This window comes from Enterobacter bugandensis, from assembly GCF_900324475.1.
GTDB classification, from domain to species: domain Bacteria; phylum Pseudomonadota; class Gammaproteobacteria; order Enterobacterales; family Enterobacteriaceae; genus Enterobacter; species Enterobacter bugandensis.
In genome coordinates, this window is the sequence record NZ_LT992502.1 from 4,413,012 (window position 1) to 4,470,682 (window position 57,671).

40 protein-coding genes, 2 tRNA genes, 3 rRNA genes and 1 pseudogene (2 of these 46 cut by a window edge) are annotated in these 57,671 nt (G+C 56.2%); 17 read left to right on the forward strand and 29 right to left on the reverse strand.

Going from position 1 to position 57,671, the window contains the following annotated elements:
• A protein-coding gene (locus DG357_RS21450) for an integrin alpha (protein ID WP_063944074.1) crosses the window boundary here: on the forward strand, positions 1-231 show its 3' portion. 1,593 nt of this gene lie to the left of the window's left edge; the window shows 231 of its 1,824 coding nt (coding positions 1,594-1,824); the start codon falls outside the window, past its left edge; it ends in the stop codon at positions 229-231.
• Between the two features lie 53 nt (positions 232-284).
• On the opposite strand, the gene DG357_RS21455 is transcribed toward DG357_RS21450, so the two are convergent.
• Positions 285-1,481 carry a BaiN/RdsA family NAD(P)/FAD-dependent oxidoreductase gene (locus DG357_RS21455; RefSeq protein ID WP_088205131.1) on the reverse strand — a complete coding sequence of 399 codons (1,197 nt, stop codon included), beginning with the start codon at positions 1,479-1,481 and terminating at the stop codon, positions 285-287.
• A 228-nt stretch (positions 1,482-1,709) separates the two neighbouring features.
• On the opposite strand from DG357_RS21455, the gene pitA reads away from it, so the two are divergent.
• Both pitA and DG357_RS21465 read left to right on the forward strand, forming a co-directional pair.
• On the forward strand, positions 1,710-3,209 hold the full coding sequence (gene pitA, locus DG357_RS21460) for an inorganic phosphate transporter PitA (protein WP_088205120.1): 1,500 nt from the start codon (positions 1,710-1,712) through the stop codon (positions 3,207-3,209).
• A gap of 178 nt (positions 3,210-3,387) precedes the next feature.
• Positions 3,388-3,795: a hypothetical protein gene (locus DG357_RS21465; protein ID WP_088205121.1), complete on the forward strand. Its 408-nt coding sequence runs from the start codon at positions 3,388-3,390 to the stop codon at positions 3,793-3,795.
• 43 nt (positions 3,796-3,838) lie between these two features.
• On the opposite strand, the gene uspB is transcribed toward DG357_RS21465, so the two are convergent.
• Positions 3,839-4,174, reverse strand: a complete 336-nt coding sequence (uspB, locus tag DG357_RS21470; RefSeq protein ID WP_003861224.1) for a universal stress protein UspB — start codon at positions 4,172-4,174, stop codon at positions 3,839-3,841.
• A gap of 283 nt (positions 4,175-4,457) precedes the next feature.
• Here uspB and uspA point away from each other — a divergent pair, with 283 nt between their 5' ends.
• Complete coding sequence (uspA, locus tag DG357_RS21475) at positions 4,458-4,895, forward strand: universal stress protein UspA (protein ID WP_003861223.1); 438 nt, start codon at positions 4,458-4,460, stop codon at positions 4,893-4,895.
• Between the two features lie 60 nt (positions 4,896-4,955).
• Here uspA and rsmJ read toward each other — a convergent pair whose 3' ends face one another.
• Both rsmJ and prlC read right to left on the reverse strand, forming a co-directional pair.
• A complete protein-coding gene (gene rsmJ / locus DG357_RS21480; RefSeq protein ID WP_088205122.1) occupies positions 4,956-5,708 on the reverse strand; it encodes a 16S rRNA (guanine(1516)-N(2))-methyltransferase RsmJ in 753 nt (250 codons plus the stop codon).
• Positions 5,709-5,715: 7 nt separating this feature from the next.
• Positions 5,716-7,758 (reverse strand): oligopeptidase A, encoded by a 2,043-nt coding sequence (gene prlC, locus DG357_RS21485; RefSeq protein WP_063155481.1) that lies wholly within the window; start codon positions 7,756-7,758, stop codon positions 5,716-5,718.
• Positions 7,759-7,937: 179 nt separating this feature from the next.
• Between prlC and DG357_RS21490 the strand changes: the two genes are divergently transcribed.
• The 3 genes from DG357_RS21490 to DG357_RS21500 all read left to right on the forward strand — a co-directional run bounded on the left by DG357_RS21490 (position 7,938) and on the right by DG357_RS21500 (position 12,037).
• Positions 7,938-8,780 (forward strand): 23S rRNA (adenine(2030)-N(6))-methyltransferase RlmJ, encoded by an 843-nt coding sequence (locus DG357_RS21490; protein ID WP_028014739.1) that lies wholly within the window; start codon positions 7,938-7,940, stop codon positions 8,778-8,780.
• Positions 8,781-8,851: 71 nt separating this feature from the next.
• Positions 8,852-10,204: a glutathione-disulfide reductase gene (gene gorA / locus DG357_RS21495; RefSeq protein WP_088205123.1), complete on the forward strand. Its 1,353-nt coding sequence runs from the start codon at positions 8,852-8,854 to the stop codon at positions 10,202-10,204.
• Between the two features lie 183 nt (positions 10,205-10,387).
• Positions 10,388-12,037, forward strand: coding sequence for an alpha,alpha-trehalase (locus DG357_RS21500; RefSeq protein ID WP_028014741.1), 1,650 nt, complete (start codon positions 10,388-10,390; stop codon positions 12,035-12,037).
• Positions 12,038-12,085: 48 nt separating this feature from the next.
• Here the strand turns inward: DG357_RS21500 and DG357_RS21505 are convergent, their stop codons facing one another.
• Positions 12,086-13,678: an STY4199 family HEPN domain-containing protein gene (locus DG357_RS21505; protein ID WP_041911859.1), complete on the reverse strand. Its 1,593-nt coding sequence runs from the start codon at positions 13,676-13,678 to the stop codon at positions 12,086-12,088.
• Positions 13,679-13,825: 147 nt separating this feature from the next.
• Here DG357_RS21505 and DG357_RS21510 point away from each other — a divergent pair, with 147 nt between their 5' ends.
• Both DG357_RS21510 and DG357_RS21515 read left to right on the forward strand, forming a co-directional pair.
• The gene (locus DG357_RS21510) at positions 13,826-14,365 is read left to right on the forward strand and encodes a GNAT family N-acetyltransferase (protein WP_028014743.1); all 540 of its coding nucleotides are present in this window, start codon (positions 13,826-13,828) and stop codon (positions 14,363-14,365) included.
• 71 nt (positions 14,366-14,436) lie between these two features.
• Positions 14,437-14,775 (forward strand): lysozyme, encoded by a 339-nt coding sequence (locus DG357_RS21515; protein WP_028014744.1) that lies wholly within the window; start codon positions 14,437-14,439, stop codon positions 14,773-14,775.
• Here DG357_RS21515 and DG357_RS21520 read toward each other — a convergent pair.
• Together DG357_RS21520 and DG357_RS21525 are read right to left on the reverse strand one after the other, a co-directional pair.
• On the reverse strand, positions 14,754-15,356 hold the full coding sequence (locus DG357_RS21520; protein WP_045259401.1) for a response regulator transcription factor: 603 nt from the start codon (positions 15,354-15,356) through the stop codon (positions 14,754-14,756). The two genes, DG357_RS21515 and DG357_RS21520, sit on opposite strands and share 22 nt — an antisense overlap.
• A 173-nt stretch (positions 15,357-15,529) precedes the next feature.
• Positions 15,530-16,288: an SDR family NAD(P)-dependent oxidoreductase gene (locus DG357_RS21525; protein ID WP_088205124.1), complete on the reverse strand. Its 759-nt coding sequence runs from the start codon at positions 16,286-16,288 to the stop codon at positions 15,530-15,532.
• Between the two features lie 119 nt (positions 16,289-16,407).
• On the opposite strand from DG357_RS21525, the gene DG357_RS21530 reads away from it, so the two are divergent.
• The 3 genes from DG357_RS21530 (at position 16,408) to DG357_RS21540 (ending at position 19,968) form a co-directional block, all read left to right on the forward strand.
• On the forward strand, positions 16,408-17,307 hold the full coding sequence (locus DG357_RS21530; protein WP_028014747.1) for a LysR family transcriptional regulator: 900 nt from the start codon (positions 16,408-16,410) through the stop codon (positions 17,305-17,307).
• A gap of 51 nt (positions 17,308-17,358) precedes the next feature.
• Positions 17,359-18,384, forward strand: a complete 1,026-nt coding sequence (yhjD, locus tag DG357_RS21535; protein ID WP_041911856.1) for an inner membrane protein YhjD — start codon at positions 17,359-17,361, stop codon at positions 18,382-18,384.
• Between the two features lie 261 nt (positions 18,385-18,645).
• A complete protein-coding gene (locus tag DG357_RS21540) occupies positions 18,646-19,968 on the forward strand; it encodes an MFS transporter (protein ID WP_028014749.1) in 1,323 nt (440 codons plus the stop codon).
• A gap of 59 nt (positions 19,969-20,027) precedes the next feature.
• Here the strand turns inward: DG357_RS21540 and DG357_RS21545 are convergent, their stop codons facing one another.
• Positions 20,028-22,070: an AsmA family protein gene (locus DG357_RS21545; RefSeq protein WP_088205125.1), complete on the reverse strand. Its 2,043-nt coding sequence runs from the start codon at positions 22,068-22,070 to the stop codon at positions 20,028-20,030.
• Positions 22,071-22,135: 65 nt separating this feature from the next.
• Entirely contained in the window at positions 22,136-22,909 is a 774-nt protein-coding gene (gene pdeH / locus DG357_RS21550) for a cyclic-guanylate-specific phosphodiesterase (protein WP_041911854.1), read from the reverse strand.
• Positions 22,910-23,138: 229 nt separating this feature from the next.
• On the opposite strand from pdeH, the gene kdgK reads away from it, so the two are divergent.
• The gene (gene kdgK, locus DG357_RS21555) at positions 23,139-24,068 is read left to right on the forward strand and encodes a 2-dehydro-3-deoxygluconokinase (RefSeq protein ID WP_048960030.1); all 930 of its coding nucleotides are present in this window, start codon (positions 23,139-23,141) and stop codon (positions 24,066-24,068) included.
• A 46-nt stretch (positions 24,069-24,114) separates the two neighbouring features.
• On the opposite strand, the gene DG357_RS21560 is transcribed toward kdgK, so the two are convergent.
• The 9 genes and pseudogenes from DG357_RS21560 to bcsR all read right to left on the reverse strand — a co-directional run bounded on the left by DG357_RS21560 (position 24,115) and on the right by bcsR (position 39,980).
• Positions 24,115-25,608: a M16 family metallopeptidase gene (locus tag DG357_RS21560; protein ID WP_041911852.1), complete on the reverse strand. Its 1,494-nt coding sequence runs from the start codon at positions 25,606-25,608 to the stop codon at positions 24,115-24,117.
• 226 nt (positions 25,609-25,834) lie between these two features.
• Positions 25,835-27,121 (reverse strand): dicarboxylate/amino acid:cation symporter, encoded by a 1,287-nt coding sequence (locus DG357_RS21565; protein ID WP_028014754.1) that lies wholly within the window; start codon positions 27,119-27,121, stop codon positions 25,835-25,837.
• 159 nt (positions 27,122-27,280) lie between these two features.
• On the reverse strand, positions 27,281-29,287 hold the full coding sequence (gene hmsP / locus DG357_RS21570; protein WP_063438461.1) for a biofilm formation regulator HmsP: 2,007 nt from the start codon (positions 29,285-29,287) through the stop codon (positions 27,281-27,283).
• 119 nt (positions 29,288-29,406) lie between these two features.
• Positions 29,407-32,890 (reverse strand): annotated as a pseudogene (gene bcsC / locus DG357_RS21575) (cellulose synthase complex outer membrane protein BcsC).
• Entirely contained in the window at positions 32,872-33,978 is a 1,107-nt protein-coding gene (gene bcsZ / locus DG357_RS21580; protein WP_047363559.1) for a cellulose synthase complex periplasmic endoglucanase BcsZ, read from the reverse strand. The pseudogene bcsC and the gene bcsZ overlap by 19 nt, the downstream one beginning before the upstream one ends.
• Positions 33,979-33,984: 6 nt before the next feature.
• Positions 33,985-36,405 carry a cellulose biosynthesis cyclic di-GMP-binding regulatory protein BcsB gene (bcsB, locus tag DG357_RS21585; protein ID WP_108780351.1) on the reverse strand — a complete coding sequence of 807 codons (2,421 nt, stop codon included), beginning with the start codon at positions 36,403-36,405 and terminating at the stop codon, positions 33,985-33,987.
• A 10-nt stretch (positions 36,406-36,415) separates the two neighbouring features.
• Positions 36,416-39,031, reverse strand: a complete 2,616-nt coding sequence (gene bcsA / locus DG357_RS21590) for a UDP-forming cellulose synthase catalytic subunit (RefSeq protein WP_028014759.1) — start codon at positions 39,029-39,031, stop codon at positions 36,416-36,418.
• The gene (gene bcsQ / locus DG357_RS21595) at positions 39,028-39,780 is read right to left on the reverse strand and encodes a cellulose biosynthesis protein BcsQ (RefSeq protein ID WP_028014760.1); all 753 of its coding nucleotides are present in this window, start codon (positions 39,778-39,780) and stop codon (positions 39,028-39,030) included. The genes bcsA and bcsQ overlap by 4 nt, the downstream gene beginning before the upstream one ends.
• 11 nt (positions 39,781-39,791) lie before the next feature.
• Positions 39,792-39,980: a cellulose biosynthesis protein BcsR gene (bcsR, locus tag DG357_RS21600; RefSeq protein ID WP_028014761.1), complete on the reverse strand. Its 189-nt coding sequence runs from the start codon at positions 39,978-39,980 to the stop codon at positions 39,792-39,794.
• 174 nt (positions 39,981-40,154) lie between these two features.
• Between bcsR and bcsE the strand changes: the two genes are divergently transcribed.
• Genes bcsE through bcsG form a run of 3 tightly spaced genes read left to right on the forward strand, consistent with a single transcriptional unit; the run spans position 40,155 to position 43,580 of the window.
• Positions 40,155-41,717, forward strand: coding sequence for a cellulose biosynthesis c-di-GMP-binding protein BcsE (gene bcsE / locus DG357_RS21605; protein WP_088205127.1), 1,563 nt, complete (start codon positions 40,155-40,157; stop codon positions 41,715-41,717).
• Positions 41,714-41,908: a cellulose biosynthesis protein BcsF gene (bcsF, locus tag DG357_RS21610; RefSeq protein ID WP_072201618.1), complete on the forward strand. Its 195-nt coding sequence runs from the start codon at positions 41,714-41,716 to the stop codon at positions 41,906-41,908. The genes bcsE and bcsF overlap by 4 nt, the downstream gene beginning before the upstream one ends.
• Positions 41,901-43,580, forward strand: coding sequence for a cellulose biosynthesis protein BcsG (gene bcsG / locus DG357_RS21615; RefSeq protein WP_028014764.1), 1,680 nt, complete (start codon positions 41,901-41,903; stop codon positions 43,578-43,580). Before bcsF ends, bcsG begins: the two co-directional genes overlap by 8 nt.
• Positions 43,581-43,774: 194 nt before the next feature.
• On the opposite strand, the gene birA is transcribed toward bcsG, so the two are convergent.
• From birA to pepQ, 11 genes are all read right to left on the reverse strand, one after another.
• Complete coding sequence (gene birA / locus DG357_RS21625; protein WP_088205128.1) at positions 43,775-44,737, reverse strand: bifunctional biotin--[acetyl-CoA-carboxylase] ligase/biotin operon repressor BirA; 963 nt, start codon at positions 44,735-44,737, stop codon at positions 43,775-43,777.
• Entirely contained in the window at positions 44,734-45,762 is a 1,029-nt protein-coding gene (murB, locus tag DG357_RS21630; RefSeq protein WP_088205129.1) for a UDP-N-acetylmuramate dehydrogenase, read from the reverse strand. Before murB ends, birA begins: the two co-directional genes overlap by 4 nt.
• Positions 45,763-45,886: 124 nt before the next feature.
• Positions 45,887-46,002: ribosomal RNA gene (gene rrf / locus DG357_RS21635) — 5S ribosomal RNA — on the reverse strand.
• A gap of 74 nt (positions 46,003-46,076) precedes the next feature.
• Positions 46,077-48,981, reverse strand: a 23S ribosomal RNA gene (locus DG357_RS21640).
• 170 nt (positions 48,982-49,151) lie between these two features.
• Positions 49,152-49,227 (reverse strand) — tRNA-Ala (locus DG357_RS21645).
• A 38-nt stretch (positions 49,228-49,265) separates the two neighbouring features.
• Positions 49,266-49,342: transfer RNA gene (locus DG357_RS21650), tRNA-Ile, on the reverse strand.
• Positions 49,343-49,412: 70 nt separating this feature from the next.
• A 16S ribosomal RNA gene (locus DG357_RS21655) occupies positions 49,413-50,952 on the reverse strand.
• Together the 16S, 23S and 5S rRNA genes with 2 tRNA genes alongside form the textbook arrangement of a ribosomal RNA operon.
• Positions 50,953-51,304: 352 nt before the next feature.
• A complete protein-coding gene (gene hemG, locus DG357_RS21660) occupies positions 51,305-51,850 on the reverse strand; it encodes a menaquinone-dependent protoporphyrinogen IX dehydrogenase (RefSeq protein ID WP_028014767.1) in 546 nt (181 codons plus the stop codon).
• Between the two features lie 10 nt (positions 51,851-51,860).
• On the reverse strand, positions 51,861-53,312 hold the full coding sequence (gene trkH / locus DG357_RS21665) for a Trk system potassium transporter TrkH (RefSeq protein WP_013099227.1): 1,452 nt from the start codon (positions 53,310-53,312) through the stop codon (positions 51,861-51,863).
• A gap of 40 nt (positions 53,313-53,352) precedes the next feature.
• A complete protein-coding gene (locus DG357_RS21670; protein ID WP_088204712.1) occupies positions 53,353-53,967 on the reverse strand; it encodes an IMPACT family protein in 615 nt (204 codons plus the stop codon).
• Entirely contained in the window at positions 53,967-55,298 is a 1,332-nt protein-coding gene (gene pepQ, locus DG357_RS21675; RefSeq protein WP_088204711.1) for a Xaa-Pro dipeptidase, read from the reverse strand. The genes DG357_RS21670 and pepQ overlap by 1 nt, the downstream gene beginning before the upstream one ends.
• Before the next feature lie 190 nt (positions 55,299-55,488).
• On the opposite strand from pepQ, the gene fadB reads away from it, so the two are divergent.
• Positions 55,489-57,671, forward strand: partial view of a fatty acid oxidation complex subunit alpha FadB gene (gene fadB / locus DG357_RS21685; protein ID WP_088204710.1) — the 5' portion only. 7 nt of this gene lie beyond the right edge of the window; only the first 2,183 of its 2,190 coding nucleotides appear in the window; it begins with the start codon at positions 55,489-55,491; the stop codon falls past the right edge of the window.

Below are 57,671 nucleotides of genomic sequence, written 5' to 3' on the forward strand. Positions count from 1 at the left end.
GATGACTACGCTGACGATGAAGAAGGCATGATCAATATTAATACGCTGGTGAGAGAAGGCGTTGCGAAAGTCTACTGGGGTAAAAATCAGTATGAAAAATTCGGCGCGTCCATTGCGGCCGGGAGCTTCAATGGCTTCACTCAGGACAGTCTCGCCATTGGTTCTTACCGTGATAACACCTGGACGGGTAAGGTCACCTTCCGCATTGCGGATTACGCTATACCGGATTAATGCTTACATCATCTGAATGGGCAACACCGCCGGGGAGGAGACTCCCCGGCAATTTATTGCGCATTTTGCAGCGCCTGCGCGCACGCCCAGGCGCTCGACCACGCCCACTGGAAATTATATCCGCCGAGCCAGCCGGTCACGTCCATTACTTCGCCAATAAAGTAGAGCCCCGGTACGTTACGCGCTTCCATCGTGCGTGAAGAAAGCTCATTCGTATCAACGCCGCCCAGCGTCACTTCCGCCGTGCGATACCCCTCGGTACCGTTTGGCTGTACGCGCCAGTTCGTCAGCGTATCCACCAGCGTATCCTGCTCGCGGCTGTTAAGCTGCTTGAGCGACACATCCGGGATCTGCCCCAGCCCCTGCAAACACTCCACCAGACGCTTCGGCAGCTGCATCGCCAGGGTATTTTTCAGGCTCTGATTCGGGTGTGCGGTACGCTGTTCGTTGAGGAACGCGTTCAGATCGCTGTCCGGTACCAGATTCACCGAGACAAATTCCCCCGGCTGCCAGTAGCTGGAAATTTGCAGGACCGCCGGGCCGGAGAGACCGCGGTGGGTAAAGAGCAGGTTTTCGCGGAATACCGTCCCGTCTTCGGCGGTAATGACGGAGGGAACAGAGACGCCGGACAGCGTCTGAAGCTGTTCCAGCAGCGGCTTATGCAGCGTGAACGGCACCAGCCCGGCGCGGGTTGGCAGCACCTTCAGGCCAAACTGCTCGGCAATCTTGTAGCCGAACGGTGACGCGCCCAGCCCGGGCATCGAGAGGCCGCCGCTGGCGATCACCAGGTTATCGGCGCTGACGGTGTCACCGTTCAGCTGCAGCGTGTACCCCTGCTCGTCGCGGGCCACCTCCAACACCTCGGTGCGCAGGCGCATGACCACGCCGCCCTTCTCGCACTCGGCCACCAGCATATCAACAATCTGCTGCGCGGAGTCGTCGCAGAACAGCTGCCCCAGAGTTTTTTCATGCCACGCGATGCCATGCTTACCCACCAGGTCGATAAAGTCCCACTGGGTGTAACGCGCCAGCGCAGATTTACAAAAATGACGGTTCTGGCTCAAATAGGCCGCGGGTTCGACATAAAGATTGGTGAAGTTGCAGCGCCCGCCGCCTGACATCAGGATCTTGCGGCCTGGCTTTTTCCCGTTGTCCAGTAACAGCACGCGACGACCCGCCTGTCCGGCCATCGCCGCACAAAACATACCCGCCGCACCGGCGCCAATAACCACGGCATCAAACCTTTCCACGTCAAAACCCTCTTCGTTAACTGCCGCGGATTGTAAAGTTTCCTCTGTGGTCACACCAGCGTAAAAAGATATTACAAAGCCATTCCATTGAAATTTAACGATTATCCTTTCAGGCACTTTTCCCAAATCAGGTGGTATGTCAAAAAAAGTCTATATTTCACTTTGCCCGTTGCGCATTTGTCCTGGATAATGCGCCGCGTTCATGTCCTCAAAATGGCGTAACGTCCTATGCTACATTTGTTTGCCGGCCTGGATTTACATACCGGGCTTTTACTATTGCTTGCTCTGGTTTTTGTACTGTTTTACGAAGCGATCAACGGCTTCCACGACACTGCAAACGCAGTAGCAACGGTTATCTACACTCGCGCAATGCGATCGCAGCTTGCGGTTGTTATGGCGGCGGTATTTAACTTTTTTGGTGTCCTCCTGGGCGGACTGAGCGTTGCGTATGCGATCGTGCATATGCTGCCAACGGATCTGCTGCTTAACGTGAGTTCCGGTCATGGCCTCGCCATGGTGTTCTCAATGCTGCTTGCTGCCATTATCTGGAACCTCGGTACCTGGTATTTTGGCCTGCCTGCATCCAGCTCTCACACCCTCATCGGCGCGATTATCGGTATCGGGTTAACCAACGCCCTGATGACCGGGACATCGGTTGTTGATGCGCTGAATCTGCCTAAAGTACTGGGCATTTTCGCTTCTCTCATCGTCTCCCCTATCGTGGGTCTGGTGGTTGCGGGTGGATTGATTTTCATCCTGCGTCGCTACTGGAGCAACACGAAGAAACGTGCGCGTATCCACCTGACGCCAGCAGAGCGTGAGAAGAAAGACGGCAAGAAAAAGCCGCCATTCTGGACGCGTATCGCCCTGATCATTTCTGCTATCGGCGTGGCCTTCTCTCATGGCGCCAACGACGGGCAGAAAGGCATTGGTCTGGTGATGCTGGTTCTGATCGGTGTCGCACCGGCGGGCTTCGTGGTGAATATGAACGCCTCGGGTTACGAAATCACCCGTACCCGTGATGCGGTCAACAACGTTGAAACCTATTTCCAGCAGCACCCTGAGCTGCTGAAAAAAGCGACCGGCGTTGACCAGCTGATCCCTTCTCCGGAAGCCGGTGCCACCACCGCGCCTGGCGAATTCCACTGCCATCCGGCTAACGCGATTAACGCGCTGGAACGTGCCAAAAGTATGCTGGGCAACATCGAAAGCTACGATAAACTGGCCGTTGAACAGCGTGGTCAGCTGCGTCGTATCATGCTCTGTATCTCCGACGTGACCGATAAAGTCGCGAAGCTGCCAGAGGTGAATGGTGACGACAAACGTCTGCTGAAGAAACTGAAAAGCGATATGCTCAATACCATTGAGTACGCGCCAATCTGGATCATCATGGCCGTCGCGCTGGCGCTGGGTATCGGTACGATGATTGGCTGGCGTCGTGTGGCGACCACCATCGGCGAGAAGATCGGTAAGAAAGGCATGACCTATGCGCAGGGTATGTCCGCGCAGATGACGGCGGCAGTGTCTATCGGTCTGGCGAGCTACACCGGTATGCCGGTATCCACCACCCACGTACTCTCCTCGTCCGTGGCAGGTACCATGATTGTTGACGGCGGCGGTCTGCAGCGCAAAACCGTGACCAACATTCTGATGGCCTGGGTGTTTACCCTTCCGGCTTCTATCCTGCTGTCAGGCGGGTTGTACTGGATTTCGCTGAAGCTGATTTGATTGGCTGAAGGCGACAAAAAGCGGGTCAGGAAACTGACCCGCTTTTTTTATGGCCGTTGTGTTACTTAATCCATTGCTGTGAATAGGAAAATCTGAACATTATCTGTTCAGATTTTTTCTGCACAAATAACTATTATCCCCGCGAATGTTCTCAGTTCCCCCCATGACGGAAAAGACTATGCCATTCAAAACGGCTACTAAATGGATTCATCGCCTTGTTACTGTTTCGCTTCTGGCTCTGGTCATTGGATTTGTGTGGCTCAACCACCAGCCCAACCAGCAAGAGGGCGATAAACTTCAACGCGTTTATAAATTATCTGACAGCGTCTGGCTCTATATAACCGTGAACAATCAGGGTGGCGTCACCGTACCCACAATCTACCGTTACTATCTCTCGGAAAAGATAACAGGAAAAGACACCGACATTATCCATCAGTTGGCAATGAAGCATCCTGTCATTGAAGGTACGGGTACAATCACTGCGGCCAGCATTGATACAAACGGACACGTTAATATCGCCTATAGCGGGAAGGTTATTTCGATTGAGACCAATATCTCCAATCTGCGGTTCTCAGTGAAGCCCTGAACCAGAGGAAAGCAGGCGGGGTTATCCCCGCCTGCTGTGGTACTCAGTGCCAAATCATCAACGCAATCATACTGACCACGACCAGCCCACACAGGGCGCTAGTTAAAATGAACTGACGACGCAGACGCTCGCAGCGACGGATAAACTCTTCATCGTGATGATCGCGGTAGCGCTGGTAGTAGATATACCCCACCAGACGCATCTGCTTGCTGGGCTGTCCATGCGAGGTGAAGAACCCTCCACCGTCCACATACTGATACAGCAACGGATCGCAACCACGAAGTACCACTAACAGCGCACGTAACGATGAGAAGTAGCGCGCCATATTCACTATGCAAACTACGCATAACGCCCAAAACAATGCGACGGTGCTAATCATACATCCTCCCCGGCGTCCGCCCACGAAGCAAGGCTCCTGAGCTACCGCACCCCAATGCCCTGACAGACAGTTCAGTGAAAGAATGACTAAAAGTCGATCCGGTTCGCGTTTTAATATCCGAACGGCTCATTAAATAGTGTAGGAGATCCGTTAATTTTTTTGCCACAAGGTTAATCGTTATCAACACCAAAGCTTGAAAAATATGTTTAACTGGGCCGTAATGAAAGCATCAGACGACGGCTTTCCCATTTAGTCATCGATAACTTAAGGAAGGAGTAACACTATGGCTTACAAACACATTCTTATCGCGGTAGATCTCTCCCCGGAGAGCAAAGTGCTGGTTGATAAAGCGGTATCTATGGCACGTCCCTACAACGCGAAAGTCTCCCTGATTCACGTTGATGTGAATTACTCCGACCTCTACACCGGTCTGATCGACGTCAATCTGGGCGATATGCAGAAACGCATCTCTGAAGAAACGCATCACGCGCTGAGCGAGCTCTCCACCAACGCGGGCTATCCGATCACCGAAACCCTGAGCGGCAGCGGCGACCTGGGTCAGGTGCTGGTTGATGCGATTAAGAAATACGATATGGACCTGGTGGTATGCGGTCACCATCAGGACTTCTGGAGCAAGCTGATGTCTTCAGCACGCCAGCTGATTAACACCGTTCACGTGGACATGCTGATTGTTCCGCTGCGCGACGAAGAAGACGAGTAAGTGCAAAAAAAGCGGCACTGAAAGTAGGCCGGGTAAGGCGAAGCCGCCACCCGGCTTTTTTTATTCCGGCGTCCCCGAATAAATATCAAACCGATGCCCTTTCGTGGTCACCGCGTTGGTCGTAGCAACGTCCGCCAGCGGCGGCGCGTAATCCGGGCGCTTCACCACCACCCGCTTCGTCGCGAGCTGACGAGCCGGCTCCAGCAGGCCGTCTGCGTCTAAATCCGGCCCCACCAGCGACTGAAATACCCGCATCTCTTTCTTAACCAGCGCGCTTTTCTGCTTATGCGGGAACATCGGGTCGAGGTAGACCACCTGCGGACGCGGGGTGATGTCCGTCAGCGCCGTCAGGCTTGACGCGTGGATAAGCTGCAAACGCTCCTGCAGCCACGGGCCGATTTCCGGGTCCGCATAGCCTCGCGTCAGCCCGTCGTCGAGCAGCGCGGCGACAACCGGATTACGCTCCAGCATCCGCACCCGGCAGCCCACCGACGCCAGCACAAACGCATCGCGTCCCAGCCCCGCCGTGGCGTCCACCACGTCCGGGAGATAGCTCCCCTTAATGCCGACCGCTTTGGCCACCGCTTCGCCGCGACCGCCGCCGAACTTACGCCGGTGCGCCATCGCGCCGCCAACGAAGTCGACAAAAATCCCGCCGAGCTTCGGTTCATCGCGCTTGCGTAATTCGAGATGTGCTGTCGTCATTACCAGCGCCATCAGGTTCTCTTCATCGTGCTCCAGCCCCCAGCGGGCCGCCAGAACAGATAAGGCGCCGTCTCCGGCGCCCGTTTCATCCACTAAGCAGATCTTCACGTAACAATCAGCCTTTGATCCCGTAATGCTCAAGCATCGCATCCAGCTGCGGCTCGCGGCCACGGAAGCGTTTGAACAGCACCATTGGCTCTTCAGAACCGCCGCGGGTCAGGATGTTGTCAAGGAACGACTGGCCGGTTTCGCGGTTGAAGATCCCCTCTTCCTCGAAGCGAGAGAAGGCATCCGCCGCCAGCACGTCGGCCCACAGGTAGCTGTAATAGCCCGCCGCGTAGCCGCCCGCGAAAATGTGGCTGAACGCGTGCGGGAAGCGGCCCCAGGTTGGCCCTGGAATAACGGCAACCTGTTTTTTAATCTCGGCCAGCGTTTCGAGGATTTTCGCCCCCTGCTCCGGGCTGAACTCGGCGTGCAGGCGGAAATCGAACAGGCCGAACTCCAGTTGACGCAGAATGAACATCGCCGCCTGGTAGTTTTTCGCCGCCAGCATTTTATCCAGCAACTCTTTGGGCAGCGGTTCGCCGGTCTCATAGTGGCCGGAGATAAACGCCAGCGCGTCCGGCTCCCAGCACCAGTTTTCCATAAACTGGCTTGGCAGCTCGACCGCATCCCATGGCACCCCGCTGATACCGGCGACGCCGGCGGTTTCGATGCGGGTCAGCATGTGGTGCAGGCCGTGACCGAACTCGTGGAACAGGGTGATCACTTCATCGTGGGTAAACAGCGCCGGTTTGCCGCTTACCGGACGGTTGAAGTTACAGGTCAGATAGGCGACCGGTTTTTGCAGGGAACCGTCCGCTTTACGCATCTGGCCCACGCAGTCGTCCATCCACGCCCCGCCGCGTTTGTTTTCACGCGCGTAGAGATCGAGGTAGAAGCTGCCGCGCAGTTCGTTTTTCTCGTCATACAGCTCGAAGAAGCGTACGTCCGGATGCCAGACGTCAATATCAGTACGCTCTTTAGCGGTAATGCCGTAAATGCGTTTCACCACTTCAAACAGGCCGTTGACGGCTTTGTTTTCCGGGAAGTACGGGCGCAGCTGCTCGTCGCTGATGCTGTAGAGGTGCTGCTTCTGTTTTTCGCTGTAGTAAGCAATATCCCACGGCTGCAGCTCGTCCACGCCAAACTCCGCTTTCGCGAAGGCGCGCAGCTGGGCCAGCTCTTTCTCACCCTGAGGACGAGCACGTTTGGCCAGATCGGTCAGGAAATCGAGCACCTGCTGCGGGTTCTCGGCCATTTTGGTGGCGAGGGATTTATCCGCGTAGCTGTCGAAGCCCAGCAGCTGAGCCAGCTCGTGACGCAGGGCGAGGATTTCCGCCATGACCGGGCTGTTGTCCCACTTACCGGCATTCGGCCCCTGATCGGAGGCGCGGGTGCTGTAGGCGCGGTACATCTCTTCACGCAGGGCCTGGTTGTCGCAGTAGGTCATCACCGGCAGATAGCTCGGGATATCCAGCGTTAACAGGAAGCCTTCCTGCTCTTTCGCTTCGGCCTGGGCTTTCGCCGCCGCCAGTGCGCTTTCCGGCATACCCGCCAGCTCTGCTTCGTTGGTAATCAGCTTCGTCCAGCCCATGGTGGCGTCAAGGACGTTATTGCTGTACTGGTTACCCAGTTCGGACAGGCGCGCAGCGATTTCACCGTAGCGAACCTGCTTCTCTTTTGGCAGACCGATACCGGACAGTTCGAAATCACGCAGGGCGTTATCAACCGATTTTTTCTGCGCCGTGTTCAGTGCGGCATAATGGTCACCGTCGCGCAGGTCGCGGTAGGCTTTGTAGAGCCCTTCGTGCTGGCCGACCCAGGTGCTGTACTCAGAGAGCAGCGGCAGGGTTTGTTCGTAGGCTTCACGCAGTTCCGGGCTGTTTTTCACCGAGTTCAGATGGCTCACCGGGGAGAAGATACGCCCCAGCACGTCGTCCACTTCGGCCAGCGGCTGACACAGATTCTCCCAGGTGTACGGCGCGCCCTGCGCAACCACACTTTCTACCGCCGCGCGGCAGTTGTCCAGCGACTGGGTAACGGCTGGAACCACATGCTCAGGGAGGATTTTAGAAAACGGTGGCAACGAAAAAGGCGTCAGTAATGGATTGGTCATAAACGCTGTCCTGTTGAAATAGGTGAATGAAGCGCGCATCCGGCGCTGTGCATATTGTTTTCAGTAATGGGGTTAAGTGTAGAGGATTTCAATAGCTGCGCTTACCGGGCCTGCGGGTAATCTGTGCCGTTCTGCTGTAAACTGTGGCAAATCGTCAATTCAGCGGAATACCATTACCCATGCTCAGTTATCGCCACAGCTTCCACGCTGGCAACCATGCCGACGTCCTCAAACACACCGTTCAGAGCCTGATCATTGAATCGCTTAAAGAGAAAGAGAAGCCGTTTCTCTATCTGGACACCCATGCGGGCGCGGGCCGTTATCAGCTGAGCGGCGAGCATGCCGAGCGTACCGGCGAATACCTTGAGGGCATCGCCCGCATCTGGCAGCAGGACGACCTGCCCGCCGAGCTGGAGCCTTACATTGGCGTGGTGAATCACTTCAACCGCAACGGCCAGCTGCGCTACTACCCTGGCTCACCGCTGATTGCCCGCCAGCTGCTGCGCGAGCAGGACAGCCTCCAGCTGACCGAACTGCACCCGAGCGACTTCCCGCTGCTGCGTTCGGAATTTCAGAAAGACAGCCGCGCCCGCGTCGACAAAGCCGACGGCTACCAGCAACTGAAAGCCAAGCTGCCGCCGGTTTCCCGTCGCGGCCTGGTGCTGATCGACCCACCGTACGAAATCAAAACCGACTATCAGGCGGTGGTGACCGGCATTCACGAAGGCTACAAACGTTTTGCGACCGGAACCTATGCCCTGTGGTACCCGGTGGTGCTGCGCGCGCAGATCAAGCGCATGATCAAAGACCTTGAGGCGACCGGCATTCGTAAAATCCTGCAGATTGAGCTGGCGGTACGCCCGGACAGCGACCAACGCGGCATGACCGCTTCCGGCATGATCGTCATTAACCCGCCGTGGAAGCTGGAAGCGCAGATGAACAACGTGCTGCCGTGGCTACACAAAACGCTGGTGCCAGCCGGAACGGGCCACGCCACCGTCAGTTGGATCGTGCCGGAGTAATTGCAGCCATCGGTGGAAACTATTGATTTCAGGTATACAATCGCGGCAATTCACGATTAAGGACAAAAGCTATGACTAAGCATTATGACTACATCGCAATCGGCGGCGGCAGCGGCGGCATCGCCTCCATCAACCGCGCGGCCATGTACGGCCAGAAATGTGCGCTGATTGAAGCCAAAGCGCTGGGCGGCACCTGCGTGAACGTGGGTTGTGTACCGAAAAAGGTGATGTGGCACGCGGCGCAAATCCGTGAAGCGATCCATATGTACGGTCCGGACTACGGCTTTGACACCACCATCAACAATTTCGACTGGGACAAGCTGATCGCCAGCCGTACCGCCTACATCGACCGCATTCATACCTCGTACGACAACGTGCTGGGCAAAAATAACGTCGACGTGATTCACGGCTTCGCCCGCTTTGTGGACGCGAAAACGATCGAAGTGAATGGCGAGACGATCACCGCCGATCATATCCTGATCGCCACCGGCGGCCGTCCGAGCCACCCGAATATTCCGGGCGCGGAATACGGTATCGACTCCGACGGCTTCTTCGAGCTGCCTGCCTTGCCTGAGCGCGTTGCCGTGGTGGGCGCGGGCTATATCGCGGTAGAGCTGGCTGGCGTGATTAACGGCCTGGGTGCAGAAGCGCACCTGTTCGTGCGTAAACACGCACCGCTGCGCAGCTTTGACCCGCTGATCGTCGATACGCTGGTTGAAGTGATGAACACCGAAGGCCCAACCCTGCACACCAACGCCGTGCCTAAAGCGGTCGTTAAAAACGCGGACGGCAGCCTGACCCTTGAGCTGGAAGATGGCCGCAGCCAGACCGTTGATTGCCTGATCTGGGCGATTGGCCGTGAACCGGCGAACGACAGCTTTAACCTGGCGGTGACCGGCGTGAAAACCGACGAAAAAGGCTACATCGTCGTCGATAAGTTCCAGAACACCAGCATACCGGGCATTTACGCCGTCGGTGATAACACCGGTGCGGTTGAACTGACGCCGGTGGCCGTTGCGGCGGGCCGTCGTCTCTCCGAGCGCCTGTTCAATAACAAGCCGGACGAGCATCTGGACTACAGCAACATCCCGACCGTGGTCTTTAGCCACCCGCCAATCGGCACCGTCGGCTTAACCGAGCCGCAGGCGCGCGAGCAGTACGGCGACGACCAGGTGAAAGTGTATAAATCCGCGTTCACCGCGATGTATACCGCCGTCACCTCTCACCGTCAGCCGTGCCGCATGAAGCTGGTCTGCGTGGGCCCGGAAGAGAAGATTGTCGGTATCCACGGCATCGGCTTCGGCATGGATGAGATCCTGCAGGGCTTTGCGGTGGCGCTGAAGATGGGTGCGACCAAGAAAGACTTCGACAACACCGTGGCTATCCACCCGACGGCGGCGGAAGAGTTTGTCACCATGCGATAATGCAGAAGCCCCTCTCCTGAGGGGCTTTTTTTATTCACATACATAAATCGTTGCAAAACGAATGCTCCGAAAAGAGTGATCTACCGCACATATCCCTCCACATCTACCGAAGCGAATGTCTACGCTTATAGGACGCCCGGAGAAACCTGTCTTCAGAACACACAACCGGAGGTCCCTATCACCATGTTCAACCAGAAACTACAGGCTACCGAGAACATCGAATTCGAGATTGCAGAAGAGCTGCGCTACGAGACCGATCCCTGCGAGTTAAAACTGGATGAGATGATTGAGGCGGAGCCGGAACCCGAAATGATCGAGGGGCTACCCGCCTCCGATGCCCTGACGCCCGCCGATCGCTACCTTGAACTGTTCGAGCACGTACAGTCGACGCGGCTGTTTGCGGACAGCAAAACCTTCCCCGACTGCGCGCCGAAGATGGATCCGCTGGATATTCTGATCCGCTACCGTAAGGTCAGACGGCACCGGGATTTCGACCTGCGCCAGTTCGTTGAGAACCACTTCTGGCTGCCTGAAACCTACAGCACGGAATATGTCTCCGACCCCGGACTGTCGCTGAAAGAGCACATTGATAGCCTGTGGCCCGTCCTGACGCGCGAACCGCAGGACCATATTCCCTGGTCGTCCCTGCTGGCGCTGCCGCAGGCCTATATCGTGCCCGGCGGGCGATTCAGCGAGACCTACTACTGGGATTCGTACTTCTCCATGCTGGGGCTGGCGGAAAGTGGCCGTAACGATCTGCTGAAGTGCATGGCGGATAACTTCGCGTGGCTGATCGAACGCTACGGCCATATCCCTAACGGCAACCGCACCTATTATCTCAGCCGCTCGCAGCCGCCGGTCTTTGCCCTGATGGTGGAGCTGTTTGAAGAGGACGGCGTGCGCGGCGCGAAGCGCTACCTCGACCACCTCAAAATGGAGCATGCCTTCTGGATGGACGGTGCGGAGTCGCTGCTGCTTAATCAGGCCTACCGCAGCGCGGTGCGCATGCCGGACGGTTCATTGCTGAACCGCTACTGGGACGACCGTGACACCCCGCGCGACGAATCGTGGATTGAGGACGTGGAAACCGCCCGCCACTCGGGCCGTCCGCCGAATGAGGTCTATCGCGATCTGCGTGCGGGTGCAGCGTCTGGCTGGGATTACTCCTCCCGCTGGCTGCGCGATCCGGCACGGCTCGCCAGCATTCGCACGACGCAATTTATCCCCATCGATTTGAACGCCTTCCTGTTTAAGCTGGAGAGCGCGATTGCCAATATCTCGGCGTCGAAAGGGGATAAAGAGACGGCCGAGCTGTTCCGCCAGAAGGCCACCGATCGCCGCGCGGCGGTGAACCGCTATCTGTGGGACGAGGAGAGTGGCTGTTACCGCGATTACGACTGGCGACGCGAGCAGATGGCGCTGTTTTCTGCCGCCAGCATTGTGCCGCTGTATGTTGGAATGGCGACGCACGAGCAGGCAGAACGTTTATCTGACGCGGTAAAAGCGCGTCTGCTGACGCCGGGTGGGATTCTGGCAACCGAGTACGAAACCGGCGAGCAGTGGGATAAACCCAACGGCTGGGCGCCGCTGCAGTGGATGGCGATCCAGGGGTTCAAGCAGTACGGCAACGACTCGCTGGGGGATGAAATCGCCTGGAGCTGGCTGCATACGGTGAACCACTTCTACAAGACGCACCACAAGCTGATTGAGAAGTACCACATCGCCAGCAGTACGCCGCGCGAAGGGGGCGGCGGGGAGTATCCGCTACAGGATGGCTTCGGCTGGACGAACGGCGTGGTGCGACGGTTGATTGGGTTGTATGGGGAGCCTTGAGAGGGGTGCGATCTGGCCCCTCTCCCCTCCGGGGAGAGGGGGAAAACGTTAGCGAATCACCTCATAAATGGCGGTCTGAATAGACTGCCATTTTTTCGTGGTGGCATCCGGCTGTGACTGCGCGCGTCGCGTTGCCATCTCAAGATCGTGCTTCTGGCGCTTCACCACGGCCGGCACGGTACAGAAGGCTTTCAGATACTCTTTACGTATTGACGTCAGGGACTCGCCGTTTGACATGGCGTGGCTAAGCGTATTGATGAAACGACGACACGGCTTCTCTTCTGCCATGTTCTGCCGATAGCGCAGCATAAGCTCCAGAACGTCGTCATAGCCTGCCGACATCGCCTCTTCGGTCCATGACAGCTTCCAGTCCATCCCACCCTGCAAAAAGAGCAGCGCCACGCGGGTATCGTTGCGGTTAATCGCCGAACGGAAATTACTCTCGTCCCAGGTCACTCCCATGCGCGTCAGCGTCTCGCGCGAGGAAGGGGTTTCGCGCATCTCCTGCGGCGGAGCCGCCGCTTGCGCCGTATTTTCGGCCGCAGGCTGCGGTTTGCTGCTGGTCACCAGCCAGAAGCCGCCTACCACGATGGCAATCACCATCACGCCGACCGCTCCCCATAGCGCACCGGAGATAAGCTGCTCACGCTGTTCGGGCGTGCGCGGGGCGCGCTGGGTCGGCTTTTCAATCGTGTCGCGGACTTCAAATAGATCCCCACCGGTAACCCGATCCATTTTTTGCGCCTTTTCCCAGAACGCGTGCAGCTCGCTGGCATCCACCGCCATGAATCCGGCCGGGTTGACGCGCGTTCTCCCCTCTTCAAACGCGCGTTGAACCGGACGGGAGATCTGCATGTAGTAGTTATCCAGCAGCTGAATTTGCGCCGAACTTAACGTTTTCTGCACCGTAATGCTGTTGCGGATTTGCCGGATGTCATCGAGGAAGGTTTGCAGCGTTTTGCGCGGCTCCACCAGGAGCGTCAGCATGGACGGGTCGTTAAACAGCGAGGCGTAATAGCGGCTGAACTCTTTTTTATCCACCAGCATTTGCGCCAGTTCACTGAACATCATGCCGCTCAGGACATCGTTGATTTCGCCATGCTTCAGCCAGCGCCGTACGCGGTCAGCGTTAAATAAGGTTTTAAGATGATTATTGAGCCGCACCTGATCGGGCCAGGCCTGCTGAATGAGGCCTTTAATCATTAACTCAATTGCGCGTACCTGCTTGTGCGCCTGCTGTTGCTGGAGTTCGCTTCCCGGGGCCAGCTCGGTGCTGTAGGTCAGAAGCGGCTGCTGCAGACGAAGATGTTCCAGCGTAGTCACAAACCGCATCGCCGCAATAAGCTGGTTTTCACTGACATCCTGCCCGCTCTCGTACTGCGGGACGCGCTGCTGCAGCAGGCGCAGCTGCAGCGTAAATTCCGACATCTCGGCATCATTCAGGTTAAGCTTCTTCGCAACCGTAGCCCATCCCCCGAGGCCTAAACGCGCGCTGTCCAGCTGTTCCAGAAACCAGCGTGGATCTTTCCCCTCAGAAACATGTACATTCAGAAGAAGCAAGATTTCCACCGACGCCTGGCGAATGACCGCCAGACAGTGTTCAAACTGTTCGCGGATATGATGTGATGTGCTGAGAGTCATTGTTTTCCTTAAGCGACAGCGAAGACATCCGGAATGGGCACTAACGGCCGTTTTTCTTTTTATTTATACGCGCTTAACCATACCTGACTTTCTGTTGAAATAAAGTGACAACCCTAAAATCATTTAAAATGCTTCAGGAGAATCTTAATGCCAGTTTTAATGACCTCACGCCTGAACTGCTCGCCCCTGCAGGAGCAAGACTGGCCCTTTTTTCTGGCGTTGCAGCAACACCCCGAAGTCATGCGCTTTGTGGCGGAGAACCGCCCCGTCGCAGCGATCCGGGAGGCGTTTGATTCGCGCCTGACGCCCTGGACGCCTGGCAGCGCGCACTGGCTGTGCCTCGTCGTACGTGATGCCCTCTCACAGGCCCCGCTGGGCGTTACCGGGTATATTCATCGGGAAGAAGATTGCGCCGAAGTGGGCTTTCTTTTTGCCCCCGAGGCGCAGGGCAAAGGTTACGGCTTCGAATCCCTGCAGGCGCTTTGCGATTACGCCTTTCATCAGGGCGGTATTCGTCGGCTCACCGCCACCGTCACCGCGGGAAATGTCGCCTCCAGGCGCCTGCTGGAAAAAGCTCGCTTCCAGCTGGAAGGCGAGCTACGTGAAAGCTATTACCTTTCCGGTCGCTGGCAAAATGACTGGTTATTTGGGTTATTACGGCAGGAATACCTGAACAATAATTCCTGATCAACAGCCATTTGGCGGATATTGCTCGTACCGCGATTCCTCTACAGTATCGCCATTAAGAGGAAACGAATATGAACGGTCATGCGCTAAATATATCTTCTGCCGCCATAGAATTAATAAAGAAACATCAAGGGCTTTCACTGGAGAAATATCGTGATGAAAAGGGTGTATGGGTTATCGGCTATGGGCATGTGATCCGCGAACGGGAAAATTTTCACGGCCTTATCACGCCTCTTCAGGCGGAATATTTACTCCATGAAGATATTCAGCTGTGTGAAACGCTGCTGCGGGAAAAGTGTATACATCCATTAACCCAGCAGCAGCATGACGCGCTGGTACTGATGATACTGAGTTTCGGCGTGACGTCTTCACTCCCGAAAGCGCTGCTTCAGGCCGTCGCCCGGGTGTAGTACATGGCTGCCTGGGTTCGGTTTTTTACCTCCAGCCGGCGAAAAAGCGCTTCCAGATGCGCTTTTACCGTGGCCGCACTGATGTTGAGATTGCGACCAATTTCTTTGTTTGATTCGCCCGCCGCCAGCAGCTTCAGCACCTCACGCTGACGCTCGCTTAAGGAAAGTAACGCCTGCGCTGACGATTGCTGGCTGACCCACTCAGCGGGAAAGCAGACCATCCCTCTGGATACGGAATCCAGCACGGCGGCAAACCGCTCAGGGTTAGCGTTACGGGGGATAATAGCCATCACGTTTCGCTGCATGAGTTGTTCAACCCATCGGGTCTCTTTTTTTGCCAGAACCATCATCACCCGTACCGACGGGAAGCGATGCATGATTTCATCCAGGAAAGAACTCCCCTCATCCTGAATTAAATTGCCGTCAATCATGACGATAGCAGACGGTGACGCGGATATTTGCGTCCATAAATCGTCTGCCTGACAAGCCCCCGTTATATTTATTTCAGGAATTAATTTCTGCAAACCGTGTATCGCTCCATGAATAAATATCGACTGCCTGTCAAACATGATTACTCGCATCGTATTTCTCCCTCTGAGAATAGCGAAGGGGGATTCTACATAGGCGCTATTTAAGAAAAAACTCAATGAATGGAGAGGTTACAAATCCGCCTGTGGTTTTTATATTTACCCGCATTTTGACACATCCATATTAAGGATTTCCTTAAGGGGTTCCCTCCCCTTAACATCAGACATCACAGGAACATACCGCCTGACACTTCAATACGTTGCGCGTTCATCCAGCCAAGCTTATCGCTAAGCAGCGCCGCAATGGCATCCCCGATATCGTCCGGCAAACCTACCCGCCCCAGCGCCGTCTGCGACGCCAGCATCTGGTTAAGCTGCGCGTTGTCGCGCACGCGCCCACCGCCAAAGTCGGTTTCGATCGCGCCTGGTGCGATAATATTGACGGAGATACCGCGCGCTCCAAGCTCCTTCGCCTGATAGCGGGTGAGCACTTCCATCGCCCCTTTCATGGCCGCGTAGGTTCCTGAGCCTGGCTGGGTGAAGCGGGCCAGTCCGCTGGAGACATTGAGGATCCGCCCCCCGTCGTTAAGCAGAGGCAGCAGGCGCTGCGTCAGGAAGAAAGGCCCTTTGAAGTGAATGTTCAGCGCCTCATCAAACTGGGCTTCCGTCGTTTCGGTATAGGGTGCGTATAAACCCGTCCCGGCATTGTTCAATAAATAATCAAATGTTTCGCGCTGCCAGACGCTCTTCAGGATCTCCTGAAGCTGTTGAGCAAAATTTTCGAAACCGGCGATATCCCCGACGTTGAGCTTTAATGCCGCCGCCTTGACGCCTTTTTCCTGAATTTCGCGCACAACTTCCAGCGCTTCCTGCTGGCTACGATTGTAGGTCAGGATAATTCCCGTGCCGTCTGCAGCCAGCTTTAACGCAGCGTTTTTACCTAAGCCGCGGCTACCACCCGTCACTAATGCGATACGTTCAGTCATCATAAACCTCGTTTTGGCTGTTATGGAGATTGAGAAAGAGCTTATTAGGTGATAGAAGATCAATAAAGATGGGTAATAACGCTTCACTGTTTCAGTACAAACAACAATGAGCTTCATCTATGGATAAAATTCACGCAATGCAGCTGTTTGTTCGCGTCGCGGAACTGGAGAGTTTTTCCCGCGCAGCAGAGACATTAACGCTGCCGAAAGGCAGCGTTTCCCGGCAAATTCAGGCACTGGAAAACCGGCTTGGCACCCAGCTACTGCACCGTACCACGCGCCGCGTCAGCCTGACGCAGGACGGCATGGTCTATTACGAACGGGCAAAAGATCTGCTGGCGAACCTGGATGAGCTGGACGGCATGTTTCAGCACGATCCCTCCAGCATCAGCGGAAGGCTGCGCGTGGATATGCCCGTTGGCGTTGCTCGAAATGTCGTCATCCCCAAACTGCCTGCGTTTTTACAGCAGTATCCGGGTATCGAACTGGAGCTCAGCAGCAGCGATCGTCTGGTGGATGTGGTCCGCGAAGGGTTTGATTGCGTCGTCCGCGTGGGTTCCCTGAAGGACTCAGGGCTGATAGCCCGTCCGCTGGGCAAGCTGTCGGTGATCAACTGCGCCAGCCCGGATTATCTGGCGCGTTTTGGCTACCCTGACACGCTGGACGATTTAGGCTCGCACGCCGTGATTCATTATGCCGCGATGCTGGGAAGCCGCCCTCAGGGCTTTGAATTTTATAACGGCAGCACGACGCAGTGGATAAAAACGGGCGGGGTGCTAACCGTCAACAGCACGGAAACTTACCAGGCCGCCTGCCTTGCCGGGCTGGGGATCATTCAGGCCCCGCGCGTTGGGGTGCGCGACCTGCTGCGCGCAAAGAAACTGATTGAGATCCTCCCGCAGTATCGCGCGGAACCGATGCCTGTCTCCCTGATTTACCCCCACCGGCGCAACCTCTCTCGCCGGGTTCACCTGTTTATGGAGTGGCTAACCGAACTCACAAAAGCTTACGTGGACTAGTCGCAAGCTATAATTCAATAACATCCAGCCAAACGAAAAAGGAAAAGACGCGTGACGCCGGAAAATAACCCGCAACGACCCACCCAACATTTAGATTATGAACCCATCAAGAAGATGGAAACCGAGCCGGAAGAGGCTAAAGCCCCTGGTACCGCCAGCAAGGCGCTGGGCACCGTCACCAGCCTGGCGGAGAGAATTCAGCAGTTTCCCATGGTTGCGCATCTTATACGTGCGACCGAGCGCTTTAATGACCGCATGGGGAACCAGTTCGGTGCCGCGATCACCTATTTTTCGTTCCTGTCGATGATCCCCATCCTGATGGTGTCGTTTGCTGCGGCCGGTTTTGTACTCGCGTCGCATCCAACGCTGCTGCAGGATATTTTCAATAAGATCCTGAATAACGTCAGTGACCCAACCCTCGCCACCACGCTAAAAAGCACGATTAACACCGCCGTTCAGCAGCGCACCACCGTCGGGATCGTCGGTTTGCTCATCGCCCTTTACTCCGGCGTTAACTGGATGGGCAACCTCCGCGAAGCTATTCGCGCCCAGTCGCGCGAGGTGTGGGAGCGTAAACCGCAGGATCAGGAGAAAATTTGGGTTAAATATTTCCGCGACTTTATTTCGCTGATTGGCCTGCTTATCGCGCTCGTCGTCACACTCTCCATTACCTCCGTGGCGGGCTCCGCGCAGCAGATGATTATTTCTGCGCTCTATCTTGATTACATCGAATGGCTGAAGCCCGCCTGGCGCGGCATCGGGCTGGCGATTTCCATCTTCGCCAACTACCTGCTGTTCTTCTGGATTTTCTGGCGCTTGCCTCGGCATCGTCCGCGTAAGAAGGCGCTACTCCGCGGCACATTGATTGCGGCGATCGGCTTTGAAGTGATTAAGATCGTGATGACCTACACCCTGCCGTCGCTGGTGAAATCCCCGTCCGGCGCGGCATTTGGCTCGGTGCTGGGGCTGATGGCGTTCTTCTACTTCTTCGCGCGTTTAACCCTGTTCTGCGCGGCGTGGATTGCCACCGCCGAGTACAAAGGCGACACGCGAATGCCCGGAAAAACACACCGTTAATTCCGCTCTCGGGCTGATATTTCAGCCCGACTCATCATTTCAGCATATAAATCCAGTCCGTAACTTTTATTTAACCGAAAACCAGTTTTATCCACCAATATTTAAAAAACGTGAAGCATTTCATGGAAGCATTTTGGCTGGCCTGAACATTATCCGCTTTTTGTTGATTTTATAATCAGGAAGCGACTTTGTTACAGATTGAAATGTCGCTTTTGCTGTGCGTAATATGGCCTTTCGTTCGACAAAAAATAAGAAAATATTATGCAATCAACAGCCACAACACTCGACTCTGGTGCGGAAAACGTCCCGGTAAACTCGCGCAATAAAGTTGTCGTCGCATCGCTGATTGGCACCGCCATTGAGTTCTTCGACTTTTACATTTACGCCACCGCAGCGGTCATCGTTTTCCCGCATATTTTCTTCCCGCAGGGAGACCCGACGGCGGCGACGCTACAGTCTCTGGCGACCTTTGCTATCGCGTTTGTGGCGCGTCCGATTGGCTCCGCGCTGTTTGGACACTTCGGCGATCGTATTGGGCGTAAAGTCACCCTGGTGGCCTCGCTGCTGACAATGGGCATCTCCACCGTGGCGATCGGCCTGCTGCCGACCTACGAAACCATCGGCATTCTGGCGCCGGTCCTGCTGGCGCTGGCGCGTTTTGGTCAGGGTCTGGGGCTGGGCGGTGAATGGGGTGGCGCGGCGCTGCTGGCGACCGAGAACGCCCCGCCGCGTAAACGTGCGCTGTACGGTTCATTCCCGCAGCTTGGCGCGCCGATTGGCTTCTTCTTTGCCAACGGGACCTTCCTGCTGCTCTCCTGGCTGCTGACGGACGAACAGTTCATGAGCTGGGGCTGGCGTATTCCGTTTGTCTTCTCGGCCGTGCTGGTGCTGATTGGCCTGTATGTGCGTGTTTCCCTGCATGAGACACCGGTGTTCGCAAAAGTAGCCGCGGCGAAAAAACAGGTAAAAGTGCCGCTGGGCACCCTGCTGACCAAACACGTGCGCGTGACCGTGCTGGGCACGTTTATCATGCTGGCGACCTACACGCTGTTCTACATCATGACGGTGTACTCCATGACCTACAGTACCGCCGCCGCACCGGTTGGGCTGGGCCTGCCGCGTAACGAAGTGCTGTGGATGCTGATGATGGCGGTGATTGGGTTTGGCGTGATGGTACCGATTGCCGGCCTGCTGGCGGATAAGTTTGGTCGTCGTGCGAGCATGATTACGATCACCACGCTGATCATTCTGTTTGCTCTGTTCGTCTTCCCGCCGCTGCTGAGTTCAGGTAGCCCGGCGCTGGTGATGGCGTACCTGCTGATTGGCCTGAGCCTGATGGGGCTGACCTTCGGCCCGATGGGCGCGCTGCTGCCGGAGCTGTTCCCGACGGAGGTGCGTTATACCGGCGCGTCGTTCTCCTATAACGTCTCGTCTATTCTGGGTGCGTCCGTGGCACCGTATATCGCCACCTGGCTGCAGGCAAATTATGGTCTGTTCTACGTGGGCGTTTATCTGGCGGCCATGGCGGCGCTGACGTTGATTGCGCTGCTGCTGACGCATGAGACTAAGCATCAGGCGCTGTAATTCATTGCGGCCTGATGCCCTCACCCCGGCCCTCTCCCACAGGGAGAGGGAGAAAGGCGTTACTTCTTCATCTGCGACAAAATCGTCCGGCATTGATTCGCCTCGCCTTCTGACGGCGAAATCAACGCCAGCAGCGCGGCGGCCGGGGTGACCAACGTCGCGAGGGCTGCGGCCACCGCACCACGCGCAATCAGCGGCCCGGGCTTGACGCCCGCCTGCGGATTTTTGAAGGTCCCACGGACGTAAAGCGGCGAGCGCAGGGTAATAATACGAATCCCCTTACTTTCCGGATCGATGGTCAAATCCAGCTGCTCGGAGGCCATGCTGGCGGTACCGGTCACGTTAATCACCGCGTTTTCCGTGTCGAAGGCAAAAATCTGCGGACGCGCCACGCCGTTAACCAGATCCACATTCGCCGCCGCGCAGTTCACCCTCACCTCGTCATCGCCAAAGATTTGCCCGATGATAAAGTTACCGACGTTCAGCCCCAGGATCTCCATCAGGTTGCGGCTGACCAGACCGTCGTTCATTAGCAGTTTCAGGTTACCGTTGCCGCTGCCCAGCAGTGCCGCCACGGAATTCCCCACCCCGCGAATGTCCGCATCGCCGTTCATTTCACCGAGGGTTTTCTGCATCAGCTCCACGTTCGGCATCAGCTCTTTCAGCTTCAATCGACGCGCCTGGATCTCCGCCCGCCCCTGCATCGGCTTTTTATCGCCTTCCAGGTGAATGTTAGAGGAAATCGTCCCGCCCGCCATGCCAAACTTCAGCGGCTGCAGGCGCAGGTCGGCATTTTTCAGGATGATATGCGTCGAGAGATCGCTCAGCGGCAGCGTGCTGCCATGCTCAATCTTGCGCCCTTTGAAGCGCACATCCGCATCCATCACGTCCCACTTATCGGTTTCAAAGCGATCGTAAGGCAGCACTTTTCCCGCAGGCTGAACGTCCTTTTTGACCTCTTTTGACTTTGTCCCTTTGCCCGAATCCACGCCTATCAGCGGGCCAAGATCGGCCAGACGCAGCTGGCGGGATTCGACATCCCCTTCCAGTTTTGGCCGTGGTTTTCCGGTGGTGTAGATCAGCGTGCCGTGAATATCGCTGTCGCCGATGCGGCCGTTGAAATCCCGGTAGTCAAAAACGGACGATTTTTCGGTATCAATTTTGGCAACCAAATGCCCGTCCGTTTCGAACGGCGGGGTATCCGGCAGCAGTACGCCAGTCAGTTCATACAGTTCGCCAAGCGAGTCACCGGCGAACTTGAGCTGCAGGTCAACGCCCCCCATGTTCATCGGGTCGTTGACCGTCCCCACAAACGCCACGCGCGTATTCCCCGAGCGGAAATCCGCCTGCACCGGGAATGGCGTGCCTTCGCTCCGGAGCGCCAGCATGCCGCCGATTTTCCCTTTCCCGTTAAGCGGCTGACCGTTGTAGCGCCCTTTTGCCGTCAGGCCGAAGACATAATCACCCGCTTTGGCACTATCGCCTTTCGCTTTATTGCCCGTGACTTCGCTAAACGGTAGCGGTTTACCCAGCGGATCGACCAGGATCTCCACGTCTGCCTTGCTGACCTTATCGTCGATGGCGATCCGCCCGCGATCGAAAAGAATATTGTCCAGACGGAATGACCACGAAGAAGGCTGGGCATTCGGATCTTTTTCGCCGTCGCTGGCAAGGTTAAACGTCCAGTTATTGTTTTTTTCAGAGAGGCGGATCAGGCGCGCATCGGGCTGCTGGAGCTTGATCCACGGCAGATAGACGGTTTTGGTCAGGAGCGCTAGCGGCGCCAGCGTGGCTTCCACGCGCGGCAGATGCACCATAGTCACTTCGGGGATATCTGGCGGGTTGCCGAGAATAATTTCGTCGGCGTGGACGTGCGGCCAGGGGATCCAGCTTCGCCAGCCGGTCTCCTCTTTCTGACGCTCCCATACCACACCCAGATCGCCACGAATGGCGAAGGGACGGTTCAGCTCAGTTGAGACTTTCTGGTTGATGGTCGGCTTAAGGCGGTTCCAGTCAAACGTCGCGATAATGATGACGACGATCGCGATCAACAACAAGAAAATCCCTGTAATCCAGGAAATGACCCTGGTTGTTTTTGTCATTGTTATCCCCTTTCCTGATGACCTTTCCTGTAAAACTATAGTCCAGACAAAGGGAAACGGGGTTATCAGAGGGTCGTTCTGGCGCTTTCGAGGAGATCCATCGGCACGGGGCGAGAGAGGAAATAGCCTTGCGCCGCCGCTGCGGGAGAGTTTTGCACATCACGCCACTCTTCCAGCGTTTCCACGCCTTCAACGATCACCCCCTGGCAATAGCGATTCATCAACTGCAATAACAGCGTAAACAGATTCCGCCCTTCCGGGGTCTGGCGCAGCATGATGAACAGATCGCGGGCCACCTTGATGTAGTCGTAGCGCACTTCGCTGAGGGCCGAGAAGTTCGCCATACCGGTGCCAAAGTCATCCAGCCACAGCGGGCCAAATTCACACATTGACGCAAACGAGGAATCCTGCGGCAGGCGCACGTGCTCCACCAGCTCAAAGCGCAGCCACGGCAGGGTGGCGATCAGCTCCTGCAGCTTCGCGTTCTGACGCAGCGCCAGCAGAGTTGGGCCATCCACGTTCACCGAGGCGAGGATCGTATGCTGCTCGAAAAAGGCCTGTTTCGTCGCCAGCATACGGAGCTGCTCTTCCAGCACGTCCAGACGCTGGCGAACGGCAACTTCGGCAAAATAGCGATCCGGCGCGATACGCTGAGTAGGGTTTGAGGGATGCGTAACGACGGTCAAAATCTCAATTGCCATCAGCCGACCGTCCGTTCGATAGATCGGCTGCCAGGTGTACGCGCGCTCACATTGCAGCCAGTAGCGATGCTCCTGCAAGTTCTCAATACTTGCCTCAGGCGTAGTGCTCAGCCGCTGGATAACCTGCTCTGACTTCATTTCAGATGTCCTGTTGTTGGGATAGCCTTTCTGGACTCGTCACAGGATTATCGGCGCGATAATTGAGAACTTTATGTTCAATTCACCGTGAAAATGAAATTAAGATGACAGAAATTTGCCGGAACACGCGCTGGCTCAAATAAAATAATGGAACACCGTTTTAATATAGTTGACCATCTAATTCACTCGGCGCACACTGCTGAAAATTCTTCTGTTCAGGTTCACGACTATGTCCAAAAAAATTGCCGTGATTGGCGAATGCATGATTGAGCTGTCACAAAAAGGCGCGGAAGTCAGCCGCGGATTTGGTGGCGATACGTTAAACACCTCGGTTTACATTGCCCGTCAGGTTGCGCCTGAGGCACTCACCGTGAACTACGTCACCGCCCTTGGTACGGACAGCTTCAGCCAGCAGATGCTGGAAGCCTGGCAAAGTGAACATGTTGACACCTCGCTTATACAGCGTATGGAAAACCGCCTGCCTGGACTGTACTACATCGAAACTGACAGCACCGGCGAACGCACGTTTTATTACTGGCGTAACGAAGCCGCGGCCAAATTCTGGCTGGAGAGCGACGCCGCTGGGGCCATCTGCGAAGAGCTGGCGACGTTTGACTATCTCTATCTGAGCGGCATTAGCCTGGCGATTTTAAGCCCGGTCAGCCGCGAAAAGCTGCTCTCGCTGCTACGCGAATGCCGCGCCAACGGCGGGAAGGTGATTTTTGATAACAACTACCGCCCGCGCCTGTGGGCCAGCCGCGAAGAGACGCAGCAGGTTTATCAGCAGATGCTGCAGTGCACGGACATCGCCTTCCTGACGCTCGATGATGAAGACGCCCTGTGGGGTGAAAAGCCGGTTGAGGACGTGATTGCCCGCACGCAGGCGGCCGGCGTGAGCGAAGTGGTGATTAAGCGCGGCGCGGAGTCGTGCCTGGTCGCGATTGCGGGTGAAGCGGTGGTTGAGGTCCCTGCGGTGAAGCTGGCCAAAGAGAAAGTGATTGATACCACCGCGGCGGGGGATTCCTTCAGCGCGGGCTACCTGGCGGTACGCCTGACGGGGGGAACGCCGGAAGCGGCGGCACAGCGTGGGCACCTGACGGCCAGCACCGTGATTCAGTATCGCGGGGCGATTATTCCGCGCGAGGCGATGCCTGTTTAGTTTCCCCTAACCCTCTCCCTTTGGGGAGAGGGCCGGGGTGAGAGGATTACTGCCCCTGCGGAATATCCGACGCGTCCTGGTGTAGATCATCAGCCGTTGCAGCCTGCGCTGGCTGCGACGCGGTGGCCATAATGGAATCCCAGGTCTTCTGAAGTTCCTTCATGTCATATTCCGGCTCGCCTTTCGGCTGCAGAAGGATCAACGCCATATCCTGCGACAGCTGCTGACGTAAATCCTGATTCAGCATATTCACAGTCAGGCCGTTCAGGAAGTCCTGACGCAGCTTCTGGTACTGCTCAGGCGCAATGTCGACAACCTGATTCTGCAGGGAGCGAATCCGCTGGCTGATCAGAATGTCGGTATCGGCGCGAGCGTAGGTGGCAAAGAGCTTCTGCAGCTCCAGTTTTTTCTGGGCCAGCAGCGCGTTGAACTCCTCTTCAGAGAGCCCCTCTTTACGCACTTTTGCCAGCTCTTTCGCCACCACACCCAGGTTCGCATTCAGTTTATCGCCCGGTGATTCAACGTTAATGGCACATTGCGCACGCTGGAACAGCACGCGGCAGTCAAAGCCAAGGCCAATGTTCTTCACGTTGTTTTTGCTGAGCGTCTGCTGAACGTGCCAGAACAACGCTTCACGCGCCAGATCGGCACGCCAGTAGCGCAGCAGCGCCGCAGACTCGCGAATAGGCTGCCAGGCGTTATCCCACATCACGGAGAGCCTGTCCTGGCGCACGGTGTCCGTCATAATGCTGACAGGCTCGGCGCGCAGCGGAGAGAGCGTCGGGACAGGGGCTGGCGTTTCACGTTTGCCCTTCAGATCGCCAAACGCTTTGTTGATCTGCTCAACCACCGCGCGGCTATCCACATTGCCGACGACGATCAGCGTCATCGCGTCCGGGGTGTACCATTTCTGGTAGAACGATTTTACCTGTTCGACGTCCACCGGCTGCTTCAGCGGCTCTGCCGGATCGTGCCCCAGCAACGTTGAGCCTTTCAGACGGTAGCGCCACCAGCCCTCTTTGGTGTCCGCAGGCCAGGTCGCCACCATGTCGCCGTTGCTCAACGCATAGTTCACGGTGTCCGGCGTAATCGCCAGGTTGCCAGAGGCATCGGAGAGATAGGTAAGGGCTTCTTTAAGCAGGTCGTTACGGTTATTTGGCAGGCTCAGGTTAAACATGGTGTAGTCATAGGAGACCACAGCCGGAGGAAGGGGACGTTTCGGATCGATGGCCTGTTGCCACAGCGAACGCACCTGTACTGCCTGCAAGCTGCCGCTCTGCGTGAGCGCCAGACGGGGAATAAAATGGCTAAAACCGGTTTGCTGAGTGCTTTCCGTAAGGGAGCCGGTATTTACGGACAGACGGATTTCAATACGATCGCTGGGACGCTGTGGAGTAGATAACACCTGCCACTGAAAACCGTTCGCTAACGTGCCTTGTTGCCAGGCCGGGTCTGGCTGGAGCGCATCTGCCTGCACATAACTGGCTGCTGCCATCATCAGCAAACCGCCGGTTAAGAGTCGAATTTTTGTGCCCTGCATGTGAACCCCTGATCAACATTCCTGGTTAAAAAGAGTGTCTCGCGACGCGCTGCACTCTAAAAGATGACGATGAAAACACGTCGATTAGACCGCGCGTTCGGCAAAACGTCACGGTCCGAAGTGAAATATACCCAAAAAAAATCTTGTCGAATTATGACAGGTATGAACAGTTATTATGCGCAGGAGCCCGCATCCCGACAAGGGAATGCGGGCAATTGTGACAAGATTAGGAGGTTAAACCAGGATTTTTGCTATCAGACGCGCGATTATTCAGCGTATCGTTGAGCTTCTTGTGATCCAGCTCTTTCACCCATTTCGCGACCACCACCGTGGCCACGCCATTACCCACCAGGTTGGTAAGAGCACGCGCCTCAGACATAAAGCGGTCAATACCAAGAATCAGTGCCAGACCCGCCACCGGCAGATGCCCCACCGCAGAAATGGTGGCCGCCAGCACGATAAAGCCGCTGCCCGTCACGCCCGCAGCCCCTTTAGACGACAGCAAGAGCACCACCAGCAGGGTGATTTGATGGAAAATATCCATATGGCTGTTGGTCGCCTGGGCGATAAACACGGCCGCCATCGTCAGGTATATCGAGGTACCGTCAAGGTTGAAGGAGTACCCCGTCGGGATCACCAGGCCGACCACCGATTTACGGCACCCCAGCTTTTCCATCTTGTCGAGCATACGCGGCAGCGCCGATTCTGAAGAGGAGGTCCCCAGAACAATCAGAAGCTCTTCACGGATGTAGCGGATGAATTTGAAAATGCTGAAGCCTGTCGCACGGGCGATGGAGCCCAGCACCACCACCACGAAAAGAATACAGGTGATGTAGAAGCAGATGATCAGCTGACCCAGCTGCACCAGCGTGCCAACGCCATACTTGCCGATGGTGAAGGCCATCGCACCGAAGGCACCGATCGGCGCCAGGCGCATGATCATATTGATGATGCCAAAGATGACCTGCGAGAAGCTTTCAATCACGTTGAAGATAAGCTGGCCTTTGCTGCCCAGACGGTGCAGGGCGAAGCCAAACATCACGGCAAACAGCAGCACCTGCAGAATGTTTCCGCTGGCGAAGGCGCCGATGACGCTGCCAGGGATGACGTCCAGCAGGAAGGCGACCACGCCCTGATCCTTCGCCTGTTCGGCATAGACCGCAACCGCTTTGGCATCCAGCGTAGAGGGATCAACGTTCATACCCGCGCCAGGCTGTACCACGTTGACGATGACCAGACCAATAATCAGCGCAAGGGTACTGACCACTTCAAAGTAGAGAAGCGCCACTGCACCGGTACGGCCCACCGCCTTCATGCTTTCCATGCCAGCGATGCCCGTTACCACCGTACAGAAGATCACCGGGGCGATGACCATTTTAATGAGCTTAACGAACGCGTCGCCAAGCGGTTTCATTTGCGCGCCCAGCTCCGGGTAATAGTGACCCAGCAGAATACCGATGGCGATGGCTGTCAGGACCTGGAAATAAAGACTTTTGAAGAGTGAGGTTTTCATAGGGTGTCCTTGGGAAGAAAAACCACAGGCTTTGTAAGGTTATGGTTAACCTGCGGCTCTAAAATAACACCCGTATAACAGGACAGAAATAAACCCGGTTCAAATTTGAAACACAAATGTTAAGAACTTTGAACTGGCTCGCACAAGCCAGCAACAAAATTACACTTTTGCGTTATGGTCAGCGCCAGAAAGGTATCGCTGCTCGAAGACATCCGGCGGCACCGCCGGGGCAAAAAGGTAGCCCTGGCCGCTCTCGACGCCCGCCTCTGCCAGCCAGACGCGTTGCGCTTCGGTTTCAATCCCCTCGGCAATAAGATGCACCTTGAGGCTGCGCGCCATCTGGACGATGGCCTGCACCATGCTGCTGTCCTCCGGCAGACCGTCGACAAACGATTTATCGATTTTGAGCACGTCCACCGGCAGGGCTTTCATGTGCTGAAGCTGGCGCAGCCCGGCGTAGCCCATACCAAAATCGTCCAGCGCGATGCGAATGCCGGCATTGCGCAGCGGCTTCAGGATGGCCACCGCGTCGTTAGGATCGTCAATGCGCCGGCTCTCCGTCACTTCCAGCGTCAGCGTATCAGGCTTGATCCGGTAGCGGTGGATCAGCTCCAGCATCTCGGAGACCATCGTCGGATGCATAAGCTGCAGGGCAGACAAGTTGACCGACAGCGGCAGCATTACGCCGCGCTCCTGCCAGGCGGCAAGCTGGCGGCAGGACTCCTCCAGTACCCAATAACCAACGGTGACCATCAGGCCGCAGGATTCGATGCGCTCAATCAGCCCCTCCGGCAGCTCCCATGAGCCATCCGGCTGCTGCAGGCGGAGCAGCGCCTCGGCGCTTTTCACTTCCCCCGTCTGTAAATTTACCTGCGGCTGTAGCCAGAGGGCGAACTGACGGTTATCCAGCGCGGTCAGGATATCGCTCTCTTCCGTCAGGCGCTGCTGCGCCTTTTCCATCTGCTCCGGGTCGAAGAACTGGATCTGATTTTTCCCTTTGCGCCGGGCGGTAAATGCCGCCGAGAACGCGCGGCGGTACAGCTGCTCCGCCGTTAAATCACCGTAGTACATGGCGATACCGATACTGGCGCTCGGACGAAGCTGGATGCCCTGCACGGGCAGCCGCTCATTTATGACAGTGAGTACTTGCTGACCTAAAGTGATAGCGTGCCACGGCTCTTTCACGCCGTTGGCAATCACCACCAGGTCGTAACCGCTGACCTGGGTCAGCACCATGCGCGGAGCAAGGACAGACCTCACCTTTTCCACCAGCGTCAGCAGCAGCATTTCACGCTGGCTCTCCTTGAGCACGCCCGCCGTGTCCTGCAGGGTTTCACAGGCAATCACCATCAGTGCCGTGGTTTGCTGCCGCGCAACGGTCTGCTCCAGCATTGCCATCAGAAACGCTTTATTAGGTAGCTCCGACACAGGGAAGCGCGTGGCGCTGTTGTTTAGCTCATCCTGATGACGCTGGATGCGCTGCTGGTTGAGGTTGTAGCTGCGCACCAGCATACCGATCTCATCGTCTTGATGCAGACGCGGCAGCTCAAGCTGGTGCCCCAGTTGATCCTGCGGCGAAAGCCCATTCAGCTCGCGGGCGATACGGCGCAGCGGGTGAACAATGAGGCGGTTTATACACCACGTCAGCGCTACGCTGATGATCAGGGTCATAAGTAAGCAAGTGGTCACTAACGTAACCACCCAACTCATGACGAATTTATACATCCGGTACGAGTCCGCCTGCAGAACCAGGTAGGCCAGTGGCTGCGGATTGGCAGGACGTTCCAGCGAATAGAGAGGCAGAGAAATTTGCACCGGCAGCTCAAACAGGCGCATCACCATCATCGGGACGGGACGCTCCGGGATAAAACTCATCCGCAACGCCTGGAACTGGTTGGGTAAGACGACATCGGCGCGGCTAACGACCCCGGCAGGCTGAATGCGCTTTAAGATGGTTTCCGCTTCGGGAATGTCCCCTTTCAGGATCGAGGCGGAGAGCGGGCCGCGCACCGAGCGGGCGATACTTTCTAACTGCGAAGCCGTGTTATAGCGATTCTGCTGTACGGAATGAAACAGCAAAATTACGCAGAAGAGCAGTACAAACAGCATAGTGACGGCAGAGACCATCGCCATTTGTTTGATCGTTAAGGAACGGCTGACACGCAAAATGACTCTCCACAAAACTCGAAGCGCAGGGCGCGCCAGGGTGTAAACCTGGCGCGCCTGAGTATACCCGATTGCCGCGCTATTAAGAGAGACTTACAAATGGATTAAGGAAAATCCGATTACCAGTCCGCATAAGGAATAAGCGGCTGCGGCGGTAAGTCCATATCGCCCTGCCAGCCTGCAGCAGAGTAGCGCACATAAATTAGCGCATGGCTTGGGGTGTAATCTTTCGCTTCCTGAATATCCACGCCCATGCCCACAAACCAGTTGGAGGTGACCCGGCGTTCGATAATTGCCCGCGCGGTATAACCCGTCCCGGAGGAGGAGCTGCCGGTTTCCATCGCGCCACGGTCGGTATAGCGGCCTGGCTCATCGGTCGGGATCAGGCTCTGGATCGGGTAACGCAGCTCGTCTTTGGTTTTGGAGTGGGACCAGGACACCGAGCCACCCAGCTCCCAGGACCAGTTTTCCGTACGCTTACGCCAGGTCACCGGCAGCGCGAAGGAGACATACTCCTGCGGGCTGTAGTAGCCGCCCTGACCGAGGGAATAGCCGCTCAGATCCTTATCGTAGTGCCAGAGCATATTGGAGACACCGACCGTCAGGCGCTCGTTGTTTTTATTAATGAGCTTGTAGTAATAACCCGTCATCCAGCGGACGCGCCAGTTATCTTCCACATTTTTACCGGTCAGCGTTTCCGCGTTCAGGCTTGACCAGACGCCGTTCGCCTCGCCTTTGTCATAGCTGATGCTTACCCCGCCGCCCGTCGCGCGCACGCCGCCCCAGGTGGTGCCGGTATTGGTATCTTTTTGCCCGGCGAACGCCAGCAGAGAGCTGGAGATAGGCCGACGATGGGCGTTGACGGTGTAGCCGATGGGGCCTAAATCGCTGCTGTAGCTGATACCGCCCACCACGTCGACGACGTCAAAGCCCATTGGCGTGGTACCAATATCCATCGCCCAGGTTTTATTCTGCCAGCCAACGGCGACGCTGGCGCCGCTGTCGCTCTGGCTGGTGTTGCCGCTACACGGCGTGTCGTAGCAGGTCCCCCATTTAGGGTCGTAGGTTCCGTTATTGTTATCAAAGGTGCCGGCGTCCATGTTGACCAGATCGCTTCTGAAGAACATGCGCCCGTCAGAGAGTGGGGCGTCCACCTGGAGCATGGTGGTATGCGCTTTCAGGTCGGAATAGCCGCCCGTGCCGCTGGAGCCCCAGTAGTCGTGCTGCAGCGTGACGTTAACATCCTGCTGCCGGTACAAATCACCGGCGTCACTGCGCACGCCGCGCTTCAGCCAGTCATCTTTTTCATCGTTACGCGTCAGACGGGTGAAACTGTCATTGTCCACCGGACGCGTCGTGGTGATGCCGGACGACACCATCGCATCTTTATACGTCTCCAGCGCCTGCTGCGGCTGGCCGTTTTGCGTCTGGAAGCGGGCAGCATCACGCAGCACCAGCGCGCTTTCCATGGAGGCGGGCTGCGATTTAGCCTGCGGAATGATTTTGCTGAAGGTCTGTTCTGCGGCAGAGGAATCGCCCAGACCTGCCTGCGCCATCGCGATCCGGCGCTGCATATTGAGCGACGGCGGCTGGCCGTTTTGCGCTGCGGGCAGTTTCGCGAGCTCCGCACGGGCGGCATCTTTGTTACCTTCCGCGCTGTAAATTTCGGTCAGACCGAGGATCGCGTCTTCGTTCTGCGGCTCACGCTGCAGGACGGCGCTGTACGTCGTTTTCGCCGCGTTCAGATCGCCACGCTGCTGCGCCCAGTCCGCCAGCGTCAGGTCGATGCGGGTTGAGGCAGGCTGTTGACGCAGAAGATTTTCTGCCTCCTGCTCTTTGCCGCTGTCGCGCAGGCGGTTGGCGGTTTCCAGCACCTGATTGCTTTGCAGACGGTCGGCAAGCTCCTGAATATTGCCGTTCCACTGGCTGCGCGGCAGGGTATTCAGATGCGCCAGCGCGGCCCGGTCCTGATCGTTTCCGGACAGGTAGAGCCCGTTGGCATACACCTGCTCCGGGTCAGACGGTTTCTGGCTGGCAAGCTGGCGCATCAGGGTATCCGCCTGGCTGCGCTGGCCCGCGCTGTAGAGATCGCGCGAGAGACGATACGTTATCCAGACGTCACCGGGCGAGAGTGCCAGACGGCGACGCTGAATTTCTGCCGCCTGAGCGTATTTCCCCTGACTCTCCAGCTGTTCTGCCTGGGCGGAAAGCTGCTCGTTAGTCAGGCTACGCTCAATATCATCAATACTCCGGCGCTGGCTGGCAGAGAGCGACTGGATAAACTGCGAGGCTTTCTCCGGGGACTGCGCGCGGTAAACATTGGCAAGGCCGCGAACCGCATTGCTGTTGCTGCTGTCCATACGTAACGCCTGGCGGTAATAACGCTCCGCCGCGTCGTTATCTTTACGCGCCGCAGCGGCATCTCCCAGCCCCAGCAACGCATAGCTGTCGGTATTGTCGACGTTGCGCGCCTGCTGATAGTAACGCTCCGCCTGCGCCGGGTTATTTGCCTTCAGCGCCGCATCCCCCCTGCTGGATCAGCAGCCAGTAGCGGTTAACCTTCAGCAAGCTGTCCCATTTCCCGCGGTTATCGCTCTGCGGATCGAGGGCAATCGCCTTTTCAAACTGTGCCACCGCGCGGGCGCGGTCGCCTTTCTGGGAATAGGCCTGCCCAAGGGCACCCACCGCTTCACTGTCGGCATGGTTGGCGCTGACGGCTTTTTGCAGCTCCGCCACCGCCTTACTCCCCTGCCCGGCATCCACTGCCGCCAGCCCTTCCGCTTTCGCGCGGAACGCCGGGTCAGCGAGCTGCTTTTGCTGCGCCTCAAGCTGGGCGCGCGCCGCCGCGACGCTATCGCCGTCGCTGAAAACGGTCAGGTATTTTTGCAGCGCGGTGACGCTGGCGCTGCTGGCTGGCTGGTCTTTGATCTGCTCATACCACATGTCAGAGGCCTGGCCGCGGCCGCCTGTGGATTTAGCCATCTCCTGCAGCACCGCAAAGCCTTCATCACGGCGTCCACTCTGGAACAGAAGCTGGGCCAGCGTCGTCTGTAGCTGGGTATTCCCGGGGCTGCTGCTGTTTATTTTTTTCAGTTGGTTGATGGCCGAAGCGCGACGGGCAGGATCTTTCGCCACCACATTCCAGTATTCCGTCGCCACGTCGCCGCCCGGCGGGTTGCCGTCAAAGAGCTTGTCATAGGCGGCAATCGCCTCCTGCGTGTGCCCTGTCGTAGCGAGTAAGCGCGCCTGCTGAAGCTGCTGGCGGCCATCCGGGGTGGAAAGCAGCATGGTATTGCGTGAGGACTGGTACGCGCCGGAGTCAGGGGCGATCCCCTTCAGGCGGTCCAGCTCTTTTTGCGCTCCGGCGTTATCGCCCTGGCGCAGCAGGTAGCGAAAGCGGGCGGCAATGACGTCAGGGTTGTTCGGATCGATCAGCTCAAGACGGTAGAGCGACTGACGAACCAAATCCTCGCGATGGGTCGATTCGCCCAGCCGAACCTGCTCCAGCAGCTGTTTCTGCTGCGGAGAGTTAACGGCCTGCGCCAGCGGCATCAGTGCCAGCCCAAGCGATAGAGTGAGTAGATTTACTGTGAACTTGCGCATTCCTGGCCCCAATCCGGTATTAATTCACCCTTAGCGGTGAAGCGAAAACGATGCTGATCCCATCCCTGACCAAAAAGAGTCAATACATAGCTGTAGTAGGCATTGTTATCGGGAAAATGATCTGCCACGCGCTGGCGCTGAACCGCCTGGGCATCGCGCTGCTGTAAAAACGGCAGCATCGCGGCAGAGAACCCGACCGGGCCATTGCCGGTGTGTTTCCCCGTCGCCACATCCACTTTCTCCGGCGGCACGCCCTGTTTAATTGTCTTTGCCGCCATCGGCTGGAAGCGCGTCAGCAGCCGGGCTTTTTGAGGATCTTTATCGCTCATCATGCCCACCCAAAGATAGACACGGATGGCGTCATAGCCCCCTTCCAGCGTTTTATCCTGCTGTAGCTGCCAGCCTTTGTTTTTCTGATACTGCACCCAGTTCGGCGAGAATCCCTTCGGCGCACTTTCCAGCAGCAGCCGCAGATTGGTTTCACGCAGCGTGGTCCACGGGGCACCGTAGCGGGTGAAATAGCTCGCTAACTGTGGAGGAAGGTAGCTGGGGTTAAAGCGCCAGGCGTTTTCTTCGGCAAAACCGACTTTACCGGGAAGCAGCATTGAGCCGAGCCCCGGCACTTTCACTACTTCCTCGCTGGCAATGCGTTTTAGCAGTGCCTTGCCCGTTTGGGTATAGTCCGGGTCTTTCCATAACCGGCCCGCTTCGAGCAGCGACCAGGCAATCCAGACATCGGCATCTGAGGCGGAGTTGGTATCAATCACCCCCCAGTTTTCTTTGTCTTTCTGTCCCCAGAGCCAGGCGGGCAGACGATCGTTGAGATTGCCGCTGGCGAGGTTATCGCGCGTCCACGTCAGCAGCTGGTCAAACGCCTTGCGATCGTTAGCGGCCAGGGCAAAGAACAACGCATAGCTTTGCCCTTCCGACGTTGTAATTTTGCGCGTGTCGCTCGGATCGATGACGCGCCCGCCCTCGCTGATGTAATCCTTTTTAAACTGCTCCCAGGCAGGCCAGGTACAGGCGGCGCGAAGAGGGATCGCCGCCAGCATCAACGCTGCGACTACACACCAGCGAAAGGCTTTCATCACGTCTTACTCATCCGGGTTAAGGCGACGACGGCTGATGATGCGCAGCAGACGCCACAGCACCCATGCCAGCAAGACCACGCTGACCGCAGCCAGGATGGCGAGCAGAACCGGATGGTTCGACAGCGCATACCACAGGCGCTCGAACCACGGCAGATGGCCGACGTAATACACATCACCCACGCGCAGGCTGTTGACACCGGACTCGCGGATCACCGACACAGAACCAAACATCGCGGCACGTTTGCCGCTGTCGTTCATCGCGGTATTCAGCAGCTCATAGCCGCGCGGGCTGTCCGCCAGCAGGGCTATCACGCTACGCTGATCGTTGTAAGGAGACTGGAAGCCCACCACCGCAGCCATCGCCCCCTGAGAGGTTACGGCCGTCTGCGCGCTGGCCTTACGGTCGTTCACGTCCGGCATAATGCTTGGGAACTCGGTCTGGCGAAGCGGCGTGTTAACCCACGACTCGGTGGCTTTCACCAGCAGGTCGATACGTTTTTCATCCTTCAGCATGTCCGGGATGGTGCCGATCACCATGATATCCGCATCTTTGTTCTGGATCTGACTGCCATCGTCCGTCAACGTGACGTTAACTGCCGGTAATCCGGTTTGCGCGCCTACGGTTGCCATGGTGTCGAGCAGGGTCGTCACCTGGCCTTCGTTTGGCGCTTTTGGCATCACCACAATGGATTCAGAGAGATCGGCCATGCGGCTGAACGGGAAGCCCGCGTTAGCAAAGGCACGCAGATCCGGCATCGCCAGGAAATGGTAGTACTTCGAGAAGTCGATGGTGGACTCATCGCCGATCACAACGTGGTTTTGTACCGGCTGGAAGGTGATGCAGTTATCCACCGAACCGCCAGGCATCGGGTTCATGTACTGGAAATCAAAACGCAGCTGGTTGATCGCGCCAAGCTTCAGCGCCGGAATAGAGACGTCCGTTTTTCCGTCCAGCAGCCCCTGCAGCACCGGCAGGCGGAGCATCAGACGGTTGGTGTCCTGGGTACTTTGCAGACTGAACGATTGCAGGAACTGGTTGTTCAGGCTGATATCCATGCGCGAGCTGTCTTTCGTCGCCGGCGCGGTATAGCGGTAGTTGAGATTGATATCAATGCCGTTGGTGCGCAGCAGGTACAGATCCGGCGGCAGGTTCAGCGACAGGCTAATCGGCGATGGCTCCAGCCCGGACGCCTGCAGCTGCTCTTCATAGGTTTTTAGTTCACCAAACGTCACGGCGCGGTCGGTACGCACCCAGTTTGGCGCGTCATAAGGTTTACGCGCCAGCAGCGGCTTAACTTCGTCCACCACCACGCTGTTGCCGCGGAAAAGGACGTTGCCCTGAGCAATCGCCTTCGCGGCCTGGACCAGATCTTTATCATCACGACCAAAGACCACCAGCAGCTTCACGTACGGGTTATCCGGGTGGCTTACCATCTCAATGGTTGGCGCTTTGACTTCCGGGTGGTCGCGCAGGAAGCCCGGACGCTTCGCGTTGGTTGCAAAGACAATCGCGTTCCTGTCCGGCATTTTGTCATACATCACCGGGAAGTTCTGACCGCGCCAGCCGGAGCGGGAGCCAAACCAGGAGGCTACAATGGTCGCCGCCAGCTGCTCGGTCACGTCAGGGGACGATGCAAACACCATCGGCAGCGTGAGCGGACGGTTATCACGCGGGTCGAAGAACGGAACCGGGAACGCCGACAGATCGTTTTTCAGCGCCAGCGGCTGGTAGGTCATCTGCAGCGAGGAGTTACGCCCGACGTCCAGCCACAGCGTGTTGCTGGCGGGGTTTTCGCAGACATCGCGGTAGTGACCAACAAACTCCAGACGGATACGGTTAAAGTCGGTGATGAACAGCGGGTTAATCGGCACCTGCGCCTGTGTTTTCTTACCCAGCTGCTCTTTGGTCACCGGCAGAACGTCCATCAGTTCATCGTTCAGGTAGACCTTCAGCTGAGACTGCGTCGGCAGCAGGGATGGCGACGGGGTGTATTCAAGGTTCAATACCGCATTTGAAACAACCTCATCGCTGCGCATACCAAATTCAATGCTGCCGTTAGGGTTGACGCCGCGCAGCACCATGCTGCCCGGCGGCGGCGCAATTTGCGCGAAGGTCAGCTTCACGTCCCGCGACGGCACATTATCCGCGACAACGGGCGCGTTAGCCCCCCGCACGCCCGGCATCACCTGCCCGATGACCGGATTCTCGGCCGGCAGGGTGTTCCCCTCCGTTGGCTGGTTCGGAATGATGTTTTCTGTTTGACCGGGTGCCGCCGTAACAACCGGATCGGTTGCCTGCGCGACGACAGGGACCGTCGGCGCAGGCGTCGCCGCTGCGTTACCGGGTGCTGCGTTAGCCATTGTTGCGGGAAGTGCACTCACTCCCATTGCCACTGCACATAACCAGGAAAGTTTTGTTTTCATCGCGTTATCATCATTGTTGAGCCATAACCGGGTCCGCCTGCTTCGTCTCATCCCGCTCGGGACGACGAGGAATGAACGACACGACCCAGGAAACCAGCGAAGTAAGTGACCGGAAAATTAATTTCACCGACGACGGGGCAAATTCTGCAAGGTGACGATAGCCACGGAACCCCAGCTTCAGAATATCCAGCAGGCTTTCCAGTGGTTTATCTTCCGGGAAGCTGTCCTGCCAGAGAGCCCATGTATCCGCACGGGCAAACGTACACTGCACAAAATCAATGTGTTGCTTTTTGGTCAACGGCATCAGCTGCAGACCCACTTCACTGCCTGCCACACGCACAACCTGCGTCGGGAAGACATACTCCTGCTGACCGCGCTTAAGCAGCAGGTTAACCTTCTGCCCTTCCAGCACTTTCGCCTGGCCGTTGATTTTGATCCCCAGGCCACCGTCAGAGAAGTCGTGCACCGTACAGGAGAAGAGGTGACCATCTTCACGGGCGATCGCCGCAGGCATGCAGATTTCAACGCGATGCGCGCGACGAACCTGTTTACTCTCTACCGACACCGCCACCGCGCCGCCGAGGATAATCAGGTTGTAGAACACCCAGGCCATACTGACGAAGACGGTCAGGATTTCGTTTTCCGGGCCGTAGAAGTAGCGCCAGATACCGGCGATCACGCCGACAATATTCAGCAGCACGAGGAAGATATACGGGCGGGAGATCACCCAGTCGACGTACTCTTCTTCCACCAGCCCGCCCTTCGCGGTGACGTTGAATTTCCCTTTGTGCGGGTTAATCAGCGCGACCATCGTCGGCGGCGCGATGTACCACGCCAGCACCGTTTCGTAGATTTCACTCCAGAAGGAGTGCCGGTATTTGCCCTGAATCTTCGAGTTCGTCAGGCTCGCGTGGATCATGTGCGGCAGAACGAACAGCGCAATCATCAGCGCGGGGGCGTAAATGATATAGGCGTGAAGGAGCAGGAACGCCAGCGGCGCGGTCAGGAAGATCAGCCGCGGGATGCCGGACAAGAAGTGGAACATGGCGTTGACGTAGCAGAGACGTTGCGCCAGCTTGAGCCCTTTGCCTATCAGCGGGTTATCGAGGCGGAAAATCTGCACCATGCCGCGCGCCCAGCGAATACGCTGACCAATGTGCGCCGAGAGAGATTCCGTCGCCAGACCGGCGGCCTGAGGGATACGCATATAGGCAGAGGTATAGCCCCGACGGTGCAGGCGTAGCGAGGTATGCGCATCTTCCGTTACCGTTTCAACGGCAATTCCGCCGATTTCATCCAGCGGCTTACGGCGGATAACCGCGCAGGAGCCGCAGAAGAAGGTGGCATCCCACATGTCGTTCCCGTCCTGCACCAGCCCATAGAACAGCGTGCCTTCGTTCGGGGTTTTGCGGAAGCGGCCAAGGTTACGTTCAAACGGGTCCGGCGAGAAGAAGTGGTGCGGCGTCTGCATCATCGCCAGCTCTTTCTCTTTCAGGAACCAGCCCATGGTCATCTGCAGGAACGAGCGCGTCGGCACGTGGTCACAGTCAAAAATCGAGACGAACTCCCCGGAGGCATACTTCAGGGCGTTGTTGATATTCCCGGCCTTCGCGTGCTCGTGAGTCGGGCGGGCGATGTATTCGACGCCGACCTCCTCAGCGAACTGGCGAAACGCCGGACGGTTGCCGTCATCCAGGATCCAGACTTTGAGTTTATCTTTCGGCCAGTCGATGCCCAGCGCGGCATAGATGGTGTTTTTCACCACGCTCAGGTCTTCGTTGTAGGTCGGGACGAAGAGATCGACGGTCGGCCACTGCGTGGTGTCTTTAGGCAGCGGAACCGGCTGGCGGTTGAGCGGCCAGATCACCTGGAAATAGCCTAGCACCAGCACAATCCACGCGTAGGTCTCAGCAAACAGCAGCACCAGACCGCACACCAGGCTGACCGGGTCGTCCCAGTTCAGCGTTGAGGTGTAACGCCACCAGATGTAGCGGCAGGAAACCGTCAGCGACAGCACAATCAGCATCAGCGCCGAGAAACGGCCCGGAATACGACGAACCAGCAACGCCACGCCCCACAGCAGGATCAGGAAGATGAACTGCGCCAGCGGGTTGAAAGGTTGCGTAATACAGACCAGCGCCAGAATGAGCGAGAACACGACAATCACGCCGAGAATAAAACGCCGCAAGCCTGGGTGGAGATGCCCAAGCTCTTTATGGTTATCCAGATGGCTGGTCTTATCGCTGACGCTAGCGGGCAGTTTATCCAGCCACTGGTGATAGCGTTCACGTAACTGCTGTACGCGGGAATAGCTGCGCCAGTGCGGCGTTATTTTCTCCGTTCGGGATGACGATATTGCCAGCCAGACGGCCTGAATAAGATAGCGCGCCGGGTCCAAAGGCCGTGGTCGGTCGGGGTTAATGTGTGGGTATAATTCGCCGTGACGCGCACGGATGCGCTGCCAGCGCGGGTGCTCGAGTGGAATGAACGTCCAGGCCAGAATCAGCCAGAAACAGCCGAGCGCGGCGCTGAATGCCGGAGCACCATGCCGGCGAAAGTGCCGGTAATGGTCGCTCAAACGCGAACTGACCGGCGGGATAAGAAGCCAGCTGGCGAGTCGACTCATACCGAACTCCCGGCAGGCTCCGCCTTGCTGGCGAAGTTCAGCAGACACCAGTTCGCCAGCGTCAGGATCTCTTCTGCTGCCAGCGAGTCGCTGCGGTATTCGCCCAGCGGCTGCTTGGAGGCGAGGCATTCCGCCATCCCCTCATCCCGATGAATCACAATGGGAAGCAGGCGGCGCTGGCTTTGCAACCACACCTGATAGAGGTCGTCCTGGATTTGGCTACCGATACGTAAATCGTTAATCAGGAGATGTGCGTTCTGAGGCAGCCCCTGCTGATGCAGGCGAATATGGCAGTTCGCATCGACGTTCACCACGGAAAGTACATGATCGCACTGGGCGATGAGCTGCCGGGTCAGCGTCCCGGCGCCGTGCGGCAGATCCAGCAGGATCCACTGGTAGTGCCCCTTTTCTTTCAGGCTCTGCAGCGCAAGCGTGAACTGCGAAAACAGACGCTGATAGGCGGCTTCATTCTCGCGTTCTGTGGTGGTCAGTTGGCCAAAAGGCAGTAAATCCAGCTGGGAGGTATAGCGTAGCCCCGCATCCCGCCAGTCTTTGTCATCAAGCAGCGCGCGGGCCCAGCCCTCTTCGCGAGTGAAATCGACGTTGAACGACATACGCAGCAAATTATCGGCGCAGGCGTCAATCACCAGCACCGATTCACCTAAAAGCTGTAATGACCACGCCAGCGCCGCGGTAACAGATGTGGTACCCACACCGCCACGGACGCCCTGTAATCCGAGTATGGCCATCAATGGCTCCCTTAATGTTGATGGGCGAATTCAGCTAATAACGGCCAGCGTTTAATAGCAGCAGCCAACTGTTCCCGCTGGGAAATATCGGTGTAATCTATTTCAGGTAGAGAAAAGGCCTGCGCCAGCGCCAGAAAATCGTTTTGGAATGTGTAACCCAGAGTCGAGTCGACTGGGGTTGCAGGTTCGTTATTGTCCATTCTTATTCCATCCCTTTGAGGAAAATCGCACGCTCGGAAGTTGCGGGGCATCCTGCCCTGACAAATTTCATTTACATGCTAAATCTGATGTTCTTTAATTTCAATGTTAGGTTTATTTCTACGCTTTCGCTAGTAAACTGAGATACAGGCAAATTAGACGAAAAGAGGGACATCGTGGACTCCATATTTTCTATTGGCATCCAGTCATTATGGGACGAATTGAGCCACATGCCAGTCGGTGGAGTCTGGTGGATTAATACGGATCGTAATGAAGACGCTATCAGCCTGGTAAACCAGACAATTGCCGCTCAGGATAAGGATTCCCGCGTGGCCGTCATTAGCATGGGCGAAGAGCCGAAGAAAATAATTTCGCTCGAAAGCGACAGCGGCCCCCAGAAAGTACGTTTGTTTTCCATGTCAGCGGAAGCGGATAGTCTATACTTTTTGTCCCGCGACGTTCAGTGCTCTATTGATCCGGATCACTATTTAGTGATTCTTAAATGTGCAAATAACATACTGCAAAATATTCCTGCTGAAAAACTGCTGTCGTGGCTGGAAAAAATCAATAAATGGGCAAAGTTTCAAAATTGCACGCTATTGGTCGTCAACCCCGGCAGTAATAATGACAAGCTGTTCTCACTTTTGATGGGCGAATATCGCTCCCTGTTCGGACTGGCAAGTCTTCGTGACCAGGCAGGCAGCTATCTCTACGATATTGCCTTCTGGTGCAATGAAAAGGGAGTGAGCGCCAGGCAACAGCTGACTCTTAAACATATTGAGGGGAAATGGCACCTGGCACAGCAGGAAGAAACCGTGGTGCAGCCGCGCAGCGATGAAAAGCGCATCCTGAGCCATATCGCGGTTTTAGAGGGCGCGCCCGCGCTTTCGGAAAACTGGTCACTGTTTGAGTCTAACGAAGCGCTTTTTCATGAAGCCCGCACCACCCAGGCAGCCACCCTCGTTTTCTCGTTGATGCAGAATAATCAGATTGAAACGCTGGCGAGACAAATTCACACCCTGCGCCGCCAGCGTGGTAGCGCGTTAAAAATTGTGGTGCGCGAAAATAATACCAGCCTGCGCGCTACCGATGAGCGTCTGCTTCTGGGCTGCGGGGCAAATATGGTTATCCCCTGGAATGCGCCACTGTCACGCTGCCTGACGCTTATTGAAAGCGTTCAGGGTCAGCAGTTCAGTCGCCATGTACCGGAAGATATCTCCACGCTGCTCTCCATGACCCAGCCGATGAAGCTGCGTGGCTACCAGAAATGGGATACGTTCTGCGATGCCGTCGGCAACATGATGAGCAACACGTTACTTCCGGCGGACGGGAAAGGGGTTATGGTTGCCCTGCGGCCGGTCCCGGGCATTCGCGTTGAGCAGGCGCTCACCCTGTGTCGCCCGAACCGTACAGGGGACATCATGACCATTGGCGACAATCGCCTGGTGCTGTTTTTGTCGTTTTGCCGGGTCAACGATCTTGATACCGCGCTTAACCACATCTTCCCCCTACCTACCGGGGATATTTTCTCGAACCGTATGATTTGGTTCGAAGATAATGCTATCAGCGCAGAGCTGGTGCAAATGCGCGCTCTCCAGCCTGAACAATGGGTTAAACCGCTCGCAATCACGAGCGATGTAAAACCGCTCCTCAATGCCAGACATGACGGACATGTCTGGCGTCGGGTTCCGGAACCCCTTCGCTTATTAACTGATAACGGGGAGAACGCACCATCATGAATATCAGCGATATCATCCAACTGGTCGTATTCTGCGCGCTGATCTTTTTCCCGCTTGGCTACTATGCACGCCATTCCATACGCCGTATCCGTGATACGGCCAGAGTGATGTTTGTAAAACCTCGCTATGTAAAACCAGCCGGAACACTGACACGGGCATCACACGTCAAGGCAGACCGTAAACATGACTAATTCTTCCTATACCGCTTCGTCACCCTCGCCGCTCTGGCAATACTGGCGCGGCCTTTCCGGCTGGAACTTCTACTTTCTGGTGAAGTTTGGCCTGCTTTGGGCAGGTTATCTGAATTTCCATCCCCTGCTTAACCTGGTGTTTATGGCCTTCCTGCTGATGCCTCTGCCGAACATCAGGCTGCATCGTTTACGCCATTGGGTGGCCATCCCCATCGGCTTTGCGCTGTTCTGGCACGATACCTGGCTGCCTGGTCCGGAAAGCATAATGAGCCAGGGATCGCAGGTCGCGGGCTTCAGCGCAGACTATATGCTTGACCTGGTTGAGCGTTTCATTAACTGGCAGATGATTGGCGCCGTCTTTGTCCTGCTGGTTGCCTGGCTGTTCCTGTCTCAGTGGATCCGCGTCACGGTGTTTGTCGTCGCCATTATGATCTGGCTTAACGTGCTGACGCTGGCGGGGCCAAGCTTTTCGCTGTGGCCTGCCGGCCAGCCGACGACAACGGTGACCACGACGGGAGGAAGCGCAGCGGCTACCGTTACAACGGCAGGCGATACGCCGGTGGTGGGCGATATTCCAACGCAGACTGCACCGCCGACCTCCACCAATCTTAATGCCTGGCTCTCCAGCTTCTATACCGCTGAAGATAAGCGACAGACGAAATTCCCGGATGCGCTGCCAGCCGATGCGCAGCCGTTTGAGCTGCTGGTGATTAACATCTGTTCCCTCTCCTGGGCTGACGTGGATGCCGCCGGTTTGATGTCTCACCCACTGTGGTCCCACTTTGACATCCAGTTTAAAGATTTTAACTCTGCCACCTCATACAGCGGCCCGGCGGCAATCCGCCTGCTGCGAGCAAGCTGCGGTCAGGCATCGCATAAAAACCTGTATCAGCCCGCTGGCAATCAGTGCTATTTGTTCGATAATCTCGCGAAGCTGGGCTTTACGCAGCACCTGATGCTGGGGCATAACGGTCAGTTCGGTAACTTCCTGAAAGAGGTACGTGAACAGGGTGGCATGCAGGCGCCACTGATGGATCAAACCGGTCTTCCCGTTACGCTGCTGGGCTTCGATGGCTCGCCGGTTTATGACGATACCGCCGTGCTGCAGCGCTGGCTGCAGACCATCGAAAAAGACAGTAATCCGCGCAGTGCAACGTTCTATAACACCCTGCCGCTTCACGACGGTAACCACTTCCCGGGGGTGAGTAAAACGGCGGATTACAAAGTGCGGGCGCAGAAATTCTTCGACGAGCTGGATGCGTTCTTCACGGAGCTGGAAAAATCTGGCCGTAAAGTGATGGTGGTCGTGGTACCTGAGCACGGTGGCGCGCTGAAAGGCGACAGAATGCAGGTATCCGGCCTGCGCGATATCCCAAGCCCGTCCATTACCAACGTGCCTGCAGGCATTAAATTCTTTGGTATGAAGGCACCGCACCAGGGCGCACCAATTGAGATTACCCAGCCAAGCAGCTATCTGGCGATTTCAGAACTGGTTGCCCGCGCCGTTGACGGGAAGCTGTTTGTGGAAGATAGCGTGAACTGGGATCAGCTCACCAGCAACCTGCCGCAAACGGCAGAAGTGTCCGAGAACGCCAACGCAGTGGTGATTCAGTATCAGAACAAACCGTACGTTCGCCTGAACGGCGGGGACTGGGTACCGTATCCGCAGTAACTGATTTCCCCCTCTTCCCATAGGGGAGAGGGGGTAGTCAGTGCGTCATTATTGCGCTGAAATCCACATCCGCATTTTCAGACTTGCCAAATCGTCGTCGTCTTTAGAGGTGATTTCGGGCTCTCCGGAAGGCTGCCCCATCGTTAAATGCCAGGGTAGCGCAGACGGATTGTCGCATCGTTTACTCCATCCGGTTATTCGGCGCTTCGCAGGGAAATCTCACCGCCCACCCAGGGCTTGAGCGCGCCATCCTGCTCCAGAAGTAGCGCGCCCTGTGCGTCAATACCGCGGGAAATGCCGTAAATCTCTTTATCACCAATCAGCAGCTTCACCGGACGGTTGATGAAGTTATCCAGCTTTTCCCAACGAGACAGGAACGGTGCCAGGCCTTCCTGTTCAAAAAGCGTGAGTGAACTGCGCAGCTCTTTTATCATGCGCACGGCAAGGGTGTTACGATCGATGACGATCCCCGCCTCCTGGAGATTGGTCCAGGCCTGATTCACCACATCATCCTGGACAGTACGCATCACCATATTGAGGCCCGCGCCAATAACAATTTGCGCCGCATCACCGGTTTTACCCGTCAGTTCGACCAGAATACCGGCAAGTTTACGATCGTTAAGGTACAGATCGTTTGGCCACTTAACGCGGACCCGATCGGCACCCAGATCGTGCAGCACTTCCGCCATGACGATACCAATGACCAGACTTAGGCCAATGGCTGCGGCAGGCCCCTGCTCCAGACGCCAGTACATGGACAGATAGAGATTGGCGCCAAATGGCGAGAACCATTTGCGACCGCGACGGCCACGACCGGCCTGCTGGTATTCAGCAACACAGGCATCGCCGGACGAGAGTTCGCTCAGCCGATCCATAAGGTACTGGTTCGTCGAATCAATCACCGGCAGCACCGCAACGTTGCCGTATCCAAGCTGGCTGCGGATGACGTCTTCATTCAGCAATTGAATTGGCTCCGGCAGGCTGTAGCCTTTTCCCGGCACCGTGAACACATCGACGCCCCAGTCGCGAAGCGTCTGGATATGCTTGTTAATGCCGGCACGGCTCATGCCCAGCTGCTCGCCCAGCTGTTCGCCAGAGTGAAACTCCCCGTCAGCAAGGATGCTAATCAGGGTTAACGGAATGGTATTGTCCTTCACGCAATGGTCTCCACGGCATTCACTTCACCTGTGCGGCCAATGAAGCGGACTTCTGGCTCCAGCCAGACGTTAAACTTTTCGCCCACACGTTGACGAACATAATGCGCCAGCTGTACAACATCATCGCTGGTCGCATCGCATTGATTAATCAGTACCAGAGCCTGCTGCTGGTGAACGGCAGCGCCACCTACGGACGTGCCTTTTAACTGGCATTGATCGATCAGCCAGCCAGCGGCCAGCTTCACGCTGCCATCTGCCTGAGGATAATGTGGCGCAGTGGGCCATCCTTCAAGAAAGGCTTTTGCATTTTCGCTGCTAATAACCGGATTTTTGAAGAAGCTTCCTGCATTTCCGTTTACTTTCGGATCGGGAAGTTTGGTCATTCGCATATGGCAAACTGAGTCAAATACGTCGCGGGGAGTGACGGTTGCCGGATCGAGACGCGTTAAATCGCCATAGGTCAGCACCGGCTGCCAGTTCTTTGGCAGACGCAGGCCCACGGCGACAATCACGTAGCGATCCTGATATTCATGCTTGAAGATACTGTCACGATAGCCAAACCGACACTGTTCTGCCGTTAAGCGCTTAGCCGTTCCGGTCGCCAGTTCGATGCAGTCGACATATTCACAGACATGTTTCAGTTCGATGCCGTAGGCACCGATGTTTTGGATGGGTGACGATCCGGCGCAGCCTGGGATCAGCGCCAGGTTTTCCAGACCCGGCATCCCTTTTTCGAGGGTAAATTGCACCAGCTGATGCCAGTTTTCTCCGGCCCCCACGTGCAGATGCCAGCTATCGGCATACTCTTCCACACCAATGCCCATGATGCGGTTAACGATCACCGTTCCCGCATAATCGTCGAGAAACAGGACATTGCTTCCTTCGCCCAGAATCAGTACGGGTTCGTTATTTTCTGTTGCGCTTTGCCATGCATCCAGCAGCTGCTGTGCAGTATCGGCACGTACAATTTGATTAGCATTACGTTGAATGCCAAAGGTATTCCAGGGCTTAAGGGAGTGGTTCATAGACGCTATCCTGATGCAAAAACGCAGGTAGTTTACCGTATAAGCAGGGCGTTGGGGGATTAGTTTGTGCAGCGCAGAAACGCAAAAAGGCCATCCTTTCGGATGGCCTCTTCACTTATTTGATGCCTGGCAGTTCCCTACTCTCACATGGGGAGACCCCACACTACCATCGGCGCTACGGCGTTTCACTTCTGAGTTCGGCATGGGGTCAGGTGGGACCACCGCGCTAAAGCCGCCAGGCAAATTCTGTTAATCTGTATCAGGCTGAAAGTTGATTGTTCTGTCTCTCACCGCCAAAACATCTTCGGCGTTGTAAGGTTAAGCCTCACGGTTCATTAGTACCGGTTAGCTCAACGCATCGCTGCGCTTACACACCCGGCCTATCAACGTCGTCGTCTTCAACGTTCCTTCAGGAGACTTAAAGTCTCAGGGAGAACTCATCTCGGGGCAAGTTTCGTGCTTAGATGCTTTCAGCACTTATCTCTTCCGCATTTAGCTACCGGGCAGTGCCATTGGCATGACAACCCGAACACCAGTGATGCGTCCACTCCGGTCCTCTCGTACTAGGAGCAGCCCCCCTCAATTCTCCAGCGCCCACGGCAGATAGGGACCGAACTGTCTCACGACGTTCTAAACCCAGCTCGCGTACCACTTTAAATGGCGAACAGCCATACCCTTGGGACCTACTTCAGCCCCAGGATGTGATGAGCCGACATCGAGGTGCCAAACACCGCCGTCGATATGAACTCTTGGGCGGTATCAGCCTGTTATCCCCGGAGTACCTTTTATCCGTTGAGCGATGGCCCTTCCATTCAGAACCACCGGATCACTATGACCTGCTTTCGCACCTGCTCGAGCCGTCACTCTCGCAGTCAAGCTAGCTTATGCCATTGCACTAACCTCCTGATGTCCGACCAGGATTAGCTAACCTTCGTGCTCCTCCGTTACTCTTTGGGAGGAGACCGCCCCAGTCAAACTACCCACCAGACACTGTCCGCAACCCGGATCACGGGTCCACGTTAGAACACCAGCCATTAAAGGGTGGTATTTCAAGGACGGCTCCACGCAGACTGGCGTCCACGCTTCAAAGCCTCCCACCTATCCTACACATCAAGGACCAGTGTTCAGTGTCAAGCTATAGTAAAGGTTCACGGGGTCTTTCCGTCTTGCCGCGGGTACACTGCATCTTCACAGCGAGTTCAATTTCACTGAGTCTCGGGTGGAGACAGCCTGGCCATCATTACGCCATTCGTGCAGGTCGGAACTTACCCGACAAGGAATTTCGCTACCTTAGGACCGTTATAGTTACGGCCGCCGTTTACCGGGGCTTCGATCAAGAGCTTCGCGTTGCCGCTAACCCCATCAATTAACCTTCCGGCACCGGGCAGGCGTCACACCGTATACGTCCACTTTCGTGTTTGCACAGTGCTGTGTTTTTAATAAACAGTTGCAGCCAGCTGGTATCTTCGACTGATTTCAGCTCCGTCCGCAGGGACTTCACCTACATATCAGCGTGCCTTCTCCCGAAGTTACGGCACCATTTTGCCTAGTTCCTTCACCCGAGTTCTCTCAAGCGCCTTGGTATTCTCTACCTGACCACCTGTGTCGGTTTGGGGTACGATTTCGTGTTACCTGATGCTTAGAGGCTTTTCCTGGAAGCAGGGCATTTATCACTTCAGCACCGTAGTGCCTCGTCATCACGCCTCAGTGTTAAAGTGAACCGGATTTGCCTGGAACACACACCTACACGCTTAAACCGGGACAACCGTCGCCCGGCTGACATAGCCTTCTCCGTCCCCCCTTCGCAGTAACACCAAGTACAGGAATATTAACCTGTTTCCCATCGACTACGCCTTTCGGCCTCGCCTTAGGGGTCGACTCACCCTGCCCCGATTAACGTTGGACAGGAACCCTTGGTCTTCCGGCGAGCGGGCTTTTCACCCGCTTTATCGTTACTTATGTCAGCATTCGCACTTCTGATACCTCCAGCATGCCTCACAGCACACCTTCGACGGCTTACAGAACGCTCCCCTACCCAACAACGCATAAGCGTCGCTGCCGCAGCTTCGGTGCATGGTTTAGCCCCGTTACATCTTCCGCGCAGGCCGACTCGACCAGTGAGCTATTACGCTTTCTTTAAATGATGGCTGCTTCTAAGCCAACATCCTGGCTGTCTGTGCCTTCCCACATCGTTTCCCACTTAACCATGACTTTGGGACCTTAGCTGGCGGTCTGGGTTGTTTCCCTCTTCACGACGGACGTTAGCACCCGCCGTGTGTCTCCCGTGATAACATTCTTCGGTATTCGTAGTTTGCATCGGGTTGGTAAGCCGGGATGGCCCCCTAGCCGAAACAGTGCTCTACCCCCGAAGATGAGTTCACGAGGCGCTACCTAAATAGCTTTCGGGGAGAACCAGCTATCTCCCGGTTTGATTGGCCTTTCACCCCCAGCCACAGGTCATCCGCTAATTTTTCAACATTAGTCGGTTCGGTCCTCCAGTTAGTGTTACCCAACCTTCAACCTGCCCATGGCTAGATCACCGGGTTTCGGGTCTATACCCTGCAACTTAACGCCCAGTTAAGACTCGGTTTCCCTGCGGCTCCCCTATACGGTTAACCTTGCTACAGAATATAAGTCGCTGACCCATTATACAAAAGGTACGCAGTCACACCACGAAGGTGCTCCCACTGCTTGTACGTACACGGTTTCAGGTTCTTTTTCACTCCCCTCGCCGGGGTTCTTTTCGCCTTTCCCTCACGGTACTGGTTCACTATCGGTCAGTCAGGAGTATTTAGCCTTGGAGGATGGTCCCCCCATATTCAGACAGGATACCACGTGTCCCGCCCTACTCTTCGAGTTCACAACCTGTGCATTTTCGTGTACGGGACTGTCACCCTGTACCGTGCGACTTTCCAGACGCTTCCACTAACACACAAGCTGATTCAGACTCCGGGCTGCTCCCCGTTCGCTCGCCGCTACTGGGGGAATCTCGGTTGATTTCTTTTCCTCGGGGTACTTAGATGTTTCAGTTCCCCCGGTTCGCCTCGTTAACCTATGTATTCAGTTAACGATAGTGTGACGGATCACACTGGGTTTCCCCATTCGGACATCGACGGGTCAAAGGTTCATATCACCTCGCCGTCGCTTTTCGCAGATTAGCACGTCCTTCATCGCCTCTGACTGCCAGGGCATCCACCGTGTACGCTTAGTCGCTTAACCTCACAACCCGAAGATGTTTCACTTCTGATTGCGAAAATTTGAGAGACTCGAACACACCATTAAGATGTGTCGTTTCAATTTTCAGCTTGATCCAGATTTTTAAAGAGCAAAACTTCGCAGTGCACCTTTTCAGGTTCACTCTGAAGTTTTCTTGTGTTCGCAGTAAAAGATGGTGGAGCTATGCGGGATCGAACCGCAGACCTCCTGCGTGCAAAGCAGGCGCTCTCCCAGCTGAGCTATAGCCCCATCGTTTTGCCAACCTCTTCAAATTTGCTTTGCAAATTTGGTAGGCCTGAGTGGACTTGAACCACCGACCTCACCCTTATCAGGGGTGCGCTCTAACCACCTGAGCTACAAGCCTGTAGAGGTTTTTTACTGCTGTTTTTCATCAGACAATCTGTGTGAGCACTGCAAAGGCAGGTTCTTTAAGGTAAGGAGGTGATCCAACCGCAGGTTCCCCTACGGTTACCTTGTTACGACTTCACCCCAGTCATGAATCACAAAGTGGTAAGCGCCCTCCCGAAGGTTAAGCTACCTACTTCTTTTGCAACCCACTCCCATGGTGTGACGGGCGGTGTGTACAAGGCCCGGGAACGTATTCACCGTGGCATTCTGATCCACGATTACTAGCGATTCCGACTTCATGGAGTCGAGTTGCAGACTCCAATCCGGACTACGACGCACTTTATGAGGTCCGCTTGCTCTCGCGAGGTCGCTTCTCTTTGTATGCGCCATTGTAGCACGTGTGTAGCCCTACTCGTAAGGGCCATGATGACTTGACGTCATCCCCACCTTCCTCCAGTTTATCACTGGCAGTCTCCTTTGAGTTCCCGGCCTAACCGCTGGCAACAAAGGATAAGGGTTGCGCTCGTTGCGGGACTTAACCCAACATTTCACAACACGAGCTGACGACAGCCATGCAGCACCTGTCTCAGAGTTCCCGAAGGCACCAAAGCATCTCTGCTAAGTTCTCTGGATGTCAAGAGTAGGTAAGGTTCTTCGCGTTGCATCGAATTAAACCACATGCTCCACCGCTTGTGCGGGCCCCCGTCAATTCATTTGAGTTTTAACCTTGCGGCCGTACTCCCCAGGCGGTCGACTTAACGCGTTAGCTCCGGAAGCCACGCCTCAAGGGCACAACCTCCAAGTCGACATCGTTTACGGCGTGGACTACCAGGGTATCTAATCCTGTTTGCTCCCCACGCTTTCGCACCTGAGCGTCAGTCTTTGTCCAGGGGGCCGCCTTCGCCACCGGTATTCCTCCAGATCTCTACGCATTTCACCGCTACACCTGGAATTCTACCCCCCTCTACAAGACTCTAGCCTGCCAGTTTCGAATGCAGTTCCCAGGTTGAGCCCGGGGATTTCACATCCGACTTGACAGACCGCCTGCGTGCGCTTTACGCCCAGTAATTCCGATTAACGCTTGCACCCTCCGTATTACCGCGGCTGCTGGCACGGAGTTAGCCGGTGCTTCTTCTGCGGGTAACGTCAATCGACAAGGTTATTAACCTTATCGCCTTCCTCCCCGCTGAAAGTACTTTACAACCCGAAGGCCTTCTTCATACACGCGGCATGGCTGCATCAGGCTTGCGCCCATTGTGCAATATTCCCCACTGCTGCCTCCCGTAGGAGTCTGGACCGTGTCTCAGTTCCAGTGTGGCTGGTCATCCTCTCAGACCAGCTAGGGATCGTCGCCTAGGTGAGCCGTTACCCCACCTACTAGCTAATCCCATCTGGGCACATCTGATGGCAAGAGGCCCGAAGGTCCCCCTCTTTGGTCTTGCGACATTATGCGGTATTAGCTACCGTTTCCAGTAGTTATCCCCCTCCATCAGGCAGTTTCCCAGACATTACTCACCCGTCCGCCACTCGTCACCCGAGAGCAAGCTCTCTGTGCTACCGTTCGACTTGCATGTGTTAGGCCTGCCGCCAGCGTTCAATCTGAGCCATGATCAAACTCTTCAATTTAAGTTTGATGCTCGTGAATTAAACTTCGTAATGAATTACGTATGTTCACTCAGAGACTTGGTATTCATTTTTCGTCCGAGGACGTTAAGAATCCATGTCACTTTGAGTGCCCACACAGATTGTCTGATAAATTGTTAAAGAGCAGTGCCGCTTCGTTTTCGCTGCGGCGCGGGGTGTGCATATTACGCTTTCCCGCTTCAGAGTCAAGCGTTTATTTCGCTTTTCTCTGCTGACCCGGCGGCGTGTGTGCCGTTGTTCCGTGTCAGTGGAGGCGCATTATAGGGAGTTATTCTGAAGTGACAAGCACAAAATACAAAAAACTTTTCGTTCGCTCACTTTTCAAACTTAACGCTTATTTAAGTCGCGAATCGCCCGCTAAATGGGCAATTTCCCGCGCAAAACTGGCCACCTGCGACCAGTCGGTATAAACCACTTCTTTACGCGTATCGGTTTCGCCACCCGTCATCTTCATTATCAGGCGGATCATGAAGCGGTCATACCAGCGGTAGCGAGGATAGCGTAGCGCACCGGCAAAGACGGCGCACAGGTCTGGCTGCCACGGCGAGCCGAGCAAAAATTTGCGCGTGTAGCTGTTGGTCTGCGGCGTACGCTTCTCAGCTTTACGGGCAACCAGATTGACCGAGTAAAACGCGCCCGGCAATGTGTTGAGTACCGCCGTATGCTTTTTCACAAAGCGATCTAACGCCGGATGGAAGTGTCCGTAACGAATGGAGGCGCCAATCACCACGCGATCGTACTCCTGCCAGGCAATCTCCTCCGCGCGATTCAGGTTTACCACGTCCGAGTATATCCCCAGCTCTTTTAATTCCGATGCCAGATAAGCGGCAATCTCACGCGTTTGTCCGTCTCGCGTAGAGAAAAGAATCAGTGTTTTCATCAACGGCTCCTTATTCGCGCCAGAATGTTGGGGTGAACAGCACCAGCAGCGTAAAGACCTCAAGACGACCAAACAGCATATTGGCAATAAGGATCCATTTCGCAACCGGGTTCATGCTGGCAAAGTTATCCGCCACAACCCCCAGGCCAGGCCCGAGGTTGTTCAGTGTTGCGACGACGGACGCAAAGGCGGAGAAATCATCCACTCCCGTCGCGATGATCGCCAGCATGCTGACGATAAAGACCAGCGCATACGCCGAGAAGAACCCCCACACCGCTTCGAGGATACGTTCCGGTAGCGCGCGGTTCCCCAGCTTAATGCTGTAGACCGCATTCGGGTGGACCAGGCGCTTCAGCTCACGGTTCCCCTGCTTGAACAGGAGCAGAATACGAATCACCTTCAGACCACCGCCCGTCGACCCGGCGCAGCCGCCGATAAACGCGGAGCACAGCAGAAGTACCGGCAGGAACAGCGGCCAGCGCGCGATGCTGTCCGTGGTAAACCCGGCGGTCGTCGCCATCGACACCACCTGGAAAAACGCCTGATTGAGCGTGGTCAGCGCCGAGTTGTAAACATCATGGAACCACAGCACCAGGGTGCAGATGACGACCAGGGTAAGCTGGACGCCAATGAACATGCGAAACTCAGGATCGCGCCAGTACACCTTCAGGCTACGTCCGCTCAGTAAAGAGAAGTGCAGGCCGTAGTTACAGCCGGAGATCAGCAGGAAAATCGCAATGATGGTGTTAATCGTTGGGCTGTCGAAGTACCCCACGCTGGCATCGTGAGTGGAGAACCCGCCAATGGCAATCGTCGCGAAGCTGTGCCCGATAGCATCGAAGGCAGGCATCCCGGCAAACCACAGCGCCAGCGCGCAGGCTACCGTCAGCAAAACATAAATCAGCCACAGGGTTTTCGCCGTCTCGGCAATACGCGGGCGCATCTTATTATCTTTCAGCGGCCCCGGCATTTCAGCCCTGTACAGCTGCATCCCCCCGACGCCCAGAATCGGCAGGATGGCCACCGCCAGGACGATGATCCCCATCCCCCCGAACCACTGCAGCATCTGGCGATAAAAGAGAATAGCGTGGGGTAACGAATCCAGCCCCACCAGCGTCGTCGCACCAGTGGTCGTTAAACCAGAAAACGATTCAAAAAAGGCATCCGTGATGCTGAGGTTAGGCTGCTCAGAGAAGATAAAGGGCAGCGAACCGACGCTTCCCAGCACCGTCCAGAACAGGACCACAATCAGAAAGCCTTCGCGAGATTTCAGCTCACCTTTCTGACGACGGTTCGGCCACCACAGCAGCGAGCCGATCGCCAGCGCGACAAAGAAGGTCTGGGTAAAAGCCCGCCCCGCGCCGTCCCGGTAGATAAGCGCCACCAGTCCAGGGAGAATCATCGTCCCCGAAAAGAGTATGACCAGCAGTCCAACGATTCGGGTTATGGCACGAAAATGCATCTCTGCCGCTTCCTTTGGTATTCAAAAAGTGAGGTGGGGATTATTCTTCAATCGGCAGCAATTGCAACGAACCGCGACTGAAATCAGCCAGTTTTGCTGAAAAAGCAGCCAGTTCTGCCTGAGGAAGCGCCACGCGTAATTGCACCATTGCCTGGTAATCACTGTGCGCAATCACGCCGTTAAATTGTTTGAGCAGTGTTTCAATGCCCGATAGCTGAGCGTAATCGCACAATAAAGTATATTCGGTGAGCGGCGTTTTGCGGGTGGCCGTCAGGATATTCAGTGCCTGCTGCACTCCACCGCCATACGCTTTAACCAGCCCGCCCGTGCCCAACAGGATGCCGCCGTAGTAGCGCACCACCACGGCGGTAATTTCACCCACGCCGCTACCCATCAGCTGGGAGAGCATGGGTTTACCGGCTGTGCCCGCCGGTTCACCGTCGTCGGAAAAACCGAGCTGTTGCGAATCGTCCGGTGGCCCTGCCACCCACGCCACGCAGTGGTGACGTGCGTCAGGGTGCTCCGCGCGAACGGACTCGACAAACGCTTTCGCCGCCTCTACGCCGTCGGTGTGCGCCAGCAGCGTAATAAAGCGGCTTTTCTTGATTTCCTCAACAAAGGTGACCGGTTCAGCCGGTATCAGCCAGCTTTCCATCAGGCCAGCTTCAGGTCTCGCGTCATATTCTCGATACCGTTCTCGTGAACCACCACGTTATCTTCGATACGAATGCCGCCAAACGGTTTCAGCGCGTCGATTTTTTCCCAGTTGAAGTGCTTGCTGAACTGCCCTTCACGCCACGGCGCCAGCAGGGATTCAATAAAGTAGATCCCCGGCTCGATGGTCAATACCATGCGCGGCTCAAGAATACGGGTGCAGCGCAGGTAAGGATATTTAGACGGTGCCGCCAGGTGCGTGCCGGTATCATCCTGCATGAAGCCCGCAACGTCGTGAACCTGCAGGCCCAGCGGGTGGCCGATACCGTGCGGCATGAATGGTCCAGTCAGGTCGTTTTCGACCATCGCCTCTTCGCTCATGTCTTTCACAATCTGATGCTTACGCAGCAGTTTGGCAATGCGCTGATGGAACTGGATGTGGTAATCCACGTAGCTGGTTCCGGCCTTCATGGTGCCAATCAATGCCAGCTGTTCGTCGTTTACGTCCTTAATAAGCTGCGCAAAATCGGTATCCGCATTCGCCGCCCAGGTGCGGGTCAGATCGGCCGCATAGCCGTTGTACTCTGCGCCTGCGTCCAGCAGGAAGCTGCGCATCTCAGACGGAACCTGATGATCCAGTTTGGTGTAGTGGAGAACAGACGCATGCTCATTCAGCGCGACGATGTTGCTGTACGGTACGTCGGTGTCACGATGACCGGTTGCGGTCAGGTAGGCCAGGTTGATATCGAACTCGCTCATGCCTGACTGGAACGCTTCGTGCGCGGCGCGGTGACCATTCACCGCCGTTTTTTGCGCTTCACGCATGCAGTAGAGTTCATAGTCGGTTTTATACGCGCGGTAATAGTGCAGGTAATCCAGCACGCCTTTCGGATTGAGTTTGTCTGCCGGAATATCCAGACCGAGCGCACGTTCAGGTACAGGGCCAATGTAGCCGATGTTGCCGCGCGCAGCTGGCAGCTGGCTGCCAATGCCGTCCGCTTTTGGCAGGGCGATCACCTCAATTTCTTCGGTCCAGAAAGAGGTCGGCAGCGGTTCGACGTTGTGCCAGTAATCAACCGGCAGGTAGAACCACAGTTTCGGCTTGTTCACGCCGTCCACCAGCAGCCAGCAATTCGGAACCTGTGTCACCGGCACCCAGGCTTTTAACTGCGGGTTAACCTTAAACGGATAGGCGTGGTCATCAAGAAAAGTATTCATCAGCTCGCCGGAGTGGATCAGAAGAGCATCCAGCTTGAAGCGGGCCAGTACATCGCGGGTACGTTCCTGTAGGGTAACGATATGATTTTTATAAAGCGAAGCCAGTGAGTCCATCATTCTTCCTTTCGTTTTTTTGACCTCAAGTCATCGCATCTTAGCACACCTCACTCCGGCTGCGTGATTTCCACCGACCGTGATCAACGCAGCAATTTCTTAATGAGTAATTTGCATTTTATTAACATAAATTCCACACTCCGTCTCATCTGGTATGACCAGATCCACTTGCTGGATTCAGGAGACTGACATGCTTTACAAAGGCGACACCCTGTACCTCAACTGGCTGGAAGATGGCATTGCCGAACTGGTGTTCGATGCCCCCGGCTCAGTGAATAAGCTTGATACCGCGACGGTGGCCAGTCTTGGCCAGGCGCTGGAAGTACTTGAAAAGCAATCTGAATTAAAAGGGCTGCTGCTGCGTTCGAACAAAGCGGCCTTTATTGTCGGTGCCGATATCACCGAATTTCTTTCGCTGTTCCAGGTTCCGGAAGAACAGCTGAGCCAGTGGCTGCACTTTGCCAACAGCGTCTTTAATCGTCTGGAAGATCTGCCTGTTCCAACGATCTCTGCCGTGAACGGCTACGCGCTGGGTGGCGGCTGCGAGTGCGTGCTGGCGACCGACTACCGTCTGGCGACGCCGGACCTGCGTATCGGCCTGCCGGAAACCAAGCTGGGCATCATGCCGGGCTTTGGCGGTTCCGTGCGTATGCCGCGCATGCTGGGCGCCGATAGCGCCCTGGAAATCATTGCCGCTGGTAAAGACGTGGGTGCAGAACAGGCGCAGAAAATCGGCCTGGTCGACGGCGTCGTGAAACCAGAGAAGCTGGTTGAAGGTGCACTCGCCATTCTGCGTCAGGCGATTAACGGTGATCTGGACTGGAAAGCCAAACGTCAGCCGAAGCTGGAGCCGTTAAAGCTCAGCAAGATTGAAGCCACCATGAGCTTCACCATCGCCAAAGGCATGGTGATGCAGACGGCGGGTAAACACTACCCGGCGCCAATCACGGCGGTGAAAACCATTGAAGCGGCAGCCCGCTTTGGCCGCGACGAAGCCCTGAAGCTGGAAAACCAGAGCTTTGTTCCGCTGGCGCACACCAATGAAGCCCGCGCGCTGGTTGGTATCTTCCTCAACGATCAGTTCGTGAAGGGCAAAGCCAAACAGCTGACCAAAAACGTTGAGACGCCAAAACACGCGGCGGTACTCGGCGCCGGTATTATGGGCGGCGGCATCGCTTACCAGTCGGCCTGGAAAGGCGTGCCGGTAGTGATGAAAGACATCAACGAGAAATCCCTGACGCTGGGCATGACCGAAGCGGCCAAGCTGCTGAACAAACAGCTTGAGCGCGGCAAAATTGACGGGCTGAAGCTCGCAGGCGTGATCTCCACCATCCAGCCCGTGCTGGAATACAGCGGTTTTGATCGTGTCGACGTGGTGGTCGAAGCCGTCGTCGAGAACCCGAAGGTCAAAAAAGCGGTGCTGGCGGAAACGGAAGACAAGGTTCGCCCGGATACCGTGCTGGCCTCTAACACCTCCACCATTCCAATCAGCGAACTGGCGAGCGTGCTGAAGCGTCCGGAAAACTTCTGCGGTATGCACTTCTTCAACCCGGTACATCGTATGCCGCTGGTCGAAGTGATCCGCGGGGAAAAAACCTCTGACGAAACCATCGCTAAAGTCGTGGCGTGGGCAAGCAAGATGGGTAAAACGCCGATCGTCGTTAATGACTGCCCAGGCTTCTTTGTGAACCGCGTGCTGTTCCCGTACTTCGCCGGCTTCAGCCAACTGCTGCGCGACGGCGCGGACTTCCGCAAAATCGACAAAGTAATGGAAAAACAGTTCGGCTGGCCGATGGGCCCGGCGTATCTGCTAGACGTCGTCGGCATTGATACCGCCCACCACGCGCAGGCCGTCATGGCGGCGGGCTTCCCGCAGCGCATGCAGAAAGACTATCGCGACGCTATTGACGCGCTGTTTGACGCCAACCGCTTCGGTCAGAAAAACGGTCTGGGCTTCTGGCGTTATAAAGAAGACAGCAAAGGCAAACCGAAGAAAGAAGAAGATGCGGCGGTGGATGGCCTGCTGGCCGAGGTATGCCAGCCGAAACGCGACTTCACCGACGACGAAATTATTGCCCGCATGATGATTCCTATGATCAACGAAGTGGTCCGTTGCCTGGAAGAAGGCATTATCGCCAGCCCGGCAGAAGCGGATATGGCGTTGGTATATGGCCTGGGCTTCCCTCCGTTCCACGGCGGCGCGTTCCGCTGGCTGGATACGCTCGGCAGCGCCCGCTATCTCGATATGGCGCAGCAGTATCAGCACCTCGGTCCGCTTTATGAAGTGCCGGAAGGGCTGCGTAACAAAGCGCGCCATAACGAACCCTACTATCCAGCAGTTGAGCCAGCCCGTCCGGTTGGCGCGCTGAAAAC

Excerpts from the sequence above, each read along its gene's own strand:
- pitA (WP_088205120.1), top strand. The coding sequence starts at position 1,710 with ATGCTACATTTGTTTGCCGGCCTGGATTTACATACCGGGCTTTTACTA.
- DG357_RS21465 (WP_088205121.1), top strand. The coding sequence starts at position 3,388 with ATGCCATTCAAAACGGCTACTAAATGGATTCATCGCCTTGTTACTGTT.
- uspB (WP_003861224.1), bottom strand. The coding sequence starts at position 4,174 with ATGATTAGCACCGTCGCATTGTTTTGGGCGTTATGCGTAGTTTGCATA.
- uspA (WP_003861223.1), top strand. The coding sequence starts at position 4,458 with ATGGCTTACAAACACATTCTTATCGCGGTAGATCTCTCCCCGGAGAGC.
- prlC (WP_063155481.1), bottom strand. The coding sequence starts at position 7,758 with ATGACCAATCCATTACTGACGCCTTTTTCGTTGCCACCGTTTTCTAAA.
- DG357_RS21490 (WP_028014739.1), top strand. The coding sequence starts at position 7,938 with ATGCTCAGTTATCGCCACAGCTTCCACGCTGGCAACCATGCCGACGTC.
- gorA (WP_088205123.1), top strand. The coding sequence starts at position 8,852 with ATGACTAAGCATTATGACTACATCGCAATCGGCGGCGGCAGCGGCGGC.
- DG357_RS21500 (WP_028014741.1), top strand. The coding sequence starts at position 10,388 with ATGTTCAACCAGAAACTACAGGCTACCGAGAACATCGAATTCGAGATT.
- DG357_RS21505 (WP_041911859.1), bottom strand. The coding sequence starts at position 13,678 with ATGACTCTCAGCACATCACATCATATCCGCGAACAGTTTGAACACTGT.
- DG357_RS21510 (WP_028014743.1), top strand. The coding sequence starts at position 13,826 with ATGCCAGTTTTAATGACCTCACGCCTGAACTGCTCGCCCCTGCAGGAG.
- DG357_RS21515 (WP_028014744.1), top strand. The coding sequence starts at position 14,437 with ATGAACGGTCATGCGCTAAATATATCTTCTGCCGCCATAGAATTAATA.
- DG357_RS21520 (WP_045259401.1), bottom strand. The coding sequence starts at position 15,356 with ATGCGAGTAATCATGTTTGACAGGCAGTCGATATTTATTCATGGAGCG.
- DG357_RS21525 (WP_088205124.1), bottom strand. The coding sequence starts at position 16,288 with ATGACTGAACGTATCGCATTAGTGACGGGTGGTAGCCGCGGCTTAGGT.
- DG357_RS21530 (WP_028014747.1), top strand. The coding sequence starts at position 16,408 with ATGGATAAAATTCACGCAATGCAGCTGTTTGTTCGCGTCGCGGAACTG.
- DG357_RS21540 (WP_028014749.1), top strand. The coding sequence starts at position 18,646 with ATGCAATCAACAGCCACAACACTCGACTCTGGTGCGGAAAACGTCCCG.
- DG357_RS21545 (WP_088205125.1), bottom strand. The coding sequence starts at position 22,070 with ATGACAAAAACAACCAGGGTCATTTCCTGGATTACAGGGATTTTCTTG.
- pdeH (WP_041911854.1), bottom strand. The coding sequence starts at position 22,909 with ATGAAGTCAGAGCAGGTTATCCAGCGGCTGAGCACTACGCCTGAGGCA.
- kdgK (WP_048960030.1), top strand. The coding sequence starts at position 23,139 with ATGTCCAAAAAAATTGCCGTGATTGGCGAATGCATGATTGAGCTGTCA.
- DG357_RS21560 (WP_041911852.1), bottom strand. The coding sequence starts at position 25,608 with ATGCAGGGCACAAAAATTCGACTCTTAACCGGCGGTTTGCTGATGATG.
- DG357_RS21565 (WP_028014754.1), bottom strand. The coding sequence starts at position 27,121 with ATGAAAACCTCACTCTTCAAAAGTCTTTATTTCCAGGTCCTGACAGCC.
- bcsZ (WP_047363559.1), bottom strand. The coding sequence starts at position 33,978 with ATGAAAGCCTTTCGCTGGTGTGTAGTCGCAGCGTTGATGCTGGCGGCG.
- bcsB (WP_108780351.1), bottom strand. The coding sequence starts at position 36,405 with ATGAAAACAAAACTTTCCTGGTTATGTGCAGTGGCAATGGGAGTGAGT.
- bcsA (WP_028014759.1), bottom strand. The coding sequence starts at position 39,031 with ATGAGTCGACTCGCCAGCTGGCTTCTTATCCCGCCGGTCAGTTCGCGT.
- bcsQ (WP_028014760.1), bottom strand. The coding sequence starts at position 39,780 with ATGGCCATACTCGGATTACAGGGCGTCCGTGGCGGTGTGGGTACCACA.
- bcsR (WP_028014761.1), bottom strand. The coding sequence starts at position 39,980 with ATGGACAATAACGAACCTGCAACCCCAGTCGACTCGACTCTGGGTTAC.
- bcsF (WP_072201618.1), top strand. The coding sequence starts at position 41,714 with ATGAATATCAGCGATATCATCCAACTGGTCGTATTCTGCGCGCTGATC.
- bcsG (WP_028014764.1), top strand. The coding sequence starts at position 41,901 with ATGACTAATTCTTCCTATACCGCTTCGTCACCCTCGCCGCTCTGGCAA.
- murB (WP_088205129.1), bottom strand. The coding sequence starts at position 45,762 with ATGAACCACTCCCTTAAGCCCTGGAATACCTTTGGCATTCAACGTAAT.
- hemG (WP_028014767.1), bottom strand. The coding sequence starts at position 51,850 with ATGAAAACACTGATTCTTTTCTCTACGCGAGACGGACAAACGCGTGAG.
- trkH (WP_013099227.1), bottom strand. The coding sequence starts at position 53,312 with ATGCATTTTCGTGCCATAACCCGAATCGTTGGACTGCTGGTCATACTC.
- DG357_RS21670 (WP_088204712.1), bottom strand. The coding sequence starts at position 53,967 with ATGGAAAGCTGGCTGATACCGGCTGAACCGGTCACCTTTGTTGAGGAA.
- pepQ (WP_088204711.1), bottom strand. The coding sequence starts at position 55,298 with ATGGACTCACTGGCTTCGCTTTATAAAAATCATATCGTTACCCTACAG.